The organism is Citrobacter sp. Cm046 (genome assembly GCF_030333065.1).
Taxonomy (GTDB): Bacteria; Pseudomonadota; Gammaproteobacteria; order Enterobacterales; family Enterobacteriaceae; genus Citrobacter; species Citrobacter murliniae.
On sequence record NZ_JAOWGP010000040.1, the window covers coordinates 57,672 to 115,342 of the forward strand.

Below are 57,671 nucleotides of genomic sequence, written 5' to 3' on the forward strand. Positions count from 1 at the left end.
GAAAATCCCTTATATTCAGCCTTGATATTATCGGTGCGCTTCAGCCAACCGTGCTCCCGAGTGTACTGGCACTGGTGATGACCGCAGTGTTCGATGCCACTGGCACCATCCGTGCGGTCGCTGGTCAGGCGAATCTTCTGGATAAAGACAATCAGATTATTAACGGAGGTAAAGCACTAACCAGCGATTCAGTAAGCTCGATATTTTCAGGCCTGGTAGGCGCAGCCCCGGCAGCTGTCTATATCGAATCTGCGGCTGGGACTGCTGCCGGTGGCAAGACAGGTCTGACAGCGACTGTTGTAGGCTTTCTATTCCTGTTGATTCTGTTCTTATCACCGTTGTCGTTTCTGATCCCCGGTTATGCCACAGCCCCCGCACTGATGTACGTTGGTCTGCTGATGTTAAGTAACGTCTCGAAACTGGACTTCAATGACTTTATTGATGCTATGGCAGGACTGGTTTGCGCGGTATTCATCGTCCTGACCTGCAATATCGTTACCGGTATTATGCTGGGCTTTGTAACGCTGGTGGTGGGCCGCGTATTTGCGCGCGAATGGCACAAACTGAATATCGGTACTGTTATCATTACCGTCGCCCTGGTCGTGTTTTACGCAGGTGGTTGGGCAATCTAAGAGAAGCTCCGCGCCATACAAGCGCGGGGGTTTTATCAGAGAAAAATCTCGCCGCTGGCAGCAATACGCTGCTGGCGGATCCGCTTAAGTTCTCCCTCCGTCATCAACTGTAACGCCTGCGTCGGGCAGGACTCGACACAGGCAGGCCCTTCAACCCGATGTTCGCAAAGATCGCATTTCACGATCAGTGGACGTGCATTTCCCGGCAACATCTGAATGGTGATCATGCCAAACGGGCATGCACAGGCACAACTCTGACAACCAATACAACGGTCGGCGTTTGCCTCCACTAGCTGCTCCCCCATGGTTAGCGCCTGTACCGGGCAAGCCCCTACACACGGTGCATTTTCACACTGGTGACACATCACCGGTGCGCTTACGCTATCCAGACGCTGTACCTTTAAGCGCGGTAGAAAAAAACTGGCATTCAACTCCAGTTCTAACGGATGAGCAACCACGCAAGCCACTTCGCAAGTACGGCAACCAATGCAGTCATTTTGATTGACAATAATTAACGATTTCATTGCGATGCCTTCGTATCAAACATAGCTAACATATCGCGCGCCGCCTGCCTTCCTGCCGCCATTGCGGTGACCACCAGGTCTGCGCCATGAACGGCATCCCCCCCCGCAAAGACTTTTTTCAGATGCGTTTGGGTAGATAAATGTCCCGCGTCGCCGGCTTTAATCAGGCCATATTTATCGAGTTTAATACCGCTACCTTGCAACCACGGCATCGCATGCGCCTGAAAACCAAATGCCATAATCAGGACATCGGCGGGCAGCTCAAATTCAGAACCAGCCACCGGGCAAGGACGACGTCGACCATCTGGCCCCGGTTCTCCCATTGCGGTGCGGATCAAACCAACCGCAGTTAAGTGCCCGTCATCATCACAGGCGATATATTGCGGCTGAACATTAAACTGGAATTCAACCCCTTCTTCGCGTGCATTGACTACCTCTTTGCGGGAACCAGGCATACTGACTTCATCACGACGATAAGCACAAATCACGCTGGCGGCATTCAGACGAATGGAGGTACGCAGGCAATCCATTGTCGTATCTCCGCCACCCAGCACCACAACCCGTTTACCAGCAACATCCGTCTGCGGATACTCTTCAGATTCAGGCAGCCCCATCAACTGGCGGGTATGCGCAGTAAGGAACGGTAATGCCTGAATCACACCGGATGCATCTTCATTCGGCAACTCCGCACGCATCATGCCGTAAGTACCAACACCAAGGAAAACGGCATCATATTCCGCCGTTAAATCGCTAAAGGAAATGTCGCGGCCAATTTCACAGTTGAGATGAAAGTCGATCCCCATCGCTGTGAAAATCTCCCGCCGTTGGCTTAATACCGTTTTGTCCAGCTTGAAGGACGGAATACCAAAAGTCAGCATACCGCCGATTTCGGGATGCCGATCAAACACATCCGCATGCACGCCAGCCCGCGCAAGAATATCGGCACAGCCCAGCCCTGCGGGCCCTGCGCCAATCACCGCCACTCTTTCCATGCGAGGTATAACCTGGCTGACATCGGGGCGCCAGCCCATCGCCAGCGCGGTATCAGTGATGTAACGTTCCAGATTACCGATAGAGACTGCGCCGGTGTGATCTTTCAACGTACATGCCCCTTCACAAAGCCGGTCCTGTGGGCATACCCTGCCACAGATTTCTGGCAAGGAGCTGGTCTGGTGGCAACGTTCTGCCGCTTCGATAATCCGTCCTTCTTGCACCAGTCGAATGTAGTCTGGAATGGCGTTATGCAGCGGACAATGCCAGTTACAGTTAGCTTTTTCGGCGCACCAGACACAGCGGTCACTTTCATAAGCAGCTTGTTGTTGATCCAGCCCACAATAAATTTCGCCAAAGTGCGTTTTCCGCTCGCTCGCTGAAATTTTATCTGCACCTTTGCGCGGATTAACAGGGAGTAACGCCGCGCGGCGGGATGATGGTAGTTCCTCTGCTGCTTTTCCCTCTGCGGTTCTACGCTGACGCCTCATTTTTATCTGCTGTAACCCTTTGCCATCCATCAGCCGTAACGCCTGCGTTGGGCAAACTTCAACACAAGCTTGCGCGCCAGAATCTCGCTGAAAACAAAGGTCGCATTTCAATGCGACCACGTTATTCATCTCAATGACACCAAAGGGGCAAGCGATTGCGCATCTTTTACAACCAATACACTTTTGTTCATCCAGCTGTACGCTATCTGGTTGAAAATTTAGAGCATTAACGGGACAAGCCGTAACGCAAGGGGCATTATTGCAATGATGGCAAGCAACGGGATTTGCGGCCAGTCCTTTCCCAACAACATGGAGACGAGGTCGAAAATCACTCTGACTCTGTGGCCAGTTTTCATGATTATGCGCCACCGCACAGGCAATTTCGCAGGCATGACAGCCTATACATTCCGCAGCATCAGCAGCGATAAACTTATTCATTCGTATCCCTTTCACTTGATGAGTTTTTGTCTTCTCAAATGTTGCGATGCAATAAACGGGCATATATTAGGTAGCGTATCTGTATTAATTGCAATTTTGGAACTTAGATCAAATTATTGCTCCGCAATCTATGCCGCTTTCATTAATTGATCATCGTAACCAAAAATAGGGACTTCAGGATTAAAAGTAATAAATGCGAGAGCTCGGTATGCCAGAATGATTAAAGAAATATCAATATGAGAAAATTAGAGATAATTTCACTACCCATTTATTTTCTCATCTATTCTGTTTAACTACGATTATGTGATTACCTCCGCATTTCCACCTTATAACCTCGCCTCCTCGCTAAAACTGGCATCCCACGAGCATGTCTTTATTCAGTTTTATGAAGGTAAACGGTTGCTTTTTAATTTGGCGAGCTTAAGGAGAGACGCATGAGCGCCATAGATTCTCAACCTCCCTCATCTTCAGGGCTAGAGCGCCCCACTGATGAAGTTGACCGCATATTATCACCAGGAAAGCTGATCATACTCGGTCTGCAACACGTGCTTGTTATGTATGCAGGTGCGGTCGCTGTACCGCTGATGATTGGCGACAGGCTTGGCCTCTCCAAAGAGGCTATCGCAATGCTCATAAGCTCCGATCTCTTTTGCTGCGGTATCGTCACGTTGTTGCAATGTATCGGCATCGGTCGTTTTATGGGCATTCGCCTGCCCGTCATTATGTCGGTGACCTTCGCTGCCGTGACACCGATGATTGCCATCGGGATGAACCCAGATATTGGTCTGCTGGGGATTTTTGGCGCGACCATCGCAGCGGGTTTTATCACCACATTACTAGCACCGCTCATCGGCCGCTTAATGCCATTGTTCCCACCGCTGGTTACTGGTGTGGTAATTACCTCTATCGGTCTTAGTATCATTCAGGTTGGCATTGACTGGGCCGCAGGCGGTAAAGGTAATCCGCAATATGGTAATCCCGTCTATTTGGGGATCTCCTTCGCCGTTTTAATTTTCATCTTGCTCATCACTCGCTATGCGAAAGGATTTATGTCCAACGTCGCCGTATTACTGGGGATTGTTTTTGGTTTTTTCCTGTCGTGGATGATGAACGAAGTTAATCTGTCCGGATTATATGATGCGTCGTGGTTCGCGATTGTCACGCCAATGTCGTTTGGCATACCGGTGTTCGATCCCGTCTCTATTCTGACCATGACCGCTGTGTTAATCATCGTGTTTATTGAGTCTATGGGGATGTTCCTGGCCCTGGGGGAAATCGTCGGTCGAAAACTCTCTTCACAAGATATTATTCGCGGGCTGCGCGTAGATGGCGTCGGGACAATGATTGGAGGTACGTTTAACAGCTTTCCGCATACTTCATTTTCGCAAAACGTCGGTTTGGTCAGCGTAACGCGCGTTCATAGCCGCTGGGTGTGCATTGCTTCTGGCATCATTTTGATGTTATTCGGCATGGTGCCAAAAATGGCGGTGCTGGTGGCTTCTATTCCGCAATTCGTTCTTGGCGGCGCGGGGCTGGTGATGTTCGGCATGGTGCTGGCAACCGGGATTCGTATTCTGTCGCGTTGTAACTACACCACCAACCGTTACAACTTGTATATCGTCGCAATCAGTCTTGGCGTGGGTATGACCCCGACACTTTCTCATGACTTCTTTTCTAAGCTGCCGGCCGTACTGCAGCCCTTACTACATAGCGGCATTATGTTGGCAACCTTTAGCGCCGTTGTACTGAACGTCTTCTTTAATGGCTACCAGCATCATGCCGATCTGGTTAAGGAATCTGTTACTGATAAAAATTTGAAAGTCAGAACAGTCCGTATGTGGCTTCTGATGCGCAAGCTAAAGAAAAATGAGCATGGAGAATGATATGAATCTTTTAATACGCGCAATATTCAGTCTGCTGTTGCTCTTTCTGATCTCTATTCCTGTCATTTCTGACTGCGTTGCAATGGCCATTGAAAGCCGTTTCAAATATATGATGCTGCTTTTTTAATTACCTTTCCCTGTCGGCATCCGCATTGCTACCGTCGGATGCCGATAAACACTCACATGGTTAATCATTTCACTCTTCTGTTATCTATAATGACGAGTGACTAGAATTAAATGTGAGAAATCATGCAAACGGAACATGTCATTTTGCTGAATGTAAAGGGAATTCCCTCGGGTACGCTGGAAAAATATACCGCGCACACGGCTGATACCCCATTACATCTGGCATTTTCATGCTGGCTTTTTAACCGTGAAGGCCAACTATTAGTAACCCGCCGCGCATTGAGTAAAAAAGCGTGGCCCGGCGTGTGGACCAACTCGGTTTGTGGTCACCCACAGCAGGGAGAAAGTAATGAGGAGGCGGTGATCCGTCGTTGTCGCTTTGAGCTGGGTGTGGAAATAACGCCTCCCGTGTCGATCTATCCTGATTTCCATTACCGCGCCACCGACCCGAATGGCATCGTCGAAAACGAAGTGTGCCCGGTTTTTGCCGCACGAATTACCAGTGAATTGCTGCCAAACAGTGATGAAGTGATGGATTATCAATGGTGCAATTTATCGCGTGTTTTGCGTGGAATTGATGCTACGCCATGGGCGTTCAGTCCGTGGATGGTAATGCAGGCGACGAATAGCGAAGCGAGAAATATGTTGTCTTCTTTCGCGCAGCAAAAGTAAAAAACCCCGACAAATGCCGGGGTTGCGTGCTTTCGCGTAATGCTTATTTTACCGGACGCATAGCCGGGAACAGGATCACGTCGCGAATGGTGTGGCTGTTAGTAAACAGCATAACCATACGGTCAATACCAATACCCAGGCCAGCTGTCGGCGGCAGACCGTGTTCCAGAGCGGTTACGTAGTCTTCATCGTAGAACATCGCTTCGTCATCACCAGCATCTTTGGCGTTAACCTGATCCTGGAAACGCTGCGCCTGATCTTCTGCATCATTCAGCTCGCTGAAGCCGTTACCGATTTCACGTCCACCAATGAAGAATTCGAAGCGGTCAGTGATTTCCGGGTTTTCGTCGTTACGACGCGCCAGCGGAGACACTTCTGCCGGATACTCAGTAATGAAGGTCGGTTGAATCAGATGCGCTTCCGCAACTTCTTCAAAGATCTCAGTTACGATACGACCCAGGCCCCAGCTCTTCTCAACCTTGATACCGATAGATTCAGCAATAGCTTTAGCTGAGTCGAAGTTGTCCAGATCCGCCATATTGGTTTCCGGGCGGTATTTCTGAATCGCTTCGCGCATGGTCAGTTTTTCGAATGGTTTACCAAAGTCGAAAACTTCATCGCCGTAAGGCACTTCAGTCGTACCCAGAACGTCCTGTGCCAGCGTACGGAACAGAGATTCGGTCAGTTCGATCAGATCTTTATAGTCCGCATAAGCCATGTAGAGTTCCATCATGGTGAACTCTGGGTTATGGCGAACGGAGATCCCTTCGTTACGGAAGTTACGGTTAATTTCGAACACACGCTCAAAGCCGCCAACCACCAGACGCTTGAGGTACAGTTCCGGCGCAATACGCAGGTACATGTCCAGATCAAGCGCATTATGATGGGTGATGAACGGACGCGCTGCGGCACCGCCTGGGATCACCTGCATCATCGGAGTTTCAACTTCCATAAAGCCGCGACCAACCATGAACTGACGAATGCCCGCCATGATCTGTGAACGCACTTTAAAAGTATTGCGGGATTCATCGTTGGAGATGAGATCCAGGTAACGCTGACGATAACGCGCTTCCTGATCCTGCAAGCCGTGGAATTTATCCGGCAGCGGACGCAGAGCTTTGGTCAGCAAACGCAGTTCGGTGCAATGAATAGACAGTTCACCAGTTTTAGTCTTGAACAACTTACCTTTCGCACCAAGGATGTCGCCCAGATCCCACTTTTTGAACTGCTCATTGTAGACGCCTTCCGGAAGATCGTCGCGTGCAACGTACAGCTGAATACGCCCACCAACGTCCTGCAGCGTAACAAAGGATGCTTTACCCATAATGCGGCGGGTCATCATACGACCAGCAACAGATACCTCGATGTTCAGCGCTTCCAGCTCTTCGTTTTCTTTCGCGTCGAAGTCAGCGTGCAGTTGGTCTGAGGTATGATCGCGACGGAAATCGTTCGGGAACGGGATCCCCTGCTCGCGCAGGTTGGCCAGCTTCTCACGGCGCGTTTTCAGTTCATTGTTAAGGTCGGCTACCGCGTCAGCGCCCTGTGCGTGTTGTTCAGACATTTTGGTTCCTCATAACCCTGCTTTCAAACTTGCTTCGATAAATTGATCCAGGCTGCCATCCAGCACCGCCTGCGTGTTACGGGTTTCAACCCCGGTACGCAGGTCTTTGATGCGGGAGTCATCAAGGACATAAGAACGAATCTGGCTACCCCAGCCGATATCGGACTTGGTGTCTTCCATCGCCTGTTTCTCGGCATTCTTCTTCTGCATTTCCAGTTCATAAAGCTTTGCTTTCATTTGCTTCATGGCCTGGTCTTTGTTCTTGTGCTGGGAACGGTCGTTCTGGCACTGCGTCACTATCCCGGTAGGAATATGGGTGATTCGCACCGCAGATTCCGTACGGTTAACGTGCTGGCCGCCCGCACCGGAGGCACGATACACGTCAATACGCAGATCCGCCGGATTGATGTCGATATCGATATCATCGTCGACTTCCGGATATACAAATGCAGAGCTGAACGACGTATGGCGGCGACCGCCGGAATCGAACGGACTTTTACGTACCAGACGATGCACACCGGTTTCAGTACGCAGCCAGCCGTAAGCGTAATCGCCAGCAATTCTGATGGTCACGGATTTAATACCCGCCACTTCACCTTCAGATTCTTCAATAATTTCTGTTTTAAAGCCGCGTGCTTCAGCCCAACGCAGATACATACGCATCAGCATGCTTGCCCAGTCCTGGGCTTCAGTACCACCAGAGCCAGCCTGAATATCGAGATAGCAGTCGGCACTGTCGTATTCGCCGGAGAACATGCGGCGGAATTCCAGCTGCGCCAGTTTATCTTCCAGCGTATCGAGTTCAGCAACGGCTTCGTTAAAGGTTTCTTCGTCGTCGGCTTCTACAGCCAGCTCCAGCAGGCCGGAAACATCTTCCAGGCCCTGGCTCATCTGGTCGAGCGTGTCGACAATGGCCTCAAGGGAGGAACGTTCTTTGCCCAGCGCCTGAGCGCGATCTGGTTCATTCCAGACGTCTGGCTGTTCCAGCTCGGCGTTTACTTCTTCCAGACGCTCTTTCTTGGCATCATAGTCAAAGATACCCCCTAAGAACGTCAGAGCGCTCCGTAAGGTCCTGAATGCGGTTATTTACCGGATTAATTTCAAACATGGTCTGATTTCTTTTATTGGACTAGTCAAAATGCGGTGATAAGAGCGGGATTGTACCCAATCCACGCTCTTTTTTATAGAGAAGATGACGCTAAATTGGCCAGATATTATCGATGATGATTTGCAGGCTTCGGTTACCGCGAAACTCGTTGATATCCAGCTTATAGGCAAGCGTAACTTCACGAACGCCGTTGTCCGGCCAGCAACTGGTATCAACATTAAACGCAATACCGTCGAGCAGTGGCCCTCCGTCAACGGGTTCCACCATCACCTTCAAATGACGCTCGCCGACCAGGCGTTGCTGAAGCAAGCGAAAACGCCCGTCAAACAGCGGCTCCGGGAACATTTGTCCCCACGGTCCGGCATCACGCAACATTTGCGCGACCTCCATGGTCATTTCCGCTGCACTCAACGGGCCATCCGACACGACTTCCCCCTGCAGTAAAGCTGGGTCGAGCCATTCAGTCACCAGCTCACCAAAGCGCCGCTGGAAACGTTCAAACTGTGCTTCCTCCAGCGATAAACCAGCCGCCATAGCGTGGCCGCCAAACTTAAGGATCATGCCCGGATAGAGAGTATCCAGCCGCTCCAGCGCATCACGCATGTGCAGTCCCTGAATTGACCGACCAGAACCTTTAAGCGTGCCGTCACCGGCAGGAGCAAAGGCGATTACCGGACGATGAAAACGCTCTTTTATGCGCGATGCCAGAATCCCTACCACACCCTGATGCCACTCAGGATGATACATTGCCAATCCACCGGGCAACGCCTCACGACTACGCTCAAGCTTCTCGCACAACGTCAGCGCTTCCGTCTGCATACCCTGCTCAATTTCTTTTCGCGTCTGGTTGAGTGCATCCAGTTCATTGGCAAGCACTCGCGCCTCGCCAATGTTATCGCACAGCAATAGTGCAACACCGACGGACATATCATCCAACCGACCAGCCGCATTCAGGCGTGGACCCAGCGCAAAACCTAAATCGCTGGCGGCCAGCTTTTGCGGATCGCGGTTCGAAATCTCAAGCAGCGCCTTAATACCAGGACGACATTTTCCTGCGCGAATACGGCTTAACCCTTGCCACGTCAGGATGCGGTTATTCGCGTCCAACGGCACAACGTCGGCAACCGTGCCTAATGCCACCAGATCAAGCAAATCCGCCAGGTTTGGTGGTGCGATACCGCGTTCATCAAACCAACCTTTATCACGCAGGAAGGTGCGCAGTGCCAGCATCAGGTAAAAGGCAACTCCAACACCCGCCAGCGATTTCGACGGGAATTCACAGTCGTGCAAGTTAGGGTTGATGATGGCTTCTGCATCCGGCAGGGTATCCCCAGGCAGGTGGTGATCGGTCACCACCACCGGTATCTTCAACGTTCTGGCATGTTCAACACCAGCGTGGGAGGAGATGCCATTGTCGACAGTCACAATCAGTTGGGCGCCCCGGGCATGAGCCTGATCCACCACTTCCGGGCTTAAACCATAACCGTCTTCAAAGCGGTTGGGCACCAGGTAGTCAATGTTGCTACAGCCTAATGCACGCATAGCCAGGATGCTCAGCGCCGTACTGGTCGCGCCATCAGCGTCGAAATCCCCCACTACAATAATGCGAGTTCCCTCGCGAAATGCGTTATAGAGGATCTCAACCGCTTTTTCGACGCCGTTCAAATGCTGCCACGGCAACATCCCTTTCACGCTACGCTCAAGCTCCTGGGCACTGCGTACACCACGACTGGCGTACAAACGACGTAGCAAAGGCGGTAATTCTGCAGGCAGTTCGGCTGTCCCGTCGGCTTCACGTCGACGAAGTTGTATCTGTTGTTTCACGCGAATTATTTACCGCTGGTCTGTTTTTGGTGCGCATCCAGGAACGCTTTCATCTCTTTTGGTCCCTGGTAGCCTGGAACAACATAGCCGTTGCTCAGGACAATCGCCGGAGTTCCACTCACGCCAAACTGCACGCCCAGCGCGTAATGGTTAGCAATATCCACATCGCAGGTCGCCGGTTTCACACTCTTGCCTGCCATAGCATCATCAAAGGCTTTGTTTTTGTCTTGCGCGCACCAGATAGACTTCATGTCCTGCTCGGCCTGGCTTTCCAGTCCCTGACGCGGGAAGGCCAGATAGCGCACGGTGATCCCCAGCGCATTGTAGTCTTTCATCTCTTCATGCAGCTTGTGGCAGTAGCCGCAGGTGATGTCGGTGAAAATGGTGATAACGTGTTTTTCCTGCGGCGCTTTATAGACGATCATCTCTTTTTCCAGCGCGTTCAGATGTTTCATCAGCAGCTGATTGGTGACGTTCACCGGACTTGCGCCACTTACGTCGTACATCGGTCCCTGAATAATATGCTTACCGTCTTCAGTGACGTACAGCACACCACTGTTGGTCAGTACGGTTTTCATTCCCGCAACTGGGGCGGGCTGAATTTCGGTGCTTTGTACGCCCAGCTTAGTTAATGACTGGCGAATCGCCGCATCGTCTGCATGCACCATGCCTGAAAACGCCGTAGCCAGCAGGGTGAGCATCATAAAACGTTTTTTCATAACCTATCCTTTCCTGTCAGCACTCACGCTCGCGGGTGATGCTGTTGATGTAATTGACGCAAGCGCTCCGTTGCGACATGAGTATAAATCTGTGTGGTTGAGAGATCGCTATGCCCAAGCAGCATCTGCACCACGCGCAAGTCAGCGCCATGGTTGAGCAAATGCGTAGCAAAAGCATGCCGCAACACATGTGGTGACAGCTTTTCGCTGTCTATCCCCGCTAACACAGCATAGTGTTTAATACGATGCCAAAAGGTCTGACGGGTCATTTGTTGTGCACGCTGGCTGGGAAATAACACGTCAATCGAGACGCCATTCAGCAACCACGGACGACCATGTTCCAGATAAGTTTCCAGCCAGTACACAGCCTCTTCACCCAGTGGTACGAGCCGCTCTTTGTTACCTTTACCGATCACGCGCACCACACCCTGACGTAAGCTAACATCACTCATTGTCAGCCCCACCAGTTCTGAAACGCGCAAACCCGTCGCATACAATACTTCCAGCATGGCTTTATCACGTAGCTCCAGCGGCTGTTCAATCAGCGGAGCCTGCAACAACCGTTCTACCTGTGCTTCACTGAGATCTTTCGGCAGACGCTGCGGCAGTTTAGGTGAGGCGAGCGAGGCGCTGGGATCATCGTCGCGAAATTTTTCGCGGTACAAATGCTGAAAAAAACGCCGCATTGCACTCAATAATCGCGCGGAACTGGTGGCTTTATACCCGCCATCCATCCGCTCGGCCAGCAGTGCCTGCAGGTCATCACTTTGCGCTGTCGCCAACGATACACCACGATGGTGTAGCCATTCGACAAGCATGGTCAGATCGCGACGATACGCACTTAACGTATTCTCCGCCAGATTTCGTTCCAGCCACAGGGCATCAAGAAATTGCTCGATGCGCGCCAGATCCTGTTCCACTCGCGCCCCTTATATCATTCTCACTTTTGATGCATTATGCCTCATTGTGCCGCGATTGCGGCGATTCTGATACACTACCCGCAACGCTACAGCAGAATTGAGATGTTTACGTAATGAACATGGGTCTTTTTTACGGTTCCAGCACGTGCTACACCGAAATGGCAGCAGAAAAAATCCGCGATATCCTTGGTCCCGAGCTGGTGACATTACACAACCTCAAGGATGATTCCCCGACCTTAATGGAGCAGTACGACGTGCTCATTTTGGGTATCCCAACCTGGGATTTCGGTGAAATTCAGGAGGACTGGGAAGCGGTCTGGGATCAGTTGGATAACCTCAACCTGGAAGGCAAAATTGTCGCGCTTTACGGCATGGGAGATCAACTGGGGTACGGCGAATGGTTCCTGGATGCGCTGGGTATGCTGCATGATAAACTCGTCACCAAAGGCGTAAAGTTTGTCGGCTACTGGCCAACAGAGGGCTATGAATTCACCAGCGATAAACCCGTCATTGCCGATGGGCAGTTGTTTGTTGGTTTAGCGTTGGATGAAACCAACCAGTACGATCTCAGCGATGAACGTATCCAGGCCTGGTGTGAACAAATTCTCGGAGAAATGGCCGAGCACTGGTCCTGAGTTGCTTCTGACTGACGGTTAAGGTCTGTAGCCTTACCGTCAGTGTTATTTCTGCGGCGCCTGTTGCAACATTAACCGCCGTAAATCCCGCCACTCAGCGTCATCCATACTGTCCGCCGCCAGCCACAGATGCTGACGTTTTCCGGCCTCTGAACGCAATCGCAACATCATGCCTGTTTTAATCATCCAGGGTGCGCTGACAATAGTCCACTCTTGCCCTTGCCAGCGTAGACGACCATCCATCAAGAGTCTGATCTCTCCCTGACAGGCGTTAATACGACGCTGGCTGCGCACGCTGTCGAACACTACAAGAGAGAGCAACACCAGCCATAATGGGGTGTAGCTCAATGGCCAGGGCATCAATAAAATAAGCACCGCGACCAGCCCGTGAATAAGTAACGAAAGCCACTGTGCGCGCCATGAAACGCGTAAATCAGATTGCCACTGGACCACGTTCCCGATTCCGTGTCTGGATGAGCCGTACCATCTGCTCCAGCTGTGGATCAGCCGGTTTCCCATGATTCATCAACCAATTAAATAAATCCGGGTCATCACATTCCAGCAGACGGATAAAGATCCGTTTTTCGTCGTCACTCAAGTTGTCATACTCGTGTTCGAAAAACGGCATAATTGAAATGTCCAACTCACGCATGCCGCGACGGCATGCCCAATGAATACGTGCTTTGTTGTTAATATCCATGTTCTTCTCTCTGTCTCACGAAAACGAAGTACTCGGCTATTGTAACGTGTTTTTCACGCTCTTTTGCGGGAATATCAGTAATCGGAAGCACGAACGCAAAATAAAACCACATTAAGTTAAAGGGTTCACCATTTTTGGATGTCTCTTCGCAAAGCTTAATATATGGCACAAATAGGGTGTTTAAACCGCTTGCAATGGGCTATAGCTCTTTTACCATTAGTCATTATTACTGCGTTAAGCAAATCAGGACATTATTATGGCTTTTACATCTTTTCCTCCTCGCCAGCCTTGTGCGTCAACTCGTTTGCCTCTGACGCTGATGACGCTTGATGACTGGGCTCTCGCCACCATTACGGGTGCCGACAGTGAGAAGTATATTCAGGGTCAGGTCACTGCGGATGTCAGCCAGTTGACCGAGCACCAGCATGTGCTGGCAGCTCATTGTGATGCCAAAGGCAAAATGTGGAGCAACCTACGTTTGTTCCGTCACGGTGACGGATTTGCGTGGCTTGAACGCCGCAGCTTGCGCGACACTCAGCTTACTGAGCTGAAAAAATACGCCGTTTTCTCCAAAGTGGTGATTGCCCCTGACGACGAGCGCGTTCTGCTGGGCGTCGCTGGGTTCCAGGCACGTGCAGCGCTGACCGGCCTCTTTAATGAACTACCGGGCAGCGATAAACAGGTAATTACCGAAGGCACATCCACGGTATTATGGTTCGAACATCCAGCCGAACGTTTCCTGCTGATCGTCGATGTCGCAACGGCAGAAATGCTCGTCGAGAAACTTCGCGGCGAAGCAGAGTTAAATAACAGTCAACAGTGGCTGGCGCTGGATATCGAAGCAGGAATTGCGGTGATTGATTCCGTCAACAGCGGGCAGTTTATTCCGCAGGCTACTAATCTACAGGCTCTGGGTGGGATCAGCTTTAAAAAAGGCTGTTATACCGGCCAGGAGATGGTCGCCCGTGCTAAATTCCGCGGCGCCAACAAACGCGCGCTTTGGTCGCTGGCAGGCGCCGCCAGTCGGGTGCCGGAAGCCGGTGAAGACCTGGAACTAAAAATGGGTGAAAACTGGCGCCGTACGGGTACCGTTCTCGCTGCGGTGCAACTAGCAGATGGTCAGTTGTTGGTACAGGTTGTGATGAATAACGACATGGAAGCCGACAGCGTGTTCCGCGTTCGTGACGACGCCAAAACATTGCATATTGTACCGCTGCCATATTCGCTGGAAGAATAAAAGAATAATGCCTGCTGGCACGCAGACTTATGGCCTACTATCCCGTAGGCCAGATGTGGCGTTAGCGGCCATCCGGCATTAAGCCTGCCCCACATACAAGTAAATTGCCAGGAAGTGGCAAACGCTGCCCCCCAGCACAAACCCGTGCCAGATAGCATGGTTGTATGGGATACGTTTGCAGACGTAGAAAATGACGCCCAACGAATAAATCACGCCGCCTACCGCCAACAACGTCACGCCGCCTACCGCCAGTTTTATCGCCAGTTGATATACCACAATCAGTGATAGCCAGCCCATTGTCAGGTAGGTCACCAGCGACAGGATCTTAAACCGGTGGGCGATGGTCAGTTTGAACAAAATACCGAGCAGAGCAAGGCTCCAGATAACAACCATCAGCCCTCGCGCCAGCGGTGAATCCAGGCCCACCAGCAGAAATGGCGTATAGGTCCCGGCGATCAGCAGATAAATAGCGCAGTGGTCGAATTTTTTCAGCCAGACCTTCGCTCTCTGATGCGGAACCGCGTGATACAAGGTTGAGGCGAGGAACAGCAGGATCATACTGCCGCCATACAGGCTATAGCTGGTAATGGCCATAGCGCTGGCATTGGTATCCACCGCCTGAACCAGCAACAGCACCAGTCCAACGATCCCAAACACCAGCCCGATACCGTGACTGATGCTGTTGGCTATTTCCTCAGCCAGCGAATATCCCTGCGCGATTAATGGTTTCTGAACCATAAGTTACTCCGGAGAAACGAACACTTTCGTGATTGCGTCTCTAGCGTAACTGAGAATGGTTCCAGTGAACACCTGTTAGCTAAAATATTTACCAGATAATAAATAATTAATATAAATCATATAATTAGTTTTTATTTTTCAGCTAACATTCGTACCAAAACACTCAAAGACATTTAAAATCAATCACATAAAATTGCGTTTGATGCGGATAGATCTCTGCAATCACGCGCTTAAGCTCATCAAGCGTCATATTTTCCTGCCGGGCATGTTTTTCCGTCAGCGTATCAAGTGTGATAGTCGATGTACCGACAACTTCGATAGTGCAGAAATAGCCGTCATCTTCGAAGCGCCCAACTCGCAGGATGTCGCCCGTTTTGAAATGTGATTCGGACTCATCGCGTATAGTGATTGTTTTGCGTCCGGCCAGAATGTCATCCTGGAAACGCTGAAAAAAAGTGATGTCATTTGGCTGCATGTTATTATCCCTGTAAATGAAGTCTGATGAGTGAGTTTTGCCATTGTGAGTATGTTCTCCCACGCCGCCATCGCCAGTCTCAACAATCTTGAGATGCTGGTCTACAACTATGTCATCAAGAACCGTGACAAAGTCATGTACATGACCATCCGCGAACTGGCCGACGCTGCTGGAGTCTCCACCACCACCGTACTGCGCTTTTGTCGTAAACTGAAGTGTGAAGGTTACTCGGAGTTCCGCGTACGCTTTAAATTATATTTAGAACAGAATGAACCACAACAGAGTAATTTTGGTGCCAGCGAAATTATCAGCTTCTTTAAAGGCGTGAATAACGACGAGTTTGATAATCTACTCAATCAAGCTGTCGATATTATATTATCTTCCGAACGTATTATATTTGTTGGCGCAGGTACCTCAGGAGCCTTAGCAAAATATGGTGCTCGTTTTTTCTCTAATGTAGGAAAATTCAGCAACCATATTGATGATCCTTATTTCCCGGTTACCAATGATATGGCCCGAAACGCACTGGCAATCGTCCTTTCCGTTTCCGGTGAAACAGAAGAGATCCTGCGTTTCGCCAGCCAGTTCAGCCTGCACAACTGTAAAGTGCTCTCTGTCACCAGCCATGAACACTCACGACTGGCGAAGCTGGCTGACTTTAATCTCTCCTGGCACGTCCCACAGACCCGAATTGCGGGCGTATATGATATTACTACGCAAATCCCCGTCATTTACATTCTGGAATCACTCGGACGAAAACTGGCGAAAAAATTAGTGTAAAAAAACAATCTGTTTTTTTGATGTAACAAATCACATTGGCGCTATTTTGTTATATCGTGACATTTATCTTTCCTTTGTTAGACTCAAAATCAGATTGTATTAATTTGAGACTGAGCGCAGATGAAAAAACTTACCTTACCGAAAGATTTTTTATGGGGCGGCGCGGTTGCGGCGCATCAGGTTGAAGGCGGCTGGAACAAAGGCGGCAAAGGGCCCAGCATTTGTGACGTACTCACCGGCGGTGCCCACGGCGTTCCGCGCGAAATCACCCAGGACGTTGTACCAGGCAAATACTATCCGAATCATGATGCGGTCGATTTTTACGGTCACTACAAAGAAGACATTAAGCTGTTTGCCGAAATGGGCTTCAAATGCTTTCGTACATCCATAGCCTGGACCCGTATATTCCCGAAAGGCGACGAAACCCAACCGAACGAAGAAGGACTGAAGTTCTACGACGACATGTTCGATGAACTGCTTAAGTACAAGATCGAGCCAGTCATTACCCTCTCCCACTTCGAAATGCCGCTACATCTGGTACAGCAATACGGTAGCTGGACCAACCGCAAAGTTGTCGATTTCTTTGTTCGGTTTGCTGAAGTCGTCTTTGAACGCTATAAGCATAAGGTCAAATACTGGATGACCTTCAATGAGATAAACAACCAGCGTAACTGGCGCGCTCCATTGTTCGGCTATTGCTGTTCAGGCGTGGTGTACACCGAGCATGAAAATCCGGAAGAAACCATGTACCAGGTACTGCATCACCAGTTTATTGCCAGTGCACTGGCGGTGAAAGCAGCGCGTCGCATCAATCCACAAATGAAAGTCGGTTGTATGCTGGCGATGGTCCCTCTGTATCCTTTCTCCTGTAAGCCGGAAGATGTGATGTTCGCGCAGGAATCAATGCGTGAACGCTATGTCTTTACCGATGTTCAACTTCGCGGCTATTACCCGTCTTATGTGCTTAACGAATGGGAACGTCGTGAATTCACCATCAGAATGGAAGATGGAGATGAGCAGATCCTGCGTGAAGGCACCTGCGATTATCTTGGCTTCAGCTACTACATGACCAACGCCGTGAAAGCGGAAGGCGGCAGCGGAGATGCGATTTCCGGTTTCGAAGGCAGCGTGCCTAACCCACACGTCAAAGCCTCCGACTGGGGCTGGCAGATTGATCCGGTAGGTCTGCGCTATGCTTTATGCGAATTATATGAGCGCTATCAAAAACCCCTGTTTATCGTAGAAAATGGCTTTGGCGCATACGACAAAGTAGAAGAAGACGGCAGCATTAACGACGATTACCGTATCGACTACCTACGAGCCCACGTTGAAGAGATGATGAAAGCCGTTACGTATGATGGCGTGGATCTGATGGGATACACGCCGTGGGGCTGCATCGACTGCGTCTCTTTCACTACCGGCCAATACAGCAAACGCTATGGCTTTATCTACGTGAACAAGCACGATGACGGTACCGGCGACATGTCGCGTTCGCGCAAGAAGAGTTTTAACTGGTACAAAGAAGTAATTGCCAGCAACGGTGAGAAGCTTTAACCACACAGGATAAAACGTACTTACCTGCGTGATGCCAGGTAAGTACGTAAACAAAGAGATCACCAGGTTTTACCGATTTTAAATTCCCAACGTACATTTTCCATTTTGGTCGCCGATTTGGCTTCTTGCATTACAGGGAAGAATGAACCAAAACCAAGCCATACATTTATTGAATCAATAGCAACATTAAAAGAGGGGCCGATAGCCCACTCGGTGGTACCTGAATGATTATTTATCACATGGCCCGTTGAGAGTTCCCGGGTACCTGAATCATTATGGCTATATGTACTCTCCACTCCAATATCCCACGGCATTTCGCTACACATATAGCGGAGTTGGGTATTCCATTGAAACTCATTTCCACGTTTAACCTCCTGATTTCCCCGTTCAAACGGACCCTGGAATATAAAATCCATATCACCTTTAATATTCGGGGTAAAAAACGTCGTTAAAGAAACTGATGCCCGAGCACCCCACGCCCCATTACCGGGTAAATGGTTATCTCCATCCTGTCCTGTCGGTAGCAACACCGCGCCACCAACTGTTAGCCAAAATGGCGCCCCCGCCCGCTGGCTCAATAATGCATAACTCAGACCAACTGACTGATCGCCTAACCCTTCTATGTGTTCGGGAGACATATTATCGCGTCGATTGTTAATATAAGACCCAACAGTCACACCTTCGAGCCTGTCAGTAAAACCGTAACGAATTTTAAGTAGCCATATTTGTGAGTAGATATCAGGGCTTCCACTGCCTTTTATTTGATCATCCTTATCACGGAATGAACTGTTTACTGCTGTCAGTAACATTCCCTGCGGGAGTAACGCTCCTCCTGAAATTGCTGTATTAACAGGAGCACCTAACAACTTACTGGGGGGTGATGGCTTATCCATTATTTCCGCCCCCATTGAATTCATAGATACAAAACATATTATTAATGATAATAAATTTAATCTCTTCATCATTCCTTCCTGAAATGAAAAATAAAAACACCGAAATAACTTCACAATAAATACATTTGAATCACTTATGGAATTTAATACGCTATAAATCAAAAAGGATTTAAAACCAAGCGAATTTAATGTACTGGAAATTATGCGGAAAAATTGAGATACAAATTCCGATTTAAGAGTTTATATGTTTCGCTGAAAGAGAATTTATTTACTTCCGTATCTCTGTCGCCAGATTCGGTATTTTCTCAGAGAGCTAATACTGGATGGCGTCCTTGTAAATGCAAATTATCAGGAAAACCAATTCATGGCACTGCTGGTTCAACACCTGTGGAGAACGGCAGTCCGTTGCATAAATCTACGGAACGGGTTGCGAACCTGTGTTCCGATTAGCGCAACGCCGTCCGGCAATTAACACATTACTTCCCTCCTGCCAGCTCCAGAAAACTCCCCGTAACATAAGATGCTTTCTCACTTAACAGCCAGGCGATCGCCTGAGCGACCTCTTCCGGTTGCCCGCCACGCTGCATCGGTAACATAGACTTCACACGATCAACTCTGCCTGGCTCACCGCCAGAGGCATGCATTTCGGTGTAGATAAGGCCAGGACGCACGCAATTCACACGTATCCCCTGTGCCGCCACCTCAAGTGCCAGACCGGTGGTGAGCGTATCTACCGCCCCTTTCGACGCAGCATAATCGACGTACTCAAAAGGGGCGCCAAGCCGCGATGCTGCCGAGGAGACATTAACAATTGCCCCACCCTGACCACCATGTTTTAAAGACATCCGCTTTACGGCCTCCCGACAACAGAGGAAATATCCAGTGACGTTAGTAGCCAGTACACGATTAATACGCTCGGCGGTTAAGTTTTCCACAGTACTCTGTTCAAACAAAATTCCGGCATTATTCACCAGTGCAGTTAGTGGTTCTCCTTCGCGGTCGATGGCTTCAAACATCGCCATAACCTGATTTTCATTACTGATATCTGCCCGCACGGTAAACGCCTTACCACCCGATGCGATAATGCTATTCACGACTTCTGTTGCGGCAAGAATATTGTGGTGAAAGTTAACCGCGACCGTGTAGCCCTCTTCTGCAAGTTGCCGCGCAGTGGCGCGCCCAATACCGCGACTGCCGCCTGTCACTAATGCGATTGCCATTTCGTATTCTCCAGAAATAAAAAAGCCGGGTGGCGCATGCGCTTACCCGGCCTGTCGTTCATACCTCAGGTATTACTGATATTCGCTCATCGGCACGCAGGAGCAGAACAGATTACGGTCACCGTAAACGTCATCAAGACGCTTCACTGTCGGCCAGTATTTATTCGCAACACCTGTCGGGAACACCGCTATTTCGCGGCTATAACCGTGATTCCACTCAGCAACCAGTTCGTTCTGCGTGTGCGGAGAGTTAACCAGCGGGTTATCTTCCAGTGACCACTCGCCTGCTTTCACGCGATCGATCTCTGCGCGGATTGCAAGCATCGCATTAATAAAGCGATCCAGTTCCACTTTACCTTCAGACTCCGTTGGTTCCACCATCAGCGTACCCGCCACCGGGAAAGACATAGTCGGCGCATGGAAGCCGTAGTCGATCAGGCGCTTAGCAATATCCAGTTCACTGATGCCGGTTTCTTCTTTCAGTGGGCGAATGTCGAGAATACACTCGTGCGCCACACGGCCATCGCGACCGGTATACAGTACCGGATAGGCATCTTTCAGACGGCTGGCAATGTAGTTGGCATTCAGAATCGCCACCTGGCTCGCCTGTTTCAGACCTTCTGCCCCCATCATGCGGATATACATCCAACTGATTGGCAGAATAGATGCGCTGCCGAACGGTGCAGCAGAAACTGCGCCCTGACGGGTGAGCATACCTTCAATCTGTACAACACTGTGCCCCGGTACAAACGGTGCGAGGTGCGATTTAACACCAATTGGTCCCATACCCGGACCACCACCGCCGTGCGGAATGCAGAAGGTTTTATGCAGGTTAAGGTGCGATACATCCGCGCCGATAAAGCCCGGCGAGGTGATACCGACCTGGGCGTTCATGTTCGCGCCATCCAGGTAAACCTGACCGCCATACTGATGCACAATCTCACACACTTCACGGATGGTTTCTTCATAGACGCCGTGAGTGGACGGATAGGTCACCATAATGCAGGAGAGGTTTTCGCCCGCCTGCTCAGCTTTGGCACGCAGATCAGCCAGATCGATGTTGCCGTTTTTATCACAAGCCACTACTACCACCTGCATACCCGCCATCTGCGCGGAAGCAGGGTTAGTACCGTGAGCAGAGGCCGGGATTAGACAGATATCACGATGCCCTTCGTTACGACTTTCGTGATAATGACGAATAGCCAGCAGGCCCGCATATTCGCCCTGCGCACCGGAGTTCGGCTGCATACAAACGGCATCATAGCCGGTCAGTTTTACCAGCCAGTCGGACAGCTGACCAATCATTTGCTGATAGCCTTCCGCCTGTTCCGGGGGGCAGAACGGATGCAGTTCAGCGAATTCTGGCCAGGTAATTGGGATCATCTCGGCGGCAGCGTTCAATTTCATGGTACAGGAACCCAGCGGGATCATCGCCTGGTTCAGCGCCAGATCTTTACGCTCCAGCGAATGCATATAGCGCATCATCTCGGTTTCGCTATGGTAGCGATTAAATACCGGATGGCTCAGGATCGCATCATCGCGCAGCATGCTGTCCTGAATAGAACGGCTGTCGAGGGCCACGTCTTTATCCAGAGCATCAATGTTCAGACCGTGGCTGTCGCCCAGCAGGACACTGAACAACTGCACGACATTTTCACGGGTGGTGGTTTCGTCGAGCGTAATACCTACCGCGTTATGAATATCACTGCGCAGGTTGATTTCTGCCGCTTCAGCGCGCGCCAGTACGGCAGCTTTGTCGGTTACTTCTACGCATAGGGTGTCGAAGTAGTGTGCGTGACGCAACTTCAGCCCTTTCTGTTGCAGACCTGCCGCCAGAATATCGGTCAGGCGATGGATACGATTCGCAATGCGTTTCAGTCCAACCGGGCCATGATAAACAGCATACAGGCTGGCGATGTTTGCCAGCAGAACCTGCGAGGTACAAATGTTGGAGTTCGCTTTCTCACGGCGGATATGTTGTTCGCGAGTCTGCATCGCCATACGCAGAGCAGTGTTACCCGCTGCATCTTTCGATACGCCGATAATACGGCCTGGCATGGAGCGTTTGTATTCGTCTTTTGCCGCAAAGAATGCCGCATGCGGGCCGCCATAGCCCATCGGTACGCCAAAGCGCTGTGCAGAGCCAAACACAATGTCGGCGCCCTGTTTGCCCGGAGCAGTCAGCAGCACTAACGCCATAAAATCAGCCGCAACGCTGACCACGACTTTACGGGATTTCAGTTCAGCAATCAGTTTGCTGTAGTCGTGAACTTCACCGGTGGTACCAACCTGTTGTAACAGAACGCCAAACACATCCTGATGATCCAGCGCTTTTGCCGCATCATCAACAATGACATCAAAGCCAAAGGTTTCCGCACGGGTGCGTACCACATCCAGCGTTTGCGGATGAACATCAGAAGCGACAAAGAAACGGTTGGCATTTTTTAGTTTGCTGACGCGTTTTGCCATCGCCATAGCTTCCGCTGCGGCAGTGGCTTCATCCAGCAGAGAAGCGGAAGCCATATCCAGACCGGTCAGATCCAGCGTGATCTGCTGGAAGTTCAGCAGCGCTTCCAGACGACCCTGGGAAACTTCTGGTTGGTACGGCGTATAGGCGGTGTACCAGCCTGGGTTTTCCAGCATGTTGCGCAGAATAACTGGCGGCAATTGCACGGCGGTATAGCCCATGCCAATGTATGACGTGAAGCGCTTGTTACGTCCGGCAATGGCTTTTAATTCAGCTAGCGCAGCGTATTCGGTCGCCGCCTCGCCCACCTGCGGCGGGGTTGCAAGCTGAATGTCTTTCGGCACAATCTGGCCGATCAGCGCGTTTAACGACTCGGCGCCAACCGCATTCAGCATCTCTTGCTGCTGCGCGGCGTCCGGTCCGATGTGGCGTTCAATGAAAGCGCCGCTGTTTTCAAGCTGGCTTAACGTCTGTGTCATGGGCGATGGTTCCTGAAACGTGCAGTGAATCGTAGGTGTATCTACTTACCTGAATACACGAAATAATTCTCGTTGCAGGACACAACGGCTTCCTGCAACGTGAAGAATGAAGCGTATTTACTCGTCTTCTAACAGTGCTTCATATGCAGTCGCATCCAGCAGCGACTCTATTTCGCTTTCATCGCTGGCCTTGATCTTAAAGATCCAGCCACCGGTATATGGCTCGCTGTTCACCAGTTCCGGGGAATCACTGAGCGCGTCGTTAACCGCAACAATTTCACCGCCCACAGGCGCATAAATGTCGGAAGCCGCTTTTACGGATTCTGCAACAGCGCAGTCATCGCCTGCGCTGACAGTCGCGCCAACTTCTGGCAGATCAACAAAAACCATATCGCCCAACAGCTCCTGAGCGTGTTCGGTGATACCAACGGTGTAAGAGCCATCAGCTTCTTTGCGCAGCCATTCGTGTTCTTTACTGTATTTCAGTTCTGCTGGTACGTTGCTCATCAATCAATCTCCAAAAAGGATGAATCACGCGACGGCTTTGCCGTTACGCACAAAAATAGGTTTAGTCACTTTTACCGGCATTTCACGGTTGCGGATCTGCACTATCGCTGTCTCGCCGATACCTGCTGGAACGCGCGCCAGCGCGATGCTGTAGCCCAGAGTTGGAGAGAATGTACCGCTGGTGATAACTCCTTCCTGCAGGTTGCCCTGAGCATCAGTGAAACGCACTGGCAGTTCATTACGCAGTACACCTTTCTCCGTCATCACCAGGCCAACCAACTGTTCATGGCCTTTTTCACGTTGCATTTCCAGCGCTTCGCGGCCAATAAAGTCACGGTCAGCAGGCTCCCACGCAATAGTCCAGCCCATGTTGGCCGCCAGCGGAGAAACACTCTCATCCATTTCCTGGCTGTACAGGTTCATACCCGCTTCCAGGCGCAGCGTATCACGTGCCCCCAGCCCGCAAGGCTTAACACCGGCTTCCACCAGCGCGCGCCAGAAATCCGCCGCTTTTTCATTCGGCATGGCAATTTCATATCCCGCTTCGCCGGTATAACCAGTGGTCGCGATAAACAAGTCACCAGTCTGCACACCGAAGAAAGGCTTCATGCCCTCTACCGCATGACGTTGTTCTTCATTAAACAGCGTGGCTACTTTTGCCTGCGCATTTGGCCCTTGCACCGCAATCATCGACAGGTCGTCACGAACGGTAATGTCGATGGCATAAGGTTCAGCGTGTTGGGTAATCCAGGAGAGGTCTTTTTCGCGGGTGGCGGAGTTTACAACGAGGCGGAAGAAGTCTTCAGTGAAGTAGTAGACGATCAGGTCATCTATCACGCCACCCGAAGCGTTAAGCATACCGGAATAAAGGGCTTTGCCGGTTTTCGTCAATTTCGCGACGTCGTTTGCCAGTAGATAGCGCAAGAACTCCCGGGTGCGGCTTCCGCGCAGATCGACGATGGTCATATGCGAAACATCAAACATACCAGCATCGGTGCGGACAGCATGGTGCTCATCGAGCTGAGAACCATAATGCAGGGGCATCATCCAGCCATGGAAATCAACCATGCGCGCGCCACATAGCGTGTGTTGTTCGTACAAAGGAGTCTGTTGAGCCATCTTTTCCTCGTTGAATAAGCGGGGCTACCAACTCTTTCGTGGTGAAATCTTCGCCACGAAACCCAGCACCGCAGCCGCTCCGGGGGCTGCGACGCAAACGTTCTCTTTGCCTTGAACTTACCACCGAAATAGACGCTAAACCATAAGTCAAAATTAACCATCACATTAGCTTATGACTAAAAATGACAGGATCTGCATCAGAATAAAAAACCACATAAAGGCCATTAAATCAGCGCAATTGATATGAACATGTTGAAATAATCAGCATCAATCCATATTAAATATGGAAAAAATGTTAAAAATGGCGTTATGAGAAAATAGTAATATTAAAAAAACTAATGCGAAAAAAGGTGTGGAATTAGATTATTTCAAATGAGATAAGTGTCCCGGCGCGCAGGCCGGGAGAGGAAAGTGTGACGGGTCTCAAACTCTTAAAATTGTCCTTTCGGACGTTAACGTAGCCACTCAGGAAGGTCGTTTAATCCCATTGCCTGACGGAGGAGTTGTGGTTTTATGCCAGGGAGGGTATCCGCCAGTTTCAGACCAATATCACGCAGCAGTTTCTTCGCCGGGTTTTCTCCGGCAAACAGTTCGCGGAAACCTTGCATACCAGCAAGCATCAGCGCCGCGCTGTGCTTACGGCTACGCTCATAACGACGCAGGTAGAGATGCTGGCCAATGTCTTTCCCCTGGCGTTGCAGGCGCTTAAGCTCATCAATCAGCTCTGCGGCATCCATAAAGCCAAGATTAACCCCCTGACCCGCCAGCGGATGGATGGTATGCGCCGCATCGCCAACCAGTGCCAGACGATGGGCGGCAAACTGGCGAGCATAGCGCCCCGTCAACGGGAACGTCTGACGTTCGCTTTCGAGTTGGCATAACCCCAGACGATTATCAAAGGCAATGTTCAGCGCCTGGTTAAACTCTTCAACGCTTGCCTGCTGCATACGCTCAGCTTCCTGCGGCGAGAGTGACCAGACAATAGAGCACAGATGCGGGTCACTGAGCGGTAAAAATGCCAGAATTCCCTCACCATGGAATGCCTGGCGAGCAACAGCACCATGTGCTTCCTGCGTACGAATAGTCGCGACCAGCGCATGATGCCGGTAATCCCAGAAGGTCAGCGGGATATCTGCTTTATTACGCAGCCAGGAGTGAGCGCCGTCTGCACCAATCACCAGGCGTGCGGTCAGCATCGATCCGTCCTTCAGGGTCAGAAAAGCATCGTTCTCACCCCATGCCACCTGCTGCAGTTCTGCCGGGGCCATAAGCGTAATATCCGCCGACTGCTGTGCCTTTTGCCACAATGAGTAATGGACCACCGCATTTTCTACGATGTGTCCCAAATGGCTGTACCCCATGCTTTGGTCATCAAATTCGATGCGCCCAAAACTGTCTCGATCCCACACTTCCATACCGTGATAACAACAGGCACGGCGGGCGACGATGTCTGACCATACGCCAAGACGGGTAAGCAGTTTTTCGCTGGCAGCATTAATTGCCGACACACGAAGCTGAGGAGGAGCATCCGTCGCCAGAGGGTGTGGAACATGTTGTTCTAACACTGCAACGCGTAACCCGCTGCCCTGCAAACCGCAGGCAACCGCCAGTCCTACCATGCCGCCACCAACAATTGCTACATCAACACTTTGCACTGTTTGCTCCTGAAAACGGGACGATCAAATACCGTAGGCCAGATAAGGCCTACTGGTCTACAGGCCATCATTAACGCGCAACCCACCCCAGGGTCCGCTCTGCCAGCGCATCTCGCGCGGGGGTAAATAATTCCATCGCCATTAATCCGGCATTACGCCCAACGATCAACGGAGCCCAGCGATTGGCAAACAGATACACCAGGCTATTCGTCACGCCAATCGTCGCTTCACGGTCAGTCTGACGACGTCGCTGATAACGTGACAACACCGCATAATCGCCTACATCTTCGGCGGTGCTATGTGCCTGAGTCAGCGTTTCAGCAAGACTCATGACATCACGCATTCCAAGGTTAAAACCTTGTCCGGCAATCGGATGAAGCGTTTGTGCAGCATTGCCGACCAGAACAGTACGATGGGTCACTGCCTTCACTGCTGTGGTTAATGAAAGCGGATAGGCACTGCGTTTACCCGCTTGCGTAATATGACCCAGCCGCCAGCCAAATGCTGTTTGCAGCTCACGGCAAAACCGTTCGTCGGACCAGGCCAAGATCTCATCACGCCGCTCAAGCGGATGACACCACACCAGCGAGCATCGGCCATCTGACATCGGCAACATTGCCAGCGGGCCATGTTGCGTAAAGCGCTCAAACGCCCGTCCGTTATGCGGAACGGAGGTTGTGACGTTGGCAATCACGGCCAACTGTTCGTAAGGTTGCAGTTGCCAGTCAACACCACACGCGGTAGCCAGCGCAGAGCGAGTACCGTCAGCCGCTACCAGCACGCGACCGGTAATCACTTCACCATTCTCCAGTGTGACCTCAACGCATTCCTGGGTGCGCGACACGCTGGCAACCCGATCAGGACAATGCAGCGTAACACCACGCGCTTTGCGCAACAGTGCGAACAAACGCAGCCCAACATCATGCAGTTCCACCACCTGACCCAGTGCCGGTATACGGTATTCGTGCGCATCAAGCGTAACAAACCCGGCATGTCCACGATCGCTGACGTGTACTGTTTTGATCGCCGTTGCGCAATCGGCTATTGCCTGCCAGACGCCAATTCGCGCCAGCTGTTGACAGGTACCTGCCGCTAGCGCAATCGCCCTGGCGTCAAACCCCGGATGACAATCGCCCTCTGGATCGCTCGCTTCAATCAGATGAACCGGTAGCGTCCCATGGGTAAGCTGAGAAATGGCCAGCGCCAGCGTCGCGCCGACCATACCACCACCAACGATAATTACGCTCATTGCAGTCGCGCCGCAGCCATTAAGGCTTCAATCTCATCCGCCCTCTTAACCATACCAGAAGTAAGGTTTTCATTACCGTCTTCGGTAATGAGGATGTCATCTTCAATACGAATACCGATACCGCGATAAGCGGGCGGTACGTCGGCGTCAGGTGCGATGTACAGCCCTGGCTCTACGGTAAGCACCATCCCCGGTTCAAGAATACGTGAGCGATCCTGACCATAAACACCAACGTCGTGTACATCCAGCCCCAACCAATGGCTAAGACCATGCATAAAGAAAGGACGGTGTGCGTTATCGGCTATCAGTTGGTCAATTTCACCATGCAGAATACCGAGCTTCACCAGACCGGTAATCATGATACGTACCACTTCACCTGTGACCTCCTGGATGGAAGTACCGGGGCGATACAGACGCAAGCTGGTTTCCAGCGATTCCAGCACAATGTCATAGATTTCGCGCTGCGCAGGGGTGAATTTGCCGTTTACCGGGAAGGTACGCGTAATGTCGCCTGCGTAGCCTTTGTATTCACACCCGGCGTCAATCAACACCAGATCGCCATCGCGCATTTCACTTTCGTTTTCGGTGTAATGCAGGATACAGCCGTTTTCGCCACTGCCGACAATGGTGTTGTAGGACGGGTAACGCGCACCATGACGGGTGAATTCGTGGTGAATTTCCCCTTCAAGTTGGTATTCAAACATCCCTGGACGACATTTTTCCATCGCACGGGTGTGCGCAAGAGCAGTGATTTCTCCGGCGCGACGCATCACTGCGATCTCTTCTGGCGATTTAAACAGGCGCATCTCATGCACCATTGGGCGCCAGTCAATAATAGCCACCGGCGCTTTCAGATTTTGTCTGGAACCTTTACGCAATTTTTCCAGTGCAGTGAAGACTATCTCATCTGCATACGCATATTCGCCTTGTGCGTGGTAAACCACGTCCAGACCATTAAGCAGTTGGTGCAGTTGCTGGTTGATTTCACTGAAGGCTAACGCCCGGTCAACGCCCAGTTTCTCCGGCGCAGCATCCTGCCCCAGACGACGGCCAAACCAGATCTCTGCGGTAAGGTCACGTACCCGATTGAACAAAACGCTATGGCTATGAGTGTCATCACTTTTAATCAGCACCAGCACAGCTTCAGGTTCGTTAAAACCAGTGAAATACCAAAAATCGCTGCTCTGGCGATATGGATATTCACTGTCCGCACTGCGCGTCGCTTCAGGGGCGGCGAAAATCAGTGCGGCGCTGCCGGGTTGCATTTGTGCCAGTAAAGCCCGGCGGCGGCGGAGATACTCTTGCTGCGTCATAACACTCTCCTTGGCGTTTCGTTCTTAGTGCAAAGTCGGTTTACGTACTTCTGGTGCAGTCGGCTGCTGACGTGTAAATGTGTCATGACATAGCAGAGCCGCAACACGCACATACTCAATGATCTCTTCGAGCGACATTTCCAGCTCTTCCTGATCTTCGTCTTCGTCGTATCCCAACTGAGCGATATTACGCAGATCGTCGATAGCTTCGCCGGTTTCGCCGGTCACTTTATCGAGCTTAGGTTGGGTGACACCGAGACCAAGCAAAAAGTGGTTTACCCAACCTGCCAGCGCATCGGCACGTTCGAAGACGCTGACATCGTCTCCCTCAGGCAGATAAAGCTGAAAAAGAAAACCGTCGTCTTCCAGGGCATCACTGGTGGCTGAGTGCATTTTAACCAGAGCCTGGGCCAGCTCATGACCAAAGGCCAGGCCTTCATTCGTCAGGTCGTGCAACAGCGGCTGCCATGAGCTGTCGTTGTTACCGCCGCAAATCATCCCACTGATCAAACCGTGCATTTCGGCAGGGGTCAATCCAGCCCCTTGTTGGTTCAAAAACTGGCTAACTTCGTTGTAACCAGGCATTTCGTTCTGTATAGACATAAGCATTCGTCATCAAAGGGAGGATATTCATGATATGCTACCACTTTGGACCCTGGTGGACCAGAAAAGGGCTTGTATCTTGATACCAGGGTAGCTATAGTGTCGCCCCTTCGCAGACCAAGGTCTGGAGACGAAGGCAGCGCAGTCAATCAGCAGGAAGGTGGCATGTCTGCACAACCCGTCGATATCCAAATATTTGGCCGTTCACTGCGAGTGAATTGCCCGCCTGAACAAAGGGATGCGTTGAATCAGGCTGCGGACGATCTGAATCAGCGATTGCAAGATCTGAAAGTTCGCACTAGAGTCACAAATACTGAGCAGTTGGTTTTCATCGCCGCGTTGAACATCAGCTATGAGTTAACTCAGGAAAAAGCGAAGACGCGTGACTACGCGGCGAGCATGGAACAGCGTATTCGGATGCTGCAACAAACCATTGAACAGGCGTTGCTTGATCAGGGTCGCATTACCGAAAAAACGCCCCAAAACTTTGAATAACACTTTTCGGTTTACTGTGGTAGAGTGACCGTGAAGACAAAATTTCTCTGAGATGTTTGCAAGCGGGCCAGTCCCCTGAGCCGATATTTCATACCACAAGAATGTGGCGCTCCATGGTTGGTGAGCATGCTCGGCCCGTCCGAGAAGCCTTAAAACTGTGACGACGCATTCACCTTGAACCAAGGGTTCAAGGGTTACAGCCTGCGGCGGCATCTCGGAGATTCCCTTCTACCTGGCTACAGCCATGACACTACTTCCTGAACTTCCATTATCCCGGCAAGAAATTCGTCAACTGATCCGTCAGCGTCGCCGTTCGCTTACTTCTGAACAACAAATCCAGTTCGGTCAGCAGGCTGCGACCAGAATGCTGAGCTATCCCCCTGTTGTACTGGCACACACCGTAGCGGTTTTTCTCTCCTTTGATGGTGAACTTGATACCCAACCGCTGATCGAACAGCTCTGGCGGGCTGGCAAGCGTGTCTACCTTCCGGTTCTGCATCCGTTCAGCCCCGGTAACTTACTGTTTCTGCACTATCATCCGCACAGCGACCTGGTGACAAACCGGTTAAAAATCCAGGAACCTAAACTGGATGTACGCGACGTATTGCCGCTGTCGAAACTGGATGTACTTATCACACCGCTAGTCGCATTTGATGAAGACGGACAGCGTCTGGGAATGGGCGGAGGTTTTTACGACCGCACATTACAAAACTGGCAGCAATATAAGATCCAGCCCGTGGGCTATGCACATGATTGCCAGTTAGTCGAAAAACTACCGGTCGAAGAGTGGGATATCCCACTGCCTGCGGTGGTGACGCCGTCAAAAGTGTGGGAATGGTAAGGGTGACAAAAACCAAATTACCTGGATTGACTTTGCTGATTCTTTAACCTAGTTTAGTGAGTAAGGGTAAGGGAGGATTACTCCTCCCCTGTGACTGACTGTTAATAAGCTGCGAAACTTACGAGTAACAGTACAATCAGTATGATGACTGACTTCATCATAACCCTTCTCCTTTAAGCCCTCCCTTCGGTGAGGGCTTTTACCGTTTCAGCCCCATGCTGCCCCTCTATCGTAAATTGTCACTGTATTGACACAATGCGCTATACAGCCTTTACTCTCCTTCTGCGGCAAGCTTCGCAAACGCTCTTGTGAATGATGTAAGCGGTAGAAAAGTTAACAGTATTGAGAAAAGGGGTTGTCAGGGAAGAGACGATGGGAGAAGTGATGTCAAAGCTAAAATGCAGCGATTGCCCCTTTTTGACCAAGCAGCGGCAAACAACAAGCAGGCCGCAGCCTGCTTGTCAAAAGCATAATTAGTACAGCATGCGCGCGCGAATTGTTCCTGGAATGGCTTTCATCGCCAGCAGCGCTTTCTCCGCCACATCTTCATCCGCCTCGATATCAATAACCACATACCCCACCTGCGCGGAGGTTTGCAGATACTGCGCGGCAATGTTAACGCCCTGCTCAGCGAAGATTTGGTTCAGCGCGGTCAATACGCCCGGACGATTTTCGTGAATGTGCATCAGGCGACGACCACCATGCAGCGGCAGCGAAACTTCCGGGAAGTTGACAGCAGACAGCGTAGAGCCGTTGTCGGAATACTTCGTAAGCTTACCTGCCACTTCCAGACCGATGTTTTCCTGCGCTTCCAGCGTTGACCCACCAATGTGCGGCGTCAGGATCACGTTATCAAAATCGCACAGCGGAGAGGTGAATGGATCGCTGTTGGTCGCCGGCTCTGTTGGGAATACGTCGATTGCTGCCCCTGCCAGATGTTTAGTTGCTAACGCATCGCATAGCGCTGGAATATCGACCACCGTTCCGCGAGCAGCGTTGATCAACAGCGCCCCCGGTTTCATCAGTGCAATCTCTTTTGCGCCCATCAAATTTTTCGTTGATGCATTTTCCGGTACGTGAAGACTCACCACATCGCTCATATTCAGCAGATCGGAAAGATGCTGTACCTGTGTAGCGTTACCAAGAGGTAGTTTATTTTCGATATCATAGAAATAGACATGCATCCCCAGCGACTCCGCCAGAATGCCCAACTGGGTACCAATGTGGCCGTAACCGATAATGCCCAGTTTTTTACCACGCGCCTCAAAAGAGCCGGTAGCCAGTTTATTCCAGACGCCGCGGTGCGCTTTAGCATTGGCCTCCGGAACGCCGCGAAGCAGCAGCAACAGCTCGCCAATAACCAGTTCGGCAACAGAACGCGTGTTAGAGAATGGTGCGTTAAACACAGGGATCCCGCGTTTTGCCGCTGCGCTCAGGTCAACCTGATTGGTACCGATACAGAAGCAGCCAATCGCAACCAGTTTCTCTGCGGCTTCAATAACATCTTCAGTCAGATGGGTACGGGATCGCAGGCCAATGAAGTGGGCATCACGGATGGACTCTTTCAGTTGTTCTGTGTCCAACGCGCCTTTATGAAACTCGATGTTGGTGTAACCTGCCGCACGAAGGCTTTCCAGTGCTTTTTGATGCACGCCTTCAACCAGCAGAAATTTAATCTTGTCTTTCTCCAGCGATACCTTTCCCATTTACCCGACCCTGTCTTTTTTGTTCAAACTGATGTGTTGTGTGTGGGATTTTCATCCTCCTCTTCAACATATCAAAAAATAATATTGCGGCAATATGAACGTTTGCGTCGTCGTTCTGAAGAAGTGTCATTCAGTGGGAAATGTCAGAGTAAAATACTGGTGATAACTTTTTCTTTGGAGGGATCGGCAGGACAAGATTGAAAACGTGACAGATGTCACCAAATTTGCCCTGCCAAAATTTTTTTAACGGTAGAAGACTCTCCCGTCAGATCATTTTACGATAGTTTTCACGCCATCAGCCGTGCCAATCAGCGCCACATCGGCGCCACGATTGGCAAACAAACCTACGGTCACAACTCCTGGAATCGCATTAATAGCGTTTTCCATAGCAACGGCGTCGAGGATCTCCAGGCCGTGCACGTCGAGGATCACGTTGCCATTGTCCGTCACCACGCCCTGGCGGTATTCAGGACGCCCACCCAGTTTCACTAACTGGCGAGCAACCGCGCTACGCGCCATCGGGATAACTTCTACCGGCAGCGGAAAGTTACCGAGAATATCGACTTCTTTAGACGCATCAGCGATGCAGATAAATTTCTTCGCCACTGAAGCAATAATTTTTTCACGGGTTAACGCCGCACCGCCACCTTTAATCATCTGCATGTGGCCGTTAATTTCATCAGCACCATCAACATATACGCCGAGGCTATCCACTTCGTTAAGATCGAACACGTGGATGCCGAGGCTTTTGAGTTTTTCAGTCGATGCGTCCGAACTGGACACCGCGCCTTCAATCTGGCCTTTCATTGTGCCCAGCGCATCAATAAAGTGTGCGGCTGTTGAACCTGTACCTACGCCCACAATGGTGCCGGGCTGTACATACTGAAGTGCCGCCCATCCTACTGCTTTTTTCAGTTCATCCTGCGTCATGATCGTTTCGCCTGTGGTGTGAAAATTCACGCGCATTATAGAACATTGCGCAGAAAAATGTCCCCACACCCGCTCGCAGGCGGCGGATTTCGTCTTTACCCAACCAAAAATTGTGTCATAGTGCAGAACACGCAAAAATTTCAGGAGTACGTCAGAGCAATGAAACGTCCGGACTACAGAACACTACAAGCACTGGATGCGGTTATTCGTGAACGAGGATTTGAGCGCGCTGCGCAAAAGCTGTGCATCACGCAATCCGCGGTTTCACAACGCATAAAACAGCTTGAGAATATGTTCGGACAACCATTGCTGGTGCGCACCGTACCGCCTCGTCCTACTGAACAGGGACAAAAGCTGCTGGCGCTTCTGCGCCAGGTTGAGCTGCTGGAAGACGAGTGGCTCGGCGATGAACAAACCGGCTCTACCCCGCTGTTGCTCTCTCTGGCGGTGAACGCCGACAGCCTGGCGACATGGTTACTCCCGGCGCTGGCACCAGTGCTGGCAAACTCACCGATTCGCCTGAATTTACAGGTTGAAGATGAAACGCGCACCCAGGAACGCCTTCGTCGCGGTGAAGTGGTCGGTGCGGTGAGTATTCAACATCAGGCGCTGCCAAGCTGTCTGGTGGATAAGCTAGGCGCGCTTGACTACCTGTTTGTGGGATCAAAGCCTTTCGCCGAGCGTTATTTTCCTAATGGCGTCACCCGCTCAGCCCTGCTGAAGGCGCCGGCGGTGGCGTTTGACCACCTTGACGATATGCACCAGGCCTTCCTGCAACAAAACTTCGATCTTCCGCCTGGCAGCGTTCCATGCCATATCGTTAACTCGTCCGAAGCCTTCGTACAATTAGCGCGCCAGGGCACCACCTGCTGCATGATCCCGCACTTACAGATAGAAAAAGAACTGGAAAGCGGTGAGCTTATCGACTTAACGCCGGGCTTATTCCAGCGCAGGATGCTGTACTGGCACCGCTTTGCACCGGAAAGCCGCATGATGCGCAACGTCACTGACGCACTGCTGGCATACGGGCACAACGTGCTGCGCCAGGATTAACCCTTTCATTTCATTGCCGGATGACGCTTCGTTTATCCGGCTTAACACCTCTCATATTATCTCCGTCATTTCTTTGAAATTCATCACAAAATAAAACACACCACGCGGCAAAAAACGACGCCCTGTTGGCTATTTTTTGCTGGCGACAAGCCCAATGAAAAAGCTCACCGTATTCGCAAAGATTCAACTAATTGCGTAATACGGAGCAAAAAATGGCAAACGTACAGGAGTGGCAAACACTCGCCAACAAAGAACTCAGCCGACGGGACAAAACCGTCGAATCGCTGGAACGACAAACGGCGGAAGGGATTGCCATCAAGCCGCTGTACACTGAGGCTGACCTCGATAATCTGGAAGTAACAGGCACACTCCCCGGCCTGCCGCCTTACGTACGTGGCCCGAGAGCAACCATGTATACCGCGCAACCGTGGACCATTCGGCAGTACGCCGGTTTCTCCACCGCTAAAGAGTCCAACGCTTTTTACCGCCGTAACCTCGCCGCGGGTCAAAAAGGGCTTTCCGTCGCCTTTGACCTTGCCACCCACCGGGGCTATGACTCAGACAATCCACGTGTAGCAGGCGACGTTGGGAAGGCAGGCGTAGCTATCGATACCGTAGAAGACATGAAAGTCCTGTTCGACCAGATCCCGCTCGATAAGATGTCAGTGTCGATGACCATGAACGGCGCGGTGCTGCCAGTGCTGGCGTTTTATATTGTGGCCGCAGAGGAGCAAGGTGTATCACCGGAGCTACTCACCGGTACCATCCAGAATGACATTCTGAAAGAGTACCTGTGCCGTAACACCTATATTTACCCACCGAAACCTTCAATGCGCATTATCGCCGACATCATCGCCTGGTGCTCAGGCAACATGCCGCGTTTTAATACCATCAGCATCAGTGGTTACCACATGGGCGAAGCCGGAGCCAACTGCGTTCAGCAGGTGGCGTTTACGCTGGCTGATGGCATTGAATACATCAAAGCCGCACTCTCTGCCGGGTTAAAAATCGACGATTTCGCCCCACGTTTGTCATTCTTCTTCGGCATCGGCATGGATCTGTTTATGAACGTCGCCATGCTACGCGCCGCGCGCTATCTGTGGAGCGAGGCAGTCAGCGGTTTTGGCGCGACAAACCCGAAATCATTAGCCCTGCGCACCCACTGCCAGACTTCCGGCTGGAGCCTGACCGAACAGGATCCTTATAACAACGTAGTCCGCACCACTATTGAAGCGCTCGGCGCCACACTTGGCGGCACACAGTCTTTACACACCAACGCCTTTGATGAAGCGCTCGGTCTGCCTACTGATTTCTCCGCACGTATTGCACGTAATACGCAGATCATTATTCAGGAGGAGTCGGAAATCTGCCGTACCGTTGATCCGCTGGCCGGATCGTATTACGTCGAGTCGTTAACCGATCAAATCGTCAAACAGGCGCGCGCGATCATTCAACAGATTGATAAGGCGGGCGGGATGGCGAAAGCGATCGAAGCCGGATTGCCGAAACGCATGATCGAAGAAGCCTCTGCCCGTGAGCAGTCGCTGATCGACCAGGGCAAGCGCGTCATTGTTGGGGTTAACAAGTACAAACTGGATAAAGAGGATGAAACGTCGGTACTGGAAATTGACAACGTCAAAGTGCGCAACGAACAGATCGCGTCTCTGGAGCACATCCGTGCCACCCGCGATGATGCCGCAGTCAAAGCGGCGCTAAACGCGCTCACCCACGCCGCGCAGCATAATGAAAACTTGCTTGCCGCTGCAGTCTGCGCTGCCCGCGTTCGCGCCACGCTCGGGGAAATCTCCGACGCACTGGAAGCCGCCTTTGACCGTTATCTGGTGCCAAGCCAGTGCGTCACTGGCGTGATTGCGCAAAGTTACCACCAGTCCGATAAATCCGCCTGCGAATTTGATGCCATCCTTGCGCAAACCGAACAGTTCCTGGCAGACAATGGTCGTCGCCCACGCATTCTGATCGCCAAAATGGGGCAGGACGGCCACGATCGCGGCGCGAAAGTGATCGCCAGCGCCTATTCCGATCTCGGTTTCGATGTCGATCTCAGTCCAATGTTCTCCACCCCGGAAGAAATAGCCCGTCTGGCGATCGAAAATGATGTGCATGTGATCGGCGCATCTTCACTGGCGGCGGGTCATAAAACCTTGATCCCGGAACTGGTCACCGCACTCAAAGGCTGGGGACGAGAAGATATCTGCGTGGTGGCTGGAGGTGTTATCCCGCCGCAGGATTACGCTTTCCTGCAAGAGCGCGGCGTGGCGGCCATATATGGCCCCGGCACACCAATGCTCGACAGCGTCCGCGATGTATTAACCCGTATCAGTCAACATCATGATTAACACCACCACGCTTGAAGACACCATCCAGCGCTTGCGTATGGGCGATCGCGCCACACTCGCTCAGGCCATGACGCTGGTGGAGAGCCACCATCCGCGACACCAGGCGCTAAGCACGCAATTGCTGGACGCCATTATGCCATTCACTGGTAACGCCCTGCGTCTGGGAATTACCGGCACTCCTGGCGCGGGCAAAAGTACCTTTTTGGAAGCGTTCGGCATGTTGCTGATCCGCCAGGGACTGCGGGTGGCGGTGATTGCCGTCGATCCCAGCAGTCCGGTCAGCGGCGGCAGCATTCTTGGCGATAAGACCCGGATGACGGAACTGGCACGCGCAGAGGCAGCGTTTATTCGCCCGGTCCCCTCCAGTGGCCATCTGGGGGGGACCAGCCAACGCGCACGTGAGTTAATGCTGTTGTGCGAAGCGGCGGGCTTCAACGTGGTAATTGTTGAAACCGTTGGTGTTGGACAGTCCGAAACTGAAGTGGCCCGCATGGTCGATTGCTTTATCTCGCTACAAATCGCCGGTGGCGGGGACGATCTGCAGGGGATCAAAAAAGGCATCATGGAGATGGCAGACCTGATTGTCATCAATAAGGACGACGGTGAAAACCGGGCCAGCGTCGCCATCGCCCGCCATATGTATGAATCTGCCCTGCATATTCTGCGCCGTAAGTACGACGAGTGGCAACCGCAGGCTCTGGCCTGTAGCGCACTGGAAAAACGAGGCATTGAGGAAATCTGGCAGGCGATAACCGACTTCAAAACATCTCTTACCGCCAGCGGCCGACTGGAAAAAGTTCGCCAACAGCAGTCTGTGGACTGGTTACAAAAACAGGCCGAAGAAGAGGCGCTTCACCTGCTGTTTGCGCGCGCTGATTTCGACCGTTACTTCCAGCAAACGCTACAGTCGGTCAAAAACCATGATCTTTCGCCGCGCACCGGCCTGCGGCATATCAGCGAATTTATCCAGCATCATTACTTTGAATAAAGAGAACATTATGTCTTATCAATACGTCAACGTTGTCATCATCCAGAAAGTCGCGGTCATCGAATTCAATTATGCCCGCAAGCTCAATGCCCTGAGTAAAGTGTTTATCGATGATCTGATGCAGGCGCTGAGCGACCTCAACCGCCCGGAAATTCGCTGTATTATCCTGCGCGCGCCGAGCGGGGCAAAAGTGTTCTCTGCCGGGCATGACATTCATGAACTCCCCGCCGGACGTCGCGATCCGCTCTCTTATGACGATCCACTGCGCCAGATCACCCGCATGATCCAAAAATACCCAAAACCCGTGATCTCCATGGTCGAGGGCAGCGTCTGGGGCGGTGCGTTTGAGATGATCATGAGTTCCGATCTGATCATCGCCGCCGAAACCTCCACCTTCTCGATGACGCCGGTCAACCTCGGCGTACCGTATAACCTGGTGGGTATTCACAACCTGACCCGCGATGCGGGATTCCATATCGTCAAAGAGCTGATTTTTACCGCCTCCCCTATTACGGCGCAACGCGCAATGGCGGTCGGGATCCTTAACCATGTGGTCCCTACTGATGAACTGGAAGATTTCACTCTACAAATGGCACACCACATCTCGGAAAAGGCGCCACTGGCAATAGCCGTTATCAAAGAAGAGCTACGCGTGCTGGGCGAGGCGCACACCATGAATTCAGATGAATTTGAGCGGATCCAGGGCATGCGCCGCGCAGTTTATGACAGCGAGGACTATCAGGAAGGGATGAATGCGTTTATGGAAAAACGCAAACCTAACTTTGTAGGTCATTAATCACACGGGGGAAAGGAGATCGCCATGAAACGGATGAGTGCCGAAAAAGCGGCAGAGATTATCCAGCACGATGATATGGTCGCGTTCAGCGGCTTTACGCCAGCAGGTTCACCAAAAGCGTTACCTGCTGCGATTGCCCGACGTGCCAGCGAGCTGCATCAGGACGGACAGTCCTTTCAGATCCGCCTGCTGACCGGGGCGTCCATTAGCGCGGCCGCTGACGATGCGCTATCAGAGGCTGATGCTGTTTCCTGGCGCGCCCCTTATCAAACCTCTTCCGGCCTGCGTCAGAAAATTAATCAGGGTCAGGTGAAATTTGTCGATCTCCATCTGAGTGAAGTCGCTCAGATGGTAAATTACGGCTTTTTTGGCGATATCGATGTTGCCGTCATTGAAGCCTCCGCTATCGCACCGGATGGTCGGATTTGGCTTTCCAGCGGAATTGGCAATGCGCCAACCTGGCTGCTGCGAGCAAAAAAAGTGATTATTGAGTTGAATCACTATCATAATCCACGCGTCTCAGAGTTGGCCGACATTGTTATTCCGGGCGCTCCGCCGCGCCGTAACAGCGTTCCCATCTTTCATACTATGGATCGCGTAGGCAGCCAGTGCGTTCAGATTGACCCGAAGAAGGTTGTCGCCGTGGTAGATACTGAGCTTCCCGATGCCGGAAATGCATCGGATAAAACCAACCCAGTCTGCCAGCAAATTGCTGATAATGTAGTGGCCTTTCTGCTGACAGAAATGGCGCACAAACGTATCCCGCCTGAGTTCCTGCCGTTACAAAGCGGCGTCGGCAATATTAACAACGCGGTGATGGCACGACTTGGTGAGAACCCGGATATCCCGCCTTTTATGATGTACTCAGAGGTGTTGCAGGAGTCCGTTGTACATCTGCTGGAAACGGGAAAAATCACTGGCGCCAGTGCCTCAAGCCTGACGGTTTCCGCAAATTCACTGGAGAAGATCTACGACAACATGGATTTCTTCAGCAACCGGATTGTGCTTCGTCCGCAGGAGATCTCCAATAACCCTGAGATCATCCGTAGACTTGGGGTGATCGCGCTAAACGTCGGGCTGGAGTTTGATATCTACGGTCATGCCAACTCCACGCACGTCGCAGGAGTGAACCTGATGAACGGCATTGGCGGCAGCGGTGATTTCGAACGCAATGCCTATCTGTCTATCTTCATGGCTCCGTCCATTGCCAAAGGCGGAAAAATTTCGACAATCGTCCCCATGTGCAGTCACGTTGATCACAGTGAACATAGCGTAAAAGTGATCGTTACCGAGCAAGGAATCGCCGATCTGCGCGGGTTATCACCGTTGCAACGGGCGCACACCATTATCGAAAACTGCGCGCATCCCCTTTATCGGGACTACCTGCACCAGTATCTGGAGAAAGCGCCTGGTGGGCATATCCATCACGATCTCAGTCATGCGTTTGATCTGCACCGCAACTTAATAGAGAGTGGCTCAATGCTGGGTTAATTTGCCATGCCGTCACGATCTTCAACAATGTGCTGTAGCATTGTGGCGGTATAGCGATGATTTTTCAGCGAATAGAGAAATTCCTGCATGTACATTGGACTACCGGGCGCATCGAAATATTTCAGCGTCGCCGGATTCACCAGTCGCCAGGCAAAATGGGGAATCACTGTCAGAAACTGCCCGCGCTCGACTGCGCTTATCTTGGCCATAAAGCTGTATGGACGGTAGATGATTGTCGGGTGGATCCCACACGGGCGCATATATGCATCGATCATCGCCTCAAAGTTAGCCCGATTCTGAAAGCGCATTTGCAGCCAGGGTAACTCGCGCAGCAGATCCTGCGGCTGTTTTTCTTCATAACGTCGGGAAACCAGAAACCCCAGACGCAGCGGTGGCAACTCGCTGACCGTCATATTTTCCAGTCCTTGCACACGAGGTGAAACGTGCTGAGGTGAAATAATAAAGTCCAGTTGCCTGTCGAACAGATTATCAATTACCCCATTCTCACTGAACTCAACAGCCTGAGCGGTCACGCCATCGTACTTGTCGCCAAGACTAATCAGTTGGTCAAAAATAATGGTGGGATAGGTATTGTCGATGCCGATGACGACATCTCGCGAGCGACGAGAGGAATTATTAATTTCATTATCAATAGCAGATAGACGTTGATAGACGGGAAACAGTTTCTGATACAGCTCCTGCCCCGCTTTGTTCAGACTGATGTTGTTATCTTTCCGGGTAAACAACGTATAGCCGATTTGCTCTTCCAGTGCGGCAATGCTTTTACCAAAGGGCGATGCGGTCATGTGTATTTTTTCTGCTGCTCTGGCGATGTTATTGGTTTGCGCCAACAGAATAAAATTCCGCATCTTTTTCGAGATAAAAATATCCATAGTCACCTCATAAAATCACTATGGCATATCCTCATGCAGACAAATAAAAGACTCGCGACGCGGTCTCACTTTTACAGTTGTTCACAGAAAAAGCCCGGCTGATTAGCCGGGCCTGAAATGGTTATTGCGTCTTTGTTGGTGTTGCCGTTGGCTGGCTCGCTGCAGGCTCTATCTGAAAGACCACATCCACCTGATCGTCAAACTGAATGACCGGTTGTTCGTAGGTTTCCTGAGCTGATGGCGCAGGTGCCGCGTCAGCTTTCATCATCCGTACCATTGGGCTCGGTTGATAGTTAGAGACATGGTAACGCACGCTATAAACCGGGCCCAGCTTGCTGTTGAAGCCGGCAGCCAGCTCCTGTGCCTGATGAACAGCATCATCAATAGCCGCTTTACGCGCTTTGTCTTTGTAGGCATCCGGTTGGGCAACGCCCAGCGATACCGAACGGATCTCATTCAGACCTGCTTTCAACGCGCCATCCAGCAGTGCGTTAAGTTTATCCAACTGACGCAGTGTGACTTCAACGGTACGCACCGCGCGATAGCCTTTGAGTACGCTTTTACCGTTCTGGTAATCGTAGTCTGGTTGTGTACGCAGGTTTGCTGAGCTGATGTCCTTCTTCGCTATCTGATTCTGCTCAAGGAAGGAAAGATATTGCGCCACACGATCGTCGGCCTGTTTCTTTGCTGATGCAGCGTCCTTCGCTGCCACGTTGACTTCGATCGCCAGAGTTGCGATATCAGGCGTTGCATCTACGCTTGCCGTTCCTGAAGTCACGATGTGCGGTCCGTTCGGCAATTCATTTGCCTGTACCGATAGTGCACTGAATCCGACTAATGCCGCCAGGGCCATCACTTTGAACTTCACTCTCGTTCCTCCATGTTACATTAATTACCCCGAAACTCAGGGCACATGCAGGCAAGCTTAGCGGATCTCAGCCTGTTGTCCATCAGACAACACTTAGAGTCTGGCCCATCAGGTGTCCTTGTTACAGCCAGTCTGGGCACAGACAACGCGGAAAAACAGGAGCTTATACATAGTAAGTGAGGATGTTGATCACTGCCCATGGTCAAAATGGCAAATAGAATAACCTAATGGGCCAGACTTTTAGTTGAACAGGGCGTGAACATGCCCAACACCCTCTTTCGCCAGTTGAAAAGCGATAAACCACATCACTAATCCCACCAGCGTATTAATGATACGCTGAGCTTTAGCCGTGCGCAGTCGCGGCGCCAGCCAGGCTGCCAGCAGCGCCAGTCCGAAGAACCACAGGAACGATGCGCTAACGGTTCCCAGCGCAAACCAACGCTTAGGCTCAACGTCCAGTTGACCGCCCAGACTTCCCAACACCACAAAGGTGTCCAGATAGACGTGAGGGTTGAGCCAGGTTACTGCCAGCATGGTGGCGATAATCTTCCAGCGCCCTTGCTTCATTACCTCAGCACTGGCCAGTTCCAGATTGCTGCTCATTGCTGTTTTTAACGCCCCGAAACCGTACCAGAGTAAGAACGCCACGCCCCCCCAGGTCACCAGAGCCATCAGCCATGGCGACTGCATCAGCAATGCACTACCGCCAAAAATTCCTGCGCAGATCAACACTAAATCGCTGATGGCGCAGAGTAAGGCAATCATGATGTGATACTGGCGGCGAATGCCCTGATTCATTACGAATGCGTTTTGTGGGCCAAGCGGAAGTATCATGGCTGCGCCAAGCACAAGCCCTTGAAAATAATACGATAACACGTTAATCATCCCGAACTGTTTCTCTTAGAAGCAGACTATAGCGCGGGAATATCATTAGCGGAAATTGATAATTTTAATTGGTGATAAGAGCAGCTAATAACGATAATTTAAAGAAAGGCCGGCAAACCGGCCTTGTACTGATTACTCTGCTGCGTTCTCTTTAACACGCTTGAAATTCACGTCCATCTGCGGATACGGGAAACTGATACCATTGGCATCAAATTCGCGCTTGATGCGCTCCAGCACATCCCAGTAGACGCTTTGCAGATCGCTGCTATTGCTCCAGACACGCACCACAAAGTTAATGGAGGACGCACCCAGTTCATTCAGGCGCACCGTCATTTCGCGATCTTTCAGGATACGATCGTCAGACTGGATGATATCGGTAAGGATTTTTTTCACCTGATCAATATCAGAGTCATACGCCACGCCAATGATAAATTCGTTACGGCGAACCGGTTCACGTGAGAAGTTAATGATATTCCCGGCGATAATCTTACCGTTCGGAATAACAACAATCTTGCCGTCTAAGGTACGCATGGTGGTTGAGAAAATCTGCACGTTGAGCACGGTTCCGGCGACACCGCCGAGATCAACATACTCACCAGCGCGAAAAGGACGGAACATCACCAACAACACACCAGCGGCAAGGTTAGACAGTGAACCTTGCAAGGCCAGACCTACGGCTAAACCCGCGGCACCGAGAACAGCAATCACCGAGGCCGTTTGCACTCCAACGCGCCCCAGAGCGGCGATCAGCGTGAATGCAATAATACCGTAGCGCACCAGTGCAGAGAGGAAGTCAGCAACGGTCGCATCAATTTGACGCGCAACCATCACACGGTTAATGGTGTTAGAGACAACACGCGCCACAATCATCCCGATGATGATAATAGCGATAGCCGCAACGATGTTAACGGCATAACTCAGCAGCAGAGCCTGGTTACGTACCAGCCAGGTGCCCGCACCATTTATGCTGTCGACAACATTCAAATCTTCCATTCAATATTCCTTTTATGCTTACCCAATTGGGAGAACTAAAGCCGCCCCACAGGAGCTGGCAATCAGACAAGGTTAAACAAAAAACGTCATTGTTGCCAAATTGATCACAAAATTTTTGTCGTCAGCATATTGTAATCATAAAAAAGGCCCGCGTTTGCGGGCCTCATGTCACGTTGAGCAGGGGTCAATTACAGAACGTCAACCGCGTTCAGTTCTTTGAAAGCCTGTTCCAGACGGGTGATCATCGTTGCCTGACCAGCACGCAGCCATACGCGCGGATCGTAGTATTTTTTGTTCGGCTGATCTTCGCCTTTCGGGTTGCCCAGCTGGCCCTGCAGGTAAGCTTCGTTCGCTTTGTAGTAGTTCAGAACACCTTCCCAGGTAGCCCACTGGGTATCGGTATCGATGTTCATTTTCACTACGCCGTAGCTTACGGAGTCTTTGATTTCCTGAGCAGTCGAACCGGAACCACCGTGGAATACGAAGTTCAGGCTGTTGTGCGGCAGGTTATGTTTCTTAGAAACATAGTCCTGAGAGTCGCGCAGGATAGTCGGGGTCAGAACCACGTTACCCGGCTTGTACACGCCATGTACGTTACCGAAAGAAGCCGCGATGGTGAAACGCGGGCTGATTTTGCTCAGCTCGGTGTACGCGTAATCAACGTCTTCCGGCTGGGTATACAGTGCAGAAGCGTCCATGTGGCTGTTGTCCACGCCGTCTTCTTCACCACCGGTGCAACCCAGTTCGATTTCCAGGGTCATGCCCATTTTGGACATACGCGCCAGGTATTTGGAGCAGATTTCGATGTTCTCTTCCAGAGACTCTTCAGACAGGTCGATCATGTGAGAAGAGAACAGTGGTTTACCGGTTGCAGCAAAGTGTTTTTCACCCGCGTCCAGCAGACCGTCGATCCACGGCAGCAGTTTCTTCGCGCAGTGGTCAGTGTGCAGGATAACCGGAACACCGTAGTGTTCAGCCATCTGGTGAACGTGATGTGCGCCAGAGATAGCACCCAGGATTGCAGCACCCTGAGGAACGTCAGACTTCACACCTTTACCGGCGATGAAAGAAGCACCACCGTTGGAGAACTGTACGATTACCGGCGCTTTAACTTTTGCAGCGGTTTCCAGAACGGCGTTGATGGAGTCGGTACCTACGCAGTTAACGGCTGGCAGAGCAAAGTTGTTTTCTTTTGCTACCTGGAAAACTTTCTGTACGTCATCACCAGTGATTACGCCCGGTTTTACGAAATCAAAAATTTTAGACATGTTGCGAGTCCTGTATCTTCGGCCTTGGAAAGGGGGCGCGCTCTAAAAGCGCGCTAAAAATTGGGCAGGTTATCCCTGCCCATTAGTGTCTTACTTTTTAGCACGCTCTTCGAGCATTGCTACTGCTGGCAGTACTTTACCTTCCACGAATTCGAGGAATGCGCCGCCACCAGTGGAGATGTAGGAGATTTTGTCAGCGATGCCGAACAGGTCGATAGCTGCCAGAGTATCGCCGCCGCCTGCGATAGAGAACGCTTCGCTGTCTGCGATGGCGTTAGCCACAATTTCAGTCCCTTTGCGGAAATTCGGGAATTCGAACACACCTACCGGACCGTTCCACAGAATGGTTTTTGCATTCTTCAGGATTTCAGCCAGTTGCTGTGCAGATGCGTCACCGATATCCAGGATCTGCTCGTCTTCTTTCACGTCGTTAACGGATTTCAGCGTAGCAGGTGCGGTTTCAGAAAACTCGGTCGCAACACGAACGTCAGCCGGAACCGGAATATCACAGATAGTCAGCAGGCGTTTAGCTTCATCAACCAGGTCTGCTTCGTACAGGGATTTACCCACGCTGTGACCCTGCGCGGCAACGAAGGTGTTGGCGATACCACCACCCACGATCAGTTGGTCAGCGATTTTAGACAGGGAATCCAGAACGGTCAGTTTGGTAGAAACTTTAGAACCACCGACGATGGCAACCATCGGACGAGCAGGTTCTTTCAGAGCTTTACCCAGCGCATCAAGCTCAGCAGCCAGCAGCGGGCCAGCACATGCTACGTCAGCGAATTTCGCGATACCATGAGTAGAAGCCTGAGCACGGTGAGCAGTACCGAAAGCATCCATTACGAATACGTCACACAGTGCAGCGTATTTTTTGGACAGTGCTTCGTCATCTTTCTTCTCGCCTTTGTTAAAGCGAACGTTTTCCAGAACCACCAGCTCACCGGCAGCAACATCAACGCCGTCCAGGTAATCTTTCACCAGGCGAACCGGGTTAGACAGTTTGTCTTTCAGGTAGTTAACAACCGGCAGAAGAGAGAATTCTTCGTTGTACTCGCCTTCGGTAGGACGACCCAGGTGGGAAGTTACCATCACTTTTGCACCCTGCTTCAGGGCCAGTTCGATGGTCGGCAGGGAAGCACGGATACGCGCATCGCTGGTTACTTTCCCTTCTTTAACTGGTACGTTCAGATCCGCACGGATAAAAACACGTTTACCAGCAAGATCCAGATCGGTCATCTTAATTACAGACATGGTGAATCCTCTCGTTGATTCTTAAAGTTTTGCAAGCGCTCACGCGCCTTACCTGAAACCAATAGCAGCCATAGCTAACGTTGTGTCGAGCATACGATTAGCAAAGCCCCATTCATTATCGCACCAGACCAATGTTTTGATCAGGTGAGCGCCACTTACGCGCGTTTGAGTACCATCAACGATGGCGCTGTGCGGGTCGTGGTTAAAATCTACAGAGACCAACGGTAATTCCGTATAGTCAACTATACCATGAAATGCACCTTGTGCTGCTTTTTGCAGCAACTGGTTGACTTCACTGGCTTTTACAGGTTTTTTCACCGTCACGCTTAAGTCGATCGCCGTCACATTTATGGTCGGTACACGTACCGCAATCGCCTCAAAACGATCGTTAAATTGCGGGAAAATTCGCGTGATACCCGCTGCCAGTTTGGTATCGACCGGAATAATCGACTGGCTGGCTGCTCTCGTGCGGCGCAGGTCAGGATGGTAGGCATCGATAACCTGTTGATCGTGCATCGCAGAGTGGATCGTCGTGACAGTACCAGACTCAATGCCGTAAGCATCATCCAGCAATTTAATGACGGGAATTATGCAATTCGTGGTGCAGGAGGCGTTGGAAACGATCCGGTGTTCAGCGCGCAGCTGTTCCTGATTAACGCCAAACACAACGGTTGCATCGATGTCGTGACTACCTGGATGTGAAAAGAGCACTTTTTTGGCGCCAGCGGCGATATGCGCCTCGCCGTGTTCGCGGCTACCGAAGACCCCCGTACAGTCCAGCACAACGTCAACACCCAGTTCGCGCCATGGAAGCGCATCGAGTGTTCGCTCATGCAGGATGCGAATCGCGTCGTCGCCAACAATGAGCTGGTCACGCTCCTGGCGAACATCCCAGGCAAAACGTCCATGGCTGGTGTCATATTTCAACAAATGCGCCATGCCAGCGGCATCCGCCAGTTCGTTGATTGCCACCACGGTGATTTCCGCCCGACGCCCGGATTCGTACAAAGCACGAACCACGTTACGTCCGATGCGACCGAAACCATTAATCGCTACGCGTACGGTCATAGGTCTCCTGCAAGGATTTCTCAGAAACGATGTGGCTGACAGAGTAATGCAGCAAACCGCTCAGGAAAACCTTACCTGTCGCAAACTGCGACTGATTGATTAATTGTCGAACATTTAATCGACTGAAACGCTTCAGCTAGAATAAGCGAAACAAGGAATAAAAGGAATGATTGTCCAGCAACAGAACGCAGTTATCTGACTTACGTCACATTTTAAAGCCCTTCATCGCTAAATTTATTCCATATCCCAGAATTGTGAATAAGCGTAGCAAGATAATTTCGTTGCCGTATCACAAATCCTGATTTATATCAGAAAGCTCCCTTACCTGCGTCTATATTATCAGCGCTACGTCCGAGTCTCGGAGTCCCCAATCTATGGCCACATTTTACCCCCACTCATCTGAAGCTCGCTTCCACGCGTTGCGTTTATTACCCGGTCAGGAAGTTTTTGCCCAACTGCACGCTTTTGTACAACAGCATCAGCTCCAGGCTGCCTGGATAGCCGGTTGTACCGGGAGTCTGACCAACATAGCCTTACGCTATGCAGGGCGCGAAGAAACTACATTAGTGACCGGAATATGGGAAGTCATCTCCCTGAACGGTACGCTTGAGCTCACCGGAGAGCACCTTCATCTCTCGGTATCCGACCCACAAGGCGCGATGCTGGGAGGCCATATGATGGCTGGCTGCACCGTGCGTACCACGTTGGAACTGGTTATTGGCGAGCTGACAAGTCTGGCTTTTAGCCGTCAGCCCTGCGTTGTTTCCGGCTATGACGAACTGGTTATCTCATCCCGCTAACGCTTCACTTTAAAGAGGTCTTTTATGGCGCGTCGCCAATTTTCCAGCCAGTCACTGGTACTGATTGTCATTGCTATAGCGATCAATATGGTCGGTGGACAGCTCATCAGTATGTTGAAACTGCCTATTTTTCTCGACTCCATTGGCACCTTAATCAGCGCGGTGCTGTTAGGCCCGATTGTAGGGATGCTGACAGGATTACTTACCAATCTGCTCTGGGGGTTATTGACCGATCCTATCGCCGCAGCCTTTGCTCCCGTGGCAATGGTTATCGGACTGGTTGCCGGATGGCTGGCGCGGGCAGGATGGTTTCGTACCTTACCGAAAGTGGTGGTCAGTGGCGTGATTATTACCCTGGCCGTCACAATCGTCGCCGTACCTATCCGCACCACTCTTTTTGGTGGTGTCACCGGCAGCGGTGCCGATTTATTTGTCGCCTGGATGCATTCCGTCGGTCAGAACCTGGTGGAGTCCGTTGCCATCACCGTCATCGGTGCGAATCTGGTCGATAAAATTCTGACGGCGGTGATCGTCTGGATACTGTTGCGTCAGCTTCCGTTGCGCACAACGCGTCATTTTCCAACGATGTCTGCAGTGCGTTAAATGCATCCGTTTACCTCGTTGACCTTATGGGCGTTTGCCGCCTGCTCGACGTTACTGCTACCGGCAGGAATACCGCTTACCGTTTACAGCCTGGCGATGTTTCTCTGTTTGCTGAGCATAAAAGCAACGCGCCCCCGGGCGAAATATGTGGTCTGGCTGATGCTCCCCTTAGGGTTTGGGCTGTGGCTGGTACACGGAGGATGGTTGACGGAGTGGATCAGCGGTCAACCACGCACGCCAGAACGCTGGGCCGGAGCCGTCACGCTGTGGCTACGGATCCTGGCGATTGTATCAACGTCACAGATGTGGATGCAGTACGTACCGGTATCGCGGTTTATTCGCGCCCTGTTCGCCTCCCGCCTGCCCCCCGGCGTCGCCTATCTGTTCGCAGGTCCGCTACTGGTCGTCGAGCAGCTCAAACGGCAGTTGGCGATCATTCATGAGGCTCAACGTGCTCGCGGCGTACCGCTGGATGAGCGCTGGTATCAGCGCTTGCGTGCCATACCTGCACTTATTGTGCCGTTAACACATAATGCGCTAAACGATCTGGTTGTACGCGGCGCAGCGCTGGACATGCGGGCATTTCGCCTGCACCGCAGACGAACCACGCTTTGGGCACCAGAAGACAGTACATTACAGTGCATCGCCCGGTACACCATGGTGTTCGCCATGCTGACAGAAGCAGGAGTGTGGATATGGTTACGCTAGAGCAGTTTCGCTATATCCCAACACACGCCACGCGTCCGCCAGCCTGCTTTGAGTTTCACTACTCAGCGCCTGGCATGATCGCGATTTTTGGGGATAACGGCAGCGGTAAAAGTACGCTGGCACAGCTGATGGCGGGCTGGTACCCGGATTTTCTTCCCGGAGAAATTGAGGGCAAAGGTACACTGCTGGGTAATCCCGTCGGGGAGGTGTCGCTCGTGGAGCAATCCTGCACCATCCAGCTTGTGCAGCAATCGCCTTATTTACAGCTTTCCGGGTGTACTTTTAGCGTAGAGGAGGAGGTGGCATTCGGCCCGGAAAACCTCAGCCTGGACGAAGCGGAGATAATGCGCCGAATTGACAAGGCACTTACGCTGACTGAATGTCAATCACTGCGTCATCGCCATCCAGCTACGCTTTCAGGCGGCGAAACTCAACGGGTTGTCATTGCCAGCGCCCTCGCGATGCAACCTAAGATATTAATACTGGATGAGGCTTTCAGTCGTCTGACGTCACAGGCCACCGACATGCTGTTGGAGCGCTTGCAACAATGGGCACAGATACAACATTCATTGGTCGTACTTTTCGAGCGTAATCACTCCCCTTTTCTGAGCCAGTGCCAGCGGGCCTGGCAATTGCGCAACGGAGCTTTATTCCCCTTATGTTAACGCTGAATCAGGTCACCTATCGCTGGCCAAACGCTAATGAAGACTGTTTGCGCGATGTTTCGTTAGTGCTTAGAGAAGGTGAATGGCTGGCGCTAACTGGCGATAATGGTGCAGGCAAATCCACGCTGCTGCGTGTAATGGCAGGGCTTTTGCCTCCCTCATCGGGTGAGATTACCCTGCAGAACATGCCCATTGCGCAACTAAAAAACCGTGAACGAGCCAAAATTCTCGGGGTACTGTTTCAGGAAGCAGAAAATCAAATTTTTCACAGCAAGGTAGCTGAAGAAGTGGCCTTTGGCTTACGGTTACAGAAGCGCCCTGCAACGGAGATTGCGCAACGCACCACAGCAGCACTGCAATTATGCGGGTTAGAGGACGTCGCCGACGCACATCCACTGGATTTGCACACAGCGCAGCGACGTATGGTCGCCGTCGCCAGCCTGGAAGCCCTCGCCCCCGCAATTTTGCTGCTTGATGAACCCAGCCGGGATTTTGATTCGCACTGGCTGAGCATATTTGAAAACTGGCTTTCAGTATGCCGCAAGAGGGGAACCAGCGTTGTCGCAATCAGTCATGACGCTGCTTTCACACAGCGCCATTTTGCCAGCGTAGTGCGTCTTGAATCCGGTCAATTAATCACGGAACTGCCCTGATGAGCAAAAAAAACGGGCCGCCTGAGCGACCCGTTTACCGTTGTAATCAGAATTACAGCAGCGCTTTCGCTTTCGCGACCACGTTGTCTACGGTGAAGCCGAACTCTTCAAACAGCAACTCTGCCGGAGCAGACTCACCAAAGGTGGTCATACCGACGATAGCACCGTTCAGGCCCACGTATTTGAACCAGTAGTCCGCAATACCCGCTTCGATAGCAACGCGAGCAGAAACGGCTTTCGGCAGTACAGATTCACGGTAAGCCGCGTCCTGTTTGTCGAATGCGTCAGTGGACGGCATGGAAACCACACGCGCCTTCACGCCTTCTGCGGTCAGTTTGTCCCACGCAGCAACAGCCAGCTCAACTTCAGAACCGGTAGCAATGAAGATCAGCTCCGGCTGACCTGCACAATCTTTCAGTACATAACCACCGCGAGCGATGTTCGCCAGTTGCTCTTCGGTACGTTCCTGCTGCGCCAGGTTCTGACGGGAGAGGATCAGCGCGGTCGGGCCATCCTGACGCTCAACGCCGTATTTCCACGCTACTGCGGATTCAACCTGGTCACATGGGCGCCATGTGCTCATGTTCGGGGTAACACGCAGGGAAGCAACCTGCTCTACGGGCTGGTGAGTCGGGCCATCTTCACCCAGGCCGATGGAGTCGTGGGTATAGACCATTACCTGACGTTGTTTCATCAGCGCAGCCATACGTACCGCGTTACGGGCATATTCCACGAACATCAGGAAGGTAGAGGTGTACGGCAGGAAACCACCGTGCAGAGAGATACCGTTCGCGATAGCGGTCATACCGAATTCACGTACACCGTAATGGATGTAGTTACCGGCGGCATCTTCGTTAATCGCTTTAGAACCAGACCACAGCGTCAGGTTGGAAGGCGCAAGGTCAGCAGAACCACCGAGGAATTCCGGCAGCAAAGGACCAAACGCTTCGATTGCATTCTGCGATGCTTTGCGGCTGGCGATTTTCGCCGGGTTAGCCTGCAGTTTAGCAATGAACTCTTTCGCTTTCGCATCGAAGTCAGACGGCATTTCACCGTTCATACGACGGGTGAATTCAGCCGCTTCCTGAGGGAAGGCTTTCGCATAAGCAGCAAACTTCTCGTTCCATGCGGCTTCTTTTGCCTGGCCTGCTTCTTTCGCATCCCACTGAGCATAGATTTCAGACGGGATTTCGAACGGCGCGTATTTCCAGCCCAGTTGTTCACGGGTCAGTGCGATTTCAGCGTCGCCCAACGGTGCGCCGTGAGAATCGTGCGTACCTGCTTTGTTTGGAGAACCGAAGCCGATGATGGTTTTGCACATCAGCAGAGACGGTTTGTCAGTCACTGTACGGGCTTCTTCTACTGCGCGTTTAATCGCATCAGCATCGTGACCATCTACGCCACGAACTACGTGCCAACCGTAAGCTTCGAAACGCTTCGCGGTATCATCAGTGAACCAGCCTTCAACGTGACCGTCGATGGAGATGCCGTTGTCGTCGTAGAACGCAATCAGTTTACCCAGTTTCAGCGTACCGGCCAGGGAGCATACCTCGTGAGAGATACCTTCCATCATGCAGCCATCGCCCATGAAAGCGTAGGTGAAGTGATCAACGATGTCGTGGCCTGGACGGTTAAACTGCGCCGCCAGTGTTTTTTCAGCGATAGCCATACCAACCGCGTTAGCGATACCCTGACCCAGCGGACCGGTAGTGGTTTCCACACCCGCGGTATAACCCACTTCCGGGTGACCCGGAGTTTTTGAATGCAGCTGACGGAAGTTCTGCAGTTCAGACATCGGCAGATCGTAGCCGGTGAGGTGCAGCAGGCTATAGATCAGCATAGAGCCGTGGCCGTTGGACAGCACGAAGCGGTCACGGTCAGCCCAGGATGGGTTATTCGGGTTGTGGTTCAGGAAATCACGCCACAGGACTTCGGCAATGTCAGCCATCCCCATCGGGGCGCCCGGGTGACCGGATTTGGCTTTCTGTACTGCGTCCATGCTCAGCGCACGAATAGCATTGGCAAGCTCTTTACGTGAGGACATTTTGACTCCAGATCGGATAATGAAGGCCATACCCTTAACGACTTGACGACAGCGCGTTTTGGGCTACGCCGGAAAAAAGTGCCAACAATGTAACCCAAGCCGCGTGTCATGTACATGGAGCATCCTTTTACCGCTTCAGAAATCTCCGGATCATGCTCGTAAGTTGCGCAATCTTCTCGCACGCTTATTGTTCTTTTCTTTATACTTAGGCCGAGCGTCGGTTTATCTGCAAACCACGCATTTTTTAGAGTAATCCTGACTTTGTGCGGAAGAGAAAAAATGAAAATTCGCGCTTTACTGCTTGCTATGAGCATGGCTACGGCATTGACCGGTTGCCAGAATATGGACTCCAACGGACTGCTTTCTTCAGGTGCGGAGGCTTTTCAGGCCTACAGCCTGAGCGATGCCCAGGTTAAAGCGCTGAGCGATCAGGCCTGTAAGGATATGGACAGCAAAGCGACCATCGCCCCGGCGGGCAGCGAATATGCGACGCGTTTAAGTAAAATTTCCGCTGCGCTTGGCGATAACATCAACGGCCAGCCGGTAAACTACAAAGTCTACATGGCGAAAGATGTGAACGCCTTTGCCATGGCAAACGGCTGTATCCGCGTCTATAGCGGTCTGATGGATATGATGACCGATAATGAAGTTGAGGCGGTCATTGGTCACGAAATGGGTCACGTCGCGCTGGGTCACGTGAAAAAAGGTATGCAGGTTGCGCTGGGAACCAACGCCGTACGTGCCGCGGCGGCCTCTGCGGGCGGGATCGTCGGCAGCCTGTCACAATCACAATTGGGCGATCTGGGTGAAAAACTGGTGAACTCACAGTTCTCCCAGCGTCAGGAGTCCGAAGCGGATGATTACTCGTATGATTTGTTGCGCAAACGTGGCATCAGTCCGGCAGGGTTAGCAACCAGTTTTGAGAAGCTGGCGAAACTGGAGGAAGGACGTCAAAGCACGATGTTTGACGATCATCCGGCATCAGCAGAACGAGCTCAACATATTCGCGATCGCATGAGCGCGGATGGGATTAAATAGTTTTAGCCCTATTCTGCGATGATATCGGACGTTATTGGCGAAGCCAGTTTGGACACGGACAGCGCACAGCCACCGGAGCGTACACGCAGTACGTGAGGATGGCGAGCACTGCCCGGGTTCAAAATGGCGAGCAAAATAGTCCGATACCGGTTACTCGCCCTTTTTCGCTGCCTGGATGTAAAGCATTTCCAGAGCCAGCGTAGCCGCCGCCAGCGCGGTGATCTCGGACTGGTCATAGGCCGGAGCGACTTCTACGACGTCCATCCCAACGATGTTCAGATCCTTCAGACCGCGCACCAGCTTGATTGCACGATCGGAGGTCAAACCGCCGATCACCGGCGTACCGGTTCCCGGAGCAAACGCCGGATCAAGACAGTCGATATCAAAAGTCAGGTATACCGGCATATCACCCACAATCTGCTTAACCTGAGCGATGATGTCATCAACGCTACGATCGTTCACCTGGCAGGCATCCAATACGGTAAAGCCGTTGTCTTTGTCGAACTCAGTGCGGATCCCGATCTGTACCGAATGGTTCGGATCGATCAGACCTTCGTTCGGTGCGGTATAGAACATGGTGCCATGATCGAATTCGCAGCCGTTGGCGTAGGTATCGGTGTGAGCATCAAAATGTACCAGCGCCATTTTACCGAAGTGCTTAGCGTGGGCGCGCAGCAGCGGCAGAGTGACGAAGTGGTCACCGCCGAAGGAGAGCATACGTTTACCCGCGGAAAGCAGTTTCTCTGCATGCGCCTGCAGCTTTTCACTCATTTCACGAGCATCACCGAACGCATAAACCAGATCGCCGCAGTCCACTACGTTCAGGCGCTCACGCATATCGAAGTTCCACGGGAAGCGGTTATGTTCCCAGGCGAGGTTGGTGGAAACCTGACGGATCGCTGCCGGGCCATGGCGGCCACCCGCACGACCGGACGTTGCCATATCAAAAGGTACGCCGGTAATCACCCAATCGGCGTCGCTGTCGTATGGCATGAAATTCATTGGCAGACGCAAAAAACCAAAGGCGTTAGAAACCAGGGAGTTGTCGTATTGATGACCTAAGGTGCTCATGTACTGACCTCTTTTAAAATCGGTGAAAAAAAATCCCCTCCGCGTCGTTAAGCCCGACGAGGAAGGGATTGATTTACGTAACTACTTATATGGGCGAATTATCGCCGTTAATTTGTCCCGGTTCAAGCGAACCGGTACAGCCTTACTCGTCTTCCAGGTATGTGTATCCGTAAAGACCTGCCTCGAACTCTTCGAGGAACTGCTGTTGCAGCGCATCATCCAGATCGGTCTGTTTGACCTGGTCACGGAAGTGCGTCAGCAAAGTATTTGGATCCAGCTGCACGTACTGCAGCATGTCCGCCACGGTATCCCCTTCGTCAGACAGCTCAACTTCCACGCTGCCGTCCGGGAAGACAAACACGTCAACCGCTTCGGTATCACCGAACAGGTTGTGCATGTTGCCGAGGATTTCCTGATACGCACCCACCATAAAGAAACCCAGCATCGGCGGGTTCTCTGGATCGTACTCCGGCATCGGCATGGTGGTGGCAATACCATCCCCATCGATGTAGTGGTCGATAGCGCCGTCAGAGTCACAGGTGATATCCAGCAGTACCGCACGACGCTCAGGCACTTGATCCAGCCCTTCCAGCGGCAAAACCGGGAACAGTTGATCGATGCCCCACGCATCCGGCATTGACTGGAACAGTGAGAAGTTGACGTACACTTTGTCCGCCATACGCTCTTGCAGTTCATCAATGATTGGACGGTGCGCACGGTTTTGCGGATCTAACTGTTTTTGCACCTCGTGGCACATGCTTAAATACAGTTGCTCCGCCCAGGCGCGCTCCTGCAGGCTGAACGTACCGGATGAATAGCCAACATGAATGTCGTGCAGATCCATCTGGCTGTCGTGCAGCCATTCACGCAGCGAACGACGGGTACCTGGTTCGTGCATTTCCTGCCAGGTTTCCCACATACTCTGCAACGCACGTGGAGCATCTTCAACCGGTGCGGTCGGCTCGGTATATTCGTTACGCTCCACACCAATGATGTTAGACACCAGTACGGTATGATGTGCGGTTACCGCACGGCCAGACTCGGTGATCACCGTCGGGTGCGGCAATCCGTTTTCTTCACAGGCGTCGCCAATCGCCCAGATGATATTGTTGGCGTACTCGTTCAACCCATAGTTGACCGAGCAGTCAGACTGCGAGCGCGTACCTTCATAATCCACGCCCAGACCGCCGCCCACATCGAAGCACTGAATATCAACACCCAGTTTGTGCAGTTCAACGTAGAAACGTGCAGATTCACGTACGCCGGTCGCGATATCGCGAATGTTCGCCATCTGCGAACCGAGGTGGAAGTGCAGTAACTGCAGGCTATCCAGACGCCCTGCTTCACGCAGCGTTTCAACCAGTTGCAGAACCTGCGTTGCCGCCAGACCGAACTTGGATTTTTCGCCGCCGGAGGACTGCCATTTGCCAGAACCTTGTGATGCCAGACGCGCACGCACGCCCAGACGCGGGATCACATTCAGGCGCTCAGCTTCATCCAGCACGATAGCGATTTCAGACATCTTCTCGATGACCAGATAGACCTTGTGGCCCATCTTCTCGCCAATCAGTGCCAGACGGATGTATTCACGGTCTTTGTAGCCGTTACAGACGATAACGCTACGGGTCATACCCGCATGGGCCAGAACAGCCATCAGTTCGGCTTTCGAACCCGCTTCCAGCCCCAGTGGCTCACCGGAATGGATCAGCGATTCAATCACGCGGCGGTGTTGGTTGACCTTGATCGGGTAAACAAGGAAGTAGTCGCCTTTATAGCCGTAAGATTCCCGCGCGCGTTTAAACGCGGCGTTAATTGAACGCAGACGATGTTGCAGGATCTGCGGGAAGCAGAACAATGCAGGCAGGCGCTGGCCTTGCGCTTCACGGGCTTTCACCAGTTTAGCGAGATCGACGCGCGCTTCCGGTACGTCAGGGTCCGGGCACACGCTAATGTGTCCTAACTCATTGACGTCATAGTAGTTATTACCCCACCAGGCAATATTGTAAGTACGCAGCATCTTGCTGGCTTCCTGGGAACTCATTGCAACCTCCTGCATGGAGCGTAGTACACCCTGTCCGCCTGCTGACGAAGGCGAACCCATAGAAATGTCGTCAGACATAGCGAACCTCAGATTTTATTAACAAGTGTAAAACAGTTGACTACTATCGCAATCCGAAGACGCGATAACAACCCATAAACAGGCAGATTTTCCAGCAGATAGTGCTGACGCTCCGACTGTGCGACCGGTTTCTTTTTCATTTCATTGTAAACACGTAACCGAACTTAAAGATGACGGTTCGGCGAAACCACGAGAAAACTCTTGTTTTAACAAGAGCGCCCTTGTTCAGTCCTTAGTTGCCGTTACCGGCTCTGGAGTCCTGAGAAGCGCCGAGATGGGTATAACATCGGCAGGTATGCAAGATGCAGATTGCGGGGGACATATGTACACCAGAACGGTGTGACAGATTCAGCAGAATACAACGGTTCATTATCTCGTATCACCTCCATGGTCGCTCCATAAAGAACGAACCCACAAGCCAAAGCTAAAGTTTTAACCCGGCTGGAAGTGGCAACACGATGAAAACGTCGTGTGCTTTTTGTCTACCCTAAATAATTCGAGTTGCAGGAAGCCAATGCATATGCAACTTGAACTATGACGGATATTTGAGCCGCGCGCCGCGTTTTATACCG

At 51.7% G+C, this 57,671-nt stretch carries 56 protein-coding genes and 1 other RNA gene (1 of these 57 only partly in view); 22 read left to right on the forward strand and 35 right to left on the reverse strand.

Annotated elements, in window-relative coordinates:
• On the forward strand, positions 1 to 632 hold the 3' end of the coding sequence (ghxQ, locus tag OGX98_RS12320; RefSeq protein WP_045447221.1) for a guanine/hypoxanthine transporter GhxQ. It extends 736 nt beyond the left edge of the window; 632 of the gene's 1,368 nt are visible here — the last part of the coding sequence; its start codon lies beyond the left edge, outside the window; its stop codon occupies positions 630 to 632.
• 35 nt (positions 633 to 667) lie between these two features.
• Here ghxQ and OGX98_RS12325 read toward each other — a convergent pair whose 3' ends face one another.
• Positions 668 to 1,156 carry a 4Fe-4S dicluster domain-containing protein gene (locus OGX98_RS12325; RefSeq protein WP_286595341.1) on the reverse strand — a complete coding sequence of 163 codons (489 nt, stop codon included), beginning with the start codon at positions 1,154 to 1,156 and terminating at the stop codon, positions 668 to 670.
• A complete protein-coding gene (gene ygfT, locus OGX98_RS12330) occupies positions 1,153 to 3,075 on the reverse strand; it encodes a formate-dependent uric acid utilization protein YgfT (RefSeq protein ID WP_286595342.1) in 1,923 nt (640 codons plus the stop codon). Before ygfT ends, OGX98_RS12325 begins: the two co-directional genes overlap by 4 nt.
• Before the next feature lie 434 nt (positions 3,076 to 3,509).
• On the opposite strand from ygfT, the gene uacT reads away from it, so the two are divergent.
• From uacT to idi, 3 genes are all read left to right on the forward strand, one after another.
• Complete coding sequence (uacT, locus tag OGX98_RS12335; RefSeq protein ID WP_045447229.1) at positions 3,510 to 4,958, forward strand: urate/proton symporter UacT; 1,449 nt, start codon at positions 3,510 to 3,512, stop codon at positions 4,956 to 4,958.
• A gap of 1 nt (position 4,959) precedes the next feature.
• A complete protein-coding gene (yqfG, locus tag OGX98_RS12340) occupies positions 4,960 to 5,085 on the forward strand; it encodes a protein YqfG (RefSeq protein ID WP_136345252.1) in 126 nt (41 codons plus the stop codon).
• A gap of 122 nt (positions 5,086 to 5,207) precedes the next feature.
• Positions 5,208 to 5,756, forward strand: coding sequence for an isopentenyl-diphosphate Delta-isomerase (gene idi / locus OGX98_RS12345; protein ID WP_045447231.1), 549 nt, complete (start codon positions 5,208 to 5,210; stop codon positions 5,754 to 5,756).
• A gap of 43 nt (positions 5,757 to 5,799) precedes the next feature.
• Here idi and lysS read toward each other — a convergent pair whose 3' ends face one another.
• The 5 genes from lysS to xerD all read right to left on the reverse strand — a co-directional run bounded on the left by lysS (position 5,800) and on the right by xerD (position 11,888).
• Entirely contained in the window at positions 5,800 to 7,317 is a 1,518-nt protein-coding gene (gene lysS, locus OGX98_RS12350; RefSeq protein ID WP_045447234.1) for a lysine--tRNA ligase, read from the reverse strand.
• 9 nt (positions 7,318 to 7,326) lie between these two features.
• A protein-coding gene (gene prfB / locus OGX98_RS12355; RefSeq protein ID WP_136345251.1) for a peptide chain release factor 2 occupies positions 7,327 to 8,425 on the reverse strand; the annotation gives its coding sequence in 2 pieces (ribosomal slippage) (positions 7,327 to 8,349 and positions 8,351 to 8,425; 1,098 coding nt in all).
• A 90-nt stretch (positions 8,426 to 8,515) separates the two neighbouring features.
• Positions 8,516 to 10,249, reverse strand: a complete 1,734-nt coding sequence (gene recJ, locus OGX98_RS12360) for a single-stranded-DNA-specific exonuclease RecJ (protein WP_286595344.1) — start codon at positions 10,247 to 10,249, stop codon at positions 8,516 to 8,518.
• A gap of 5 nt (positions 10,250 to 10,254) precedes the next feature.
• A complete protein-coding gene (dsbC, locus tag OGX98_RS12365; RefSeq protein ID WP_045447244.1) occupies positions 10,255 to 10,968 on the reverse strand; it encodes a bifunctional protein-disulfide isomerase/oxidoreductase DsbC in 714 nt (237 codons plus the stop codon).
• A 23-nt stretch (positions 10,969 to 10,991) separates the two neighbouring features.
• Complete coding sequence (xerD, locus tag OGX98_RS12370; protein WP_045447247.1) at positions 10,992 to 11,888, reverse strand: site-specific tyrosine recombinase XerD; 897 nt, start codon at positions 11,886 to 11,888, stop codon at positions 10,992 to 10,994.
• Positions 11,889 to 12,001: 113 nt separating this feature from the next.
• Between xerD and fldB the strand changes: the two genes are divergently transcribed.
• The gene (gene fldB, locus OGX98_RS12375; protein ID WP_045447250.1) at positions 12,002 to 12,523 is read left to right on the forward strand and encodes a flavodoxin FldB; all 522 of its coding nucleotides are present in this window, start codon (positions 12,002 to 12,004) and stop codon (positions 12,521 to 12,523) included.
• A 45-nt stretch (positions 12,524 to 12,568) separates the two neighbouring features.
• On the opposite strand, the gene OGX98_RS12380 is transcribed toward fldB, so the two are convergent.
• Both OGX98_RS12380 and sdhE read right to left on the reverse strand, forming a co-directional pair.
• Positions 12,569 to 12,976, reverse strand: a complete 408-nt coding sequence (locus OGX98_RS12380; RefSeq protein ID WP_045447253.1) for a protein YgfX — start codon at positions 12,974 to 12,976, stop codon at positions 12,569 to 12,571.
• Positions 12,957 to 13,223: an FAD assembly factor SdhE gene (sdhE, locus tag OGX98_RS12385; RefSeq protein ID WP_045447256.1), complete on the reverse strand. Its 267-nt coding sequence runs from the start codon at positions 13,221 to 13,223 to the stop codon at positions 12,957 to 12,959. Before sdhE ends, OGX98_RS12380 begins: the two co-directional genes overlap by 20 nt.
• Positions 13,224 to 13,479: 256 nt before the next feature.
• On the opposite strand from sdhE, the gene ygfZ reads away from it, so the two are divergent.
• Positions 13,480 to 14,460 (forward strand): tRNA-modifying protein YgfZ, encoded by a 981-nt coding sequence (ygfZ, locus tag OGX98_RS12390; protein ID WP_045447259.1) that lies wholly within the window; start codon positions 13,480 to 13,482, stop codon positions 14,458 to 14,460.
• Positions 14,461 to 14,538: 78 nt separating this feature from the next.
• Here ygfZ and trhA read toward each other — a convergent pair whose 3' ends face one another.
• On the reverse strand, positions 14,539 to 15,198 hold the full coding sequence (trhA, locus tag OGX98_RS12395) for a PAQR family membrane homeostasis protein TrhA (protein ID WP_045447262.1): 660 nt from the start codon (positions 15,196 to 15,198) through the stop codon (positions 14,539 to 14,541).
• Between the two features lie 163 nt (positions 15,199 to 15,361).
• Positions 15,362 to 15,673 (reverse strand): N(4)-acetylcytidine aminohydrolase, encoded by a 312-nt coding sequence (gene yqfB / locus OGX98_RS12400; RefSeq protein ID WP_045447266.1) that lies wholly within the window; start codon positions 15,671 to 15,673, stop codon positions 15,362 to 15,364.
• A gap of 51 nt (positions 15,674 to 15,724) precedes the next feature.
• On the opposite strand from yqfB, the gene OGX98_RS12405 reads away from it, so the two are divergent.
• Together OGX98_RS12405 and bglA are read left to right on the forward strand one after the other, a co-directional pair.
• On the forward strand, positions 15,725 to 16,453 hold the full coding sequence (locus OGX98_RS12405; protein WP_045449772.1) for a MurR/RpiR family transcriptional regulator: 729 nt from the start codon (positions 15,725 to 15,727) through the stop codon (positions 16,451 to 16,453).
• Between the two features lie 120 nt (positions 16,454 to 16,573).
• Entirely contained in the window at positions 16,574 to 18,007 is a 1,434-nt protein-coding gene (bglA, locus tag OGX98_RS12410; protein ID WP_048220596.1) for a 6-phospho-beta-glucosidase BglA, read from the forward strand.
• Between the two features lie 59 nt (positions 18,008 to 18,066).
• Here bglA and OGX98_RS12415 read toward each other — a convergent pair whose 3' ends face one another.
• The 9 genes from OGX98_RS12415 to OGX98_RS12455 form a co-directional block, all read right to left on the reverse strand.
• Positions 18,067 to 18,969, reverse strand: coding sequence for a transporter (locus tag OGX98_RS12415; protein ID WP_200010106.1), 903 nt, complete (start codon positions 18,967 to 18,969; stop codon positions 18,067 to 18,069).
• A gap of 407 nt (positions 18,970 to 19,376) precedes the next feature.
• Positions 19,377 to 20,120, reverse strand: coding sequence for an SDR family oxidoreductase (locus OGX98_RS12420; protein ID WP_286595345.1), 744 nt, complete (start codon positions 20,118 to 20,120; stop codon positions 19,377 to 19,379).
• Between the two features lie 72 nt (positions 20,121 to 20,192).
• Entirely contained in the window at positions 20,193 to 23,066 is a 2,874-nt protein-coding gene (gene gcvP / locus OGX98_RS12425; RefSeq protein WP_286595346.1) for an aminomethyl-transferring glycine dehydrogenase, read from the reverse strand.
• A gap of 117 nt (positions 23,067 to 23,183) precedes the next feature.
• The gene (gene gcvH, locus OGX98_RS12430; RefSeq protein WP_045447282.1) at positions 23,184 to 23,573 is read right to left on the reverse strand and encodes a glycine cleavage system protein GcvH; all 390 of its coding nucleotides are present in this window, start codon (positions 23,571 to 23,573) and stop codon (positions 23,184 to 23,186) included.
• Between the two features lie 24 nt (positions 23,574 to 23,597).
• Positions 23,598 to 24,692, reverse strand: a complete 1,095-nt coding sequence (gcvT, locus tag OGX98_RS12435) for a glycine cleavage system aminomethyltransferase GcvT (RefSeq protein WP_286595347.1) — start codon at positions 24,690 to 24,692, stop codon at positions 23,598 to 23,600.
• A gap of 452 nt (positions 24,693 to 25,144) precedes the next feature.
• A complete protein-coding gene (ubiI, locus tag OGX98_RS12440) occupies positions 25,145 to 26,347 on the reverse strand; it encodes an FAD-dependent 2-octaprenylphenol hydroxylase (protein ID WP_286595348.1) in 1,203 nt (400 codons plus the stop codon).
• A gap of 70 nt (positions 26,348 to 26,417) precedes the next feature.
• On the reverse strand, positions 26,418 to 27,596 hold the full coding sequence (gene ubiH / locus OGX98_RS12445) for a 2-octaprenyl-6-methoxyphenyl hydroxylase (RefSeq protein ID WP_200009966.1): 1,179 nt from the start codon (positions 27,594 to 27,596) through the stop codon (positions 26,418 to 26,420).
• Complete coding sequence (gene pepP / locus OGX98_RS12450) at positions 27,593 to 28,909, reverse strand: Xaa-Pro aminopeptidase (protein WP_286595349.1); 1,317 nt, start codon at positions 28,907 to 28,909, stop codon at positions 27,593 to 27,595. The genes ubiH and pepP overlap by 4 nt, the downstream gene beginning before the upstream one ends.
• Positions 28,910 to 28,933: 24 nt before the next feature.
• Positions 28,934 to 29,512, reverse strand: a complete 579-nt coding sequence (locus OGX98_RS12455) for a YecA/YgfB family protein (RefSeq protein WP_136345249.1) — start codon at positions 29,510 to 29,512, stop codon at positions 28,934 to 28,936.
• A gap of 165 nt (positions 29,513 to 29,677) precedes the next feature.
• On the opposite strand from OGX98_RS12455, the gene zapA reads away from it, so the two are divergent.
• From zapA to OGX98_RS12470, 3 genes are all read left to right on the forward strand, one after another.
• The gene (gene zapA, locus OGX98_RS12460) at positions 29,678 to 30,007 is read left to right on the forward strand and encodes a cell division protein ZapA (RefSeq protein ID WP_045447299.1); all 330 of its coding nucleotides are present in this window, start codon (positions 29,678 to 29,680) and stop codon (positions 30,005 to 30,007) included.
• Positions 30,008 to 30,048: 41 nt separating this feature from the next.
• Positions 30,049 to 30,232: non-coding RNA, 6S RNA (gene ssrS, locus OGX98_RS12465), on the forward strand.
• Positions 30,233 to 30,251: 19 nt separating this feature from the next.
• Positions 30,252 to 30,848, forward strand: coding sequence for a 5-formyltetrahydrofolate cyclo-ligase (locus OGX98_RS12470; RefSeq protein WP_045447302.1), 597 nt, complete (start codon positions 30,252 to 30,254; stop codon positions 30,846 to 30,848).
• Positions 30,849 to 30,949: 101 nt separating this feature from the next.
• Here OGX98_RS12470 and OGX98_RS12475 read toward each other — a convergent pair whose 3' ends face one another.
• The 3 genes from OGX98_RS12475 to rpiA all read right to left on the reverse strand — a co-directional run bounded on the left by OGX98_RS12475 (position 30,950) and on the right by rpiA (position 33,484).
• The gene (locus OGX98_RS12475; protein ID WP_136345268.1) at positions 30,950 to 31,009 is read right to left on the reverse strand and encodes a type I toxin-antitoxin system Ibs family toxin; all 60 of its coding nucleotides are present in this window, start codon (positions 31,007 to 31,009) and stop codon (positions 30,950 to 30,952) included.
• A 312-nt stretch (positions 31,010 to 31,321) separates the two neighbouring features.
• Entirely contained in the window at positions 31,322 to 32,554 is a 1,233-nt protein-coding gene (serA, locus tag OGX98_RS12480) for a phosphoglycerate dehydrogenase (RefSeq protein WP_045447305.1), read from the reverse strand.
• Positions 32,555 to 32,824: 270 nt separating this feature from the next.
• Positions 32,825 to 33,484 carry a ribose-5-phosphate isomerase RpiA gene (gene rpiA / locus OGX98_RS12485; protein WP_136345248.1) on the reverse strand — a complete coding sequence of 220 codons (660 nt, stop codon included), beginning with the start codon at positions 33,482 to 33,484 and terminating at the stop codon, positions 32,825 to 32,827.
• A 159-nt stretch (positions 33,485 to 33,643) separates the two neighbouring features.
• Between rpiA and argP the strand changes: the two genes are divergently transcribed.
• The 5 genes from argP (at position 33,644) to scpC (ending at position 40,169) form a co-directional block, all read left to right on the forward strand.
• Positions 33,644 to 34,537, forward strand: coding sequence for a DNA-binding transcriptional regulator ArgP (gene argP, locus OGX98_RS12490; protein WP_003825477.1), 894 nt, complete (start codon positions 33,644 to 33,646; stop codon positions 34,535 to 34,537).
• Positions 34,538 to 34,749: 212 nt separating this feature from the next.
• Positions 34,750 to 36,894, forward strand: a complete 2,145-nt coding sequence (gene scpA / locus OGX98_RS12495) for a methylmalonyl-CoA mutase (protein WP_048220589.1) — start codon at positions 34,750 to 34,752, stop codon at positions 36,892 to 36,894.
• A complete protein-coding gene (gene meaB / locus OGX98_RS12500; protein ID WP_286595350.1) occupies positions 36,887 to 37,882 on the forward strand; it encodes a methylmalonyl Co-A mutase-associated GTPase MeaB in 996 nt (331 codons plus the stop codon). The genes scpA and meaB overlap by 8 nt, the downstream gene beginning before the upstream one ends.
• Positions 37,883 to 37,892: 10 nt before the next feature.
• Positions 37,893 to 38,678 carry a methylmalonyl-CoA decarboxylase gene (gene scpB, locus OGX98_RS12505; RefSeq protein WP_045447321.1) on the forward strand — a complete coding sequence of 262 codons (786 nt, stop codon included), beginning with the start codon at positions 37,893 to 37,895 and terminating at the stop codon, positions 38,676 to 38,678.
• A 24-nt stretch (positions 38,679 to 38,702) separates the two neighbouring features.
• Positions 38,703 to 40,169: a succinyl-CoA:acetate CoA-transferase ScpC gene (gene scpC, locus OGX98_RS12510; RefSeq protein WP_286595351.1), complete on the forward strand. Its 1,467-nt coding sequence runs from the start codon at positions 38,703 to 38,705 to the stop codon at positions 40,167 to 40,169.
• On the opposite strand, the gene srsR is transcribed toward scpC, so the two are convergent.
• The 7 genes from srsR to epd all read right to left on the reverse strand — a co-directional run bounded on the left by srsR (position 40,166) and on the right by epd (position 47,398).
• Positions 40,166 to 41,062, reverse strand: a complete 897-nt coding sequence (gene srsR / locus OGX98_RS12515; RefSeq protein ID WP_045447326.1) for a LysR family transcriptional regulator SrsR — start codon at positions 41,060 to 41,062, stop codon at positions 40,166 to 40,168. The two genes, scpC and srsR, sit on opposite strands and share 4 nt — an antisense overlap.
• Positions 41,063 to 41,183: 121 nt before the next feature.
• Entirely contained in the window at positions 41,184 to 41,930 is a 747-nt protein-coding gene (locus tag OGX98_RS12520; protein ID WP_045447329.1) for an oxidative stress defense protein, read from the reverse strand.
• 240 nt (positions 41,931 to 42,170) lie between these two features.
• Entirely contained in the window at positions 42,171 to 42,806 is a 636-nt protein-coding gene (argO, locus tag OGX98_RS12525) for an arginine exporter ArgO (protein WP_045449774.1), read from the reverse strand.
• Between the two features lie 141 nt (positions 42,807 to 42,947).
• Positions 42,948 to 43,808: a small-conductance mechanosensitive channel MscS gene (locus OGX98_RS12530; RefSeq protein ID WP_200041824.1), complete on the reverse strand. Its 861-nt coding sequence runs from the start codon at positions 43,806 to 43,808 to the stop codon at positions 42,948 to 42,950.
• A gap of 188 nt (positions 43,809 to 43,996) precedes the next feature.
• Positions 43,997 to 45,076, reverse strand: a complete 1,080-nt coding sequence (gene fbaA, locus OGX98_RS12535) for a class II fructose-bisphosphate aldolase (protein ID WP_003027029.1) — start codon at positions 45,074 to 45,076, stop codon at positions 43,997 to 43,999.
• Positions 45,077 to 45,166: 90 nt separating this feature from the next.
• On the reverse strand, positions 45,167 to 46,330 hold the full coding sequence (gene pgk / locus OGX98_RS12540) for a phosphoglycerate kinase (RefSeq protein ID WP_045447335.1): 1,164 nt from the start codon (positions 46,328 to 46,330) through the stop codon (positions 45,167 to 45,169).
• 48 nt (positions 46,331 to 46,378) lie between these two features.
• A complete protein-coding gene (epd, locus tag OGX98_RS12545; RefSeq protein ID WP_045447338.1) occupies positions 46,379 to 47,398 on the reverse strand; it encodes an erythrose-4-phosphate dehydrogenase in 1,020 nt (339 codons plus the stop codon).
• 374 nt (positions 47,399 to 47,772) lie between these two features.
• Between epd and OGX98_RS12550 the strand changes: the two genes are divergently transcribed.
• Genes OGX98_RS12550 through OGX98_RS12570 form a run of 5 tightly spaced genes read left to right on the forward strand, consistent with a single transcriptional unit; the run spans position 47,773 to position 50,827 of the window.
• Positions 47,773 to 48,198, forward strand: coding sequence for a PPC domain-containing DNA-binding protein (locus tag OGX98_RS12550; protein ID WP_286595352.1), 426 nt, complete (start codon positions 47,773 to 47,775; stop codon positions 48,196 to 48,198).
• A 24-nt stretch (positions 48,199 to 48,222) separates the two neighbouring features.
• Positions 48,223 to 48,801 carry an ECF transporter S component gene (locus OGX98_RS12555; protein ID WP_045447343.1) on the forward strand — a complete coding sequence of 193 codons (579 nt, stop codon included), beginning with the start codon at positions 48,223 to 48,225 and terminating at the stop codon, positions 48,799 to 48,801.
• Positions 48,802 to 49,509 (forward strand): energy-coupling factor transporter transmembrane component T, encoded by a 708-nt coding sequence (locus OGX98_RS12560; protein ID WP_045447346.1) that lies wholly within the window; start codon positions 48,802 to 48,804, stop codon positions 49,507 to 49,509.
• The gene (locus tag OGX98_RS12565) at positions 49,497 to 50,174 is read left to right on the forward strand and encodes an ABC transporter ATP-binding protein (RefSeq protein ID WP_286595353.1); all 678 of its coding nucleotides are present in this window, start codon (positions 49,497 to 49,499) and stop codon (positions 50,172 to 50,174) included. Before OGX98_RS12560 ends, OGX98_RS12565 begins: the two co-directional genes overlap by 13 nt.
• Complete coding sequence (locus tag OGX98_RS12570) at positions 50,168 to 50,827, forward strand: ABC transporter ATP-binding protein (protein WP_286595354.1); 660 nt, start codon at positions 50,168 to 50,170, stop codon at positions 50,825 to 50,827. Before OGX98_RS12565 ends, OGX98_RS12570 begins: the two co-directional genes overlap by 7 nt.
• Before the next feature lie 52 nt (positions 50,828 to 50,879).
• Here OGX98_RS12570 and tkt read toward each other — a convergent pair whose 3' ends face one another.
• Complete coding sequence (gene tkt / locus OGX98_RS12575) at positions 50,880 to 52,871, reverse strand: transketolase (RefSeq protein ID WP_286595355.1); 1,992 nt, start codon at positions 52,869 to 52,871, stop codon at positions 50,880 to 50,882.
• A 279-nt stretch (positions 52,872 to 53,150) separates the two neighbouring features.
• Here tkt and loiP point away from each other — a divergent pair, with 279 nt between their 5' ends.
• Entirely contained in the window at positions 53,151 to 53,909 is a 759-nt protein-coding gene (loiP, locus tag OGX98_RS12580) for a metalloprotease LoiP (RefSeq protein ID WP_045447355.1), read from the forward strand.
• A 150-nt stretch (positions 53,910 to 54,059) separates the two neighbouring features.
• Here the strand turns inward: loiP and speB are convergent, their stop codons facing one another.
• From speB to yqgG, 4 genes are all read right to left on the reverse strand, one after another.
• Positions 54,060 to 54,980 carry an agmatinase gene (gene speB, locus OGX98_RS12585; protein WP_003027056.1) on the reverse strand — a complete coding sequence of 307 codons (921 nt, stop codon included), beginning with the start codon at positions 54,978 to 54,980 and terminating at the stop codon, positions 54,060 to 54,062.
• A gap of 142 nt (positions 54,981 to 55,122) precedes the next feature.
• The gene (speA, locus tag OGX98_RS12590; protein ID WP_071829027.1) at positions 55,123 to 57,099 is read right to left on the reverse strand and encodes a biosynthetic arginine decarboxylase; all 1,977 of its coding nucleotides are present in this window, start codon (positions 57,097 to 57,099) and stop codon (positions 55,123 to 55,125) included.
• Positions 57,100 to 57,107: 8 nt separating this feature from the next.
• Entirely contained in the window at positions 57,108 to 57,239 is a 132-nt protein-coding gene (yqgB, locus tag OGX98_RS12595; protein WP_071829029.1) for an acid stress response protein YqgB, read from the reverse strand.
• 92 nt (positions 57,240 to 57,331) lie between these two features.
• A complete protein-coding gene (yqgG, locus tag OGX98_RS12600; RefSeq protein ID WP_269429419.1) occupies positions 57,332 to 57,469 on the reverse strand; it encodes a small protein YqgG in 138 nt (45 codons plus the stop codon).
• Positions 57,470 to 57,671: the final 202 nt, after the last annotated feature.

What these genes read in the sequence shown, in the direction of transcription:
- idi (WP_045447231.1), top strand. Translation starts at nt 5,208, where the DNA reads ATGCAAACGGAACATGTCATTTTGCTGAATGTAAAGGGAATTCCCTCG.
- yqfB (WP_045447266.1), bottom strand. Translation starts at nt 15,673, where the DNA reads ATGCAGCCAAATGACATCACTTTTTTTCAGCGTTTCCAGGATGACATT.
- epd (WP_045447338.1), bottom strand. Translation starts at nt 47,398, where the DNA reads ATGACCGTACGCGTAGCGATTAATGGTTTCGGTCGCATCGGACGTAAC.
- ubiH (WP_200009966.1), bottom strand. Translation starts at nt 27,596, where the DNA reads ATGAGCGTAATTATCGTTGGTGGTGGTATGGTCGGCGCGACGCTGGCG.
- gcvP (WP_286595346.1), bottom strand. Translation starts at nt 23,066, where the DNA reads ATGACACAGACGTTAAGCCAGCTTGAAAACAGCGGCGCTTTCATTGAA.
- fldB (WP_045447250.1), top strand. Translation starts at nt 12,002, where the DNA reads ATGAACATGGGTCTTTTTTACGGTTCCAGCACGTGCTACACCGAAATG.
- sdhE (WP_045447256.1), bottom strand. Translation starts at nt 13,223, where the DNA reads ATGGATATTAACAACAAAGCACGTATTCATTGGGCATGCCGTCGCGGC.
- scpA (WP_048220589.1), top strand. Translation starts at nt 34,750, where the DNA reads ATGGCAAACGTACAGGAGTGGCAAACACTCGCCAACAAAGAACTCAGC.
- dsbC (WP_045447244.1), bottom strand. Translation starts at nt 10,968, where the DNA reads ATGAAAAAACGTTTTATGATGCTCACCCTGCTGGCTACGGCGTTTTCA.
- uacT (WP_045447229.1), top strand. Translation starts at nt 3,510, where the DNA reads ATGAGCGCCATAGATTCTCAACCTCCCTCATCTTCAGGGCTAGAGCGC.
- pepP (WP_286595349.1), bottom strand. Translation starts at nt 28,909, where the DNA reads ATGACGCAGCAAGAGTATCTCCGCCGCCGCCGGGCTTTACTGGCACAA.
- OGX98_RS12420 (WP_286595345.1), bottom strand. Translation starts at nt 20,120, where the DNA reads ATGGCAATCGCATTAGTGACAGGCGGCAGTCGCGGTATTGGGCGCGCC.
- fbaA (WP_003027029.1), bottom strand. Translation starts at nt 45,076, where the DNA reads ATGTCTAAAATTTTTGATTTCGTAAAACCGGGCGTAATCACTGGTGAT.
- OGX98_RS12555 (WP_045447343.1), top strand. Translation starts at nt 48,223, where the DNA reads ATGGCGCGTCGCCAATTTTCCAGCCAGTCACTGGTACTGATTGTCATT.
- gcvH (WP_045447282.1), bottom strand. Translation starts at nt 23,573, where the DNA reads ATGAGCAACGTACCAGCAGAACTGAAATACAGTAAAGAACACGAATGG.
- serA (WP_045447305.1), bottom strand. Translation starts at nt 32,554, where the DNA reads ATGGGAAAGGTATCGCTGGAGAAAGACAAGATTAAATTTCTGCTGGTT.
- speA (WP_071829027.1), bottom strand. Translation starts at nt 57,099, where the DNA reads ATGTCTGACGACATTTCTATGGGTTCGCCTTCGTCAGCAGGCGGACAG.
- bglA (WP_048220596.1), top strand. Translation starts at nt 16,574, where the DNA reads ATGAAAAAACTTACCTTACCGAAAGATTTTTTATGGGGCGGCGCGGTT.
- lysS (WP_045447234.1), bottom strand. Translation starts at nt 7,317, where the DNA reads ATGTCTGAACAACACGCACAGGGCGCTGACGCGGTAGCCGACCTTAAC.
- yqgG (WP_269429419.1), bottom strand. Translation starts at nt 57,469, where the DNA reads ATGAACCGTTGTATTCTGCTGAATCTGTCACACCGTTCTGGTGTACAT.
- tkt (WP_286595355.1), bottom strand. Translation starts at nt 52,871, where the DNA reads ATGTCCTCACGTAAAGAGCTTGCCAATGCTATTCGTGCGCTGAGCATG.
- OGX98_RS12325 (WP_286595341.1), bottom strand. Translation starts at nt 1,156, where the DNA reads ATGAAATCGTTAATTATTGTCAATCAAAATGACTGCATTGGTTGCCGT.
- ygfT (WP_286595342.1), bottom strand. Translation starts at nt 3,075, where the DNA reads ATGAATAAGTTTATCGCTGCTGATGCTGCGGAATGTATAGGCTGTCAT.
- meaB (WP_286595350.1), top strand. Translation starts at nt 36,887, where the DNA reads ATGATTAACACCACCACGCTTGAAGACACCATCCAGCGCTTGCGTATG.
- loiP (WP_045447355.1), top strand. Translation starts at nt 53,151, where the DNA reads ATGAAAATTCGCGCTTTACTGCTTGCTATGAGCATGGCTACGGCATTG.
- yqgB (WP_071829029.1), bottom strand. Translation starts at nt 57,239, where the DNA reads ATGAAAAAGAAACCGGTCGCACAGTCGGAGCGTCAGCACTATCTGCTG.
- OGX98_RS12470 (WP_045447302.1), top strand. Translation starts at nt 30,252, where the DNA reads ATGACACTACTTCCTGAACTTCCATTATCCCGGCAAGAAATTCGTCAA.
- zapA (WP_045447299.1), top strand. Translation starts at nt 29,678, where the DNA reads ATGTCTGCACAACCCGTCGATATCCAAATATTTGGCCGTTCACTGCGA.
- OGX98_RS12570 (WP_286595354.1), top strand. Translation starts at nt 50,168, where the DNA reads ATGTTAACGCTGAATCAGGTCACCTATCGCTGGCCAAACGCTAATGAA.
- OGX98_RS12405 (WP_045449772.1), top strand. Translation starts at nt 15,725, where the DNA reads ATGTTCTCCCACGCCGCCATCGCCAGTCTCAACAATCTTGAGATGCTG.
- OGX98_RS12550 (WP_286595352.1), top strand. Translation starts at nt 47,773, where the DNA reads ATGGCCACATTTTACCCCCACTCATCTGAAGCTCGCTTCCACGCGTTG.
- srsR (WP_045447326.1), bottom strand. Translation starts at nt 41,062, where the DNA reads ATGGATATTTTTATCTCGAAAAAGATGCGGAATTTTATTCTGTTGGCG.
- scpC (WP_286595351.1), top strand. Translation starts at nt 38,703, where the DNA reads ATGAAACGGATGAGTGCCGAAAAAGCGGCAGAGATTATCCAGCACGAT.
- scpB (WP_045447321.1), top strand. Translation starts at nt 37,893, where the DNA reads ATGTCTTATCAATACGTCAACGTTGTCATCATCCAGAAAGTCGCGGTC.
- trhA (WP_045447262.1), bottom strand. Translation starts at nt 15,198, where the DNA reads ATGGTTCAGAAACCATTAATCGCGCAGGGATATTCGCTGGCTGAGGAA.
- rpiA (WP_136345248.1), bottom strand. Translation starts at nt 33,484, where the DNA reads ATGACGCAGGATGAACTGAAAAAAGCAGTAGGATGGGCGGCACTTCAG.
- ygfZ (WP_045447259.1), top strand. Translation starts at nt 13,480, where the DNA reads ATGGCTTTTACATCTTTTCCTCCTCGCCAGCCTTGTGCGTCAACTCGT.
- OGX98_RS12530 (WP_200041824.1), bottom strand. Translation starts at nt 43,808, where the DNA reads ATGGAAGATTTGAATGTTGTCGACAGCATAAATGGTGCGGGCACCTGG.
- yqfG (WP_136345252.1), top strand. Translation starts at nt 4,960, where the DNA reads ATGAATCTTTTAATACGCGCAATATTCAGTCTGCTGTTGCTCTTTCTG.
- pgk (WP_045447335.1), bottom strand. Translation starts at nt 46,330, where the DNA reads ATGTCTGTAATTAAGATGACCGATCTGGATCTTGCTGGTAAACGTGTT.
- OGX98_RS12565 (WP_286595353.1), top strand. Translation starts at nt 49,497, where the DNA reads ATGGTTACGCTAGAGCAGTTTCGCTATATCCCAACACACGCCACGCGT.
- OGX98_RS12455 (WP_136345249.1), bottom strand. Translation starts at nt 29,512, where the DNA reads ATGTCTATACAGAACGAAATGCCTGGTTACAACGAAGTTAGCCAGTTT.
- OGX98_RS12560 (WP_045447346.1), top strand. Translation starts at nt 48,802, where the DNA reads ATGCATCCGTTTACCTCGTTGACCTTATGGGCGTTTGCCGCCTGCTCG.
- speB (WP_003027056.1), bottom strand. Translation starts at nt 54,980, where the DNA reads ATGAGCACCTTAGGTCATCAATACGACAACTCCCTGGTTTCTAACGCC.
- OGX98_RS12415 (WP_200010106.1), bottom strand. Translation starts at nt 18,969, where the DNA reads ATGAAGAGATTAAATTTATTATCATTAATAATATGTTTTGTATCTATG.
- argP (WP_003825477.1), top strand. Translation starts at nt 33,644, where the DNA reads ATGAAACGTCCGGACTACAGAACACTACAAGCACTGGATGCGGTTATT.
- gcvT (WP_286595347.1), bottom strand. Translation starts at nt 24,692, where the DNA reads ATGGCTCAACAGACTCCTTTGTACGAACAACACACGCTATGTGGCGCG.